The organism is Aquimarina macrocephali JAMB N27 (assembly GCF_000520995.1).
GTDB classification, from domain to species: Bacteria; Bacteroidota; Bacteroidia; order Flavobacteriales; family Flavobacteriaceae; genus Aquimarina; species Aquimarina macrocephali.
In genome coordinates this window covers 402,924-460,594 of sequence record NZ_JACA01000001.1, presented here as the reverse complement: position 1 = coordinate 460,594, position 57,671 = coordinate 402,924, and the positions used below count along the sequence as shown (strand labels likewise).

49 protein-coding genes and 1 tRNA gene (2 of these 50 cut by a window edge) are annotated in these 57,671 nt (G+C 35.9%); 23 read left to right on the top strand and 27 right to left on the bottom strand.

The window, feature by feature from the left end; genetic code table 11:
• The 6 genes in view from Z054_RS0102200 to Z054_RS0102175 are tightly spaced (at most 6 nt apart) and all read right to left on the bottom strand, a layout consistent with a single transcriptional unit that may run on beyond the window.
• Window positions 1–1,012: the 5' portion of a solute:sodium symporter family transporter gene (locus Z054_RS0102200; protein WP_024768464.1), read on the bottom strand. It extends 569 nt beyond the left edge of the window; 1,012 of the gene's 1,581 nt are visible here — the first part of the coding sequence; it begins with the start codon at window positions 1,010–1,012; the stop codon falls past the left edge of the window.
• A gap of 6 nt (window positions 1,013–1,018) precedes the next feature.
• Entirely contained in the window at window positions 1,019–4,162 is a 3,144-nt protein-coding gene (locus Z054_RS27740; protein ID WP_035090149.1) for a glycoside hydrolase family 2 TIM barrel-domain containing protein, read from the bottom strand.
• A 4-nt stretch (window positions 4,163–4,166) separates the two neighbouring features.
• Entirely contained in the window at window positions 4,167–7,208 is a 3,042-nt protein-coding gene (locus tag Z054_RS0102190; protein ID WP_316929913.1) for an aminotransferase class III-fold pyridoxal phosphate-dependent enzyme, read from the bottom strand.
• Window positions 7,209–9,212 (bottom strand): MGH1-like glycoside hydrolase domain-containing protein, encoded by a 2,004-nt coding sequence (locus Z054_RS0102185; RefSeq protein WP_024768462.1) that lies wholly within the window; start codon window positions 9,210–9,212, stop codon window positions 7,209–7,211.
• Window positions 9,205–10,110, bottom strand: a complete 906-nt coding sequence (locus Z054_RS0102180) for an aldose 1-epimerase (RefSeq protein WP_024768461.1) — start codon at window positions 10,108–10,110, stop codon at window positions 9,205–9,207. The genes Z054_RS0102185 and Z054_RS0102180 overlap by 8 nt, the downstream gene beginning before the upstream one ends.
• 3 nt (window positions 10,111–10,113) lie before the next feature.
• Entirely contained in the window at window positions 10,114–11,112 is a 999-nt protein-coding gene (locus Z054_RS0102175; RefSeq protein WP_024768460.1) for a GntR family transcriptional regulator, read from the bottom strand.
• A 142-nt stretch (window positions 11,113–11,254) separates the two neighbouring features.
• Between Z054_RS0102175 and Z054_RS0102170 the strand changes: the two genes are divergently transcribed.
• The 5 genes from Z054_RS0102170 to Z054_RS0102150 all read left to right on the top strand — a co-directional run bounded on the left by Z054_RS0102170 (window position 11,255) and on the right by Z054_RS0102150 (window position 21,642).
• Window positions 11,255–14,323: a SusC/RagA family TonB-linked outer membrane protein gene (locus Z054_RS0102170; RefSeq protein WP_024768459.1), complete on the top strand. Its 3,069-nt coding sequence runs from the start codon at window positions 11,255–11,257 to the stop codon at window positions 14,321–14,323.
• A 30-nt stretch (window positions 14,324–14,353) separates the two neighbouring features.
• Window positions 14,354–15,874: a RagB/SusD family nutrient uptake outer membrane protein gene (locus Z054_RS0102165; RefSeq protein WP_024768458.1), complete on the top strand. Its 1,521-nt coding sequence runs from the start codon at window positions 14,354–14,356 to the stop codon at window positions 15,872–15,874.
• Between the two features lie 92 nt (window positions 15,875–15,966).
• A complete protein-coding gene (locus tag Z054_RS0102160) occupies window positions 15,967–19,293 on the top strand; it encodes a VCBS repeat-containing protein (protein ID WP_024768457.1) in 3,327 nt (1,108 codons plus the stop codon).
• 275 nt (window positions 19,294–19,568) lie between these two features.
• The gene (locus tag Z054_RS0102155) at window positions 19,569–20,894 is read left to right on the top strand and encodes a tyrosine-type recombinase/integrase (protein WP_024768456.1); all 1,326 of its coding nucleotides are present in this window, start codon (window positions 19,569–19,571) and stop codon (window positions 20,892–20,894) included.
• Between the two features lie 115 nt (window positions 20,895–21,009).
• Entirely contained in the window at window positions 21,010–21,642 is a 633-nt protein-coding gene (locus Z054_RS0102150; protein WP_024768455.1) for a hypothetical protein, read from the top strand.
• Between the two features lie 63 nt (window positions 21,643–21,705).
• On the opposite strand, the gene Z054_RS0102145 is transcribed toward Z054_RS0102150, so the two are convergent.
• Window positions 21,706–22,152, bottom strand: a complete 447-nt coding sequence (locus Z054_RS0102145; RefSeq protein WP_152538433.1) for a hypothetical protein — start codon at window positions 22,150–22,152, stop codon at window positions 21,706–21,708.
• A 366-nt stretch (window positions 22,153–22,518) separates the two neighbouring features.
• Between Z054_RS0102145 and Z054_RS0102140 the strand changes: the two genes are divergently transcribed.
• The 7 genes from Z054_RS0102140 (at window position 22,519) to Z054_RS0102110 (ending at window position 28,028) form a co-directional block, all read left to right on the top strand.
• On the top strand, window positions 22,519–23,838 hold the full coding sequence (locus tag Z054_RS0102140; RefSeq protein ID WP_024768453.1) for a hypothetical protein: 1,320 nt from the start codon (window positions 22,519–22,521) through the stop codon (window positions 23,836–23,838).
• Window positions 23,754–24,917, top strand: coding sequence for a hypothetical protein (locus tag Z054_RS0102135; protein WP_024768452.1), 1,164 nt, complete (start codon window positions 23,754–23,756; stop codon window positions 24,915–24,917). Before Z054_RS0102140 ends, Z054_RS0102135 begins: the two co-directional genes overlap by 85 nt.
• A gap of 2 nt (window positions 24,918–24,919) precedes the next feature.
• The gene (locus tag Z054_RS0102130; RefSeq protein ID WP_035090132.1) at window positions 24,920–26,008 is read left to right on the top strand and encodes a JAB-like toxin 1 domain-containing protein; all 1,089 of its coding nucleotides are present in this window, start codon (window positions 24,920–24,922) and stop codon (window positions 26,006–26,008) included.
• 81 nt (window positions 26,009–26,089) lie between these two features.
• The gene (locus tag Z054_RS0102125) at window positions 26,090–26,515 is read left to right on the top strand and encodes a hypothetical protein (RefSeq protein ID WP_152538432.1); all 426 of its coding nucleotides are present in this window, start codon (window positions 26,090–26,092) and stop codon (window positions 26,513–26,515) included.
• A complete protein-coding gene (locus tag Z054_RS0102120) occupies window positions 26,493–26,921 on the top strand; it encodes a hypothetical protein (RefSeq protein ID WP_152538431.1) in 429 nt (142 codons plus the stop codon). The genes Z054_RS0102125 and Z054_RS0102120 overlap by 23 nt, the downstream gene beginning before the upstream one ends.
• Before the next feature lie 47 nt (window positions 26,922–26,968).
• Complete coding sequence (locus tag Z054_RS0102115; protein WP_024768448.1) at window positions 26,969–27,535, top strand: hypothetical protein; 567 nt, start codon at window positions 26,969–26,971, stop codon at window positions 27,533–27,535.
• Window positions 27,498–28,028: a hypothetical protein gene (locus Z054_RS0102110; protein ID WP_024768447.1), complete on the top strand. Its 531-nt coding sequence runs from the start codon at window positions 27,498–27,500 to the stop codon at window positions 28,026–28,028. The genes Z054_RS0102115 and Z054_RS0102110 overlap by 38 nt, the downstream gene beginning before the upstream one ends.
• 67 nt (window positions 28,029–28,095) lie before the next feature.
• On the opposite strand, the gene Z054_RS0102105 is transcribed toward Z054_RS0102110, so the two are convergent.
• The 3 genes from Z054_RS0102105 to Z054_RS30795 form a co-directional block, all read right to left on the bottom strand.
• Window positions 28,096–28,503: a hypothetical protein gene (locus Z054_RS0102105; protein ID WP_152538430.1), complete on the bottom strand. Its 408-nt coding sequence runs from the start codon at window positions 28,501–28,503 to the stop codon at window positions 28,096–28,098.
• A 16-nt stretch (window positions 28,504–28,519) separates the two neighbouring features.
• Entirely contained in the window at window positions 28,520–31,306 is a 2,787-nt protein-coding gene (gene mobF, locus Z054_RS0102100; protein ID WP_024768445.1) for a MobF family relaxase, read from the bottom strand.
• Window positions 31,307–31,621: 315 nt separating this feature from the next.
• Window positions 31,622–31,852 (bottom strand): helix-turn-helix transcriptional regulator, encoded by a 231-nt coding sequence (locus tag Z054_RS30795; RefSeq protein WP_084050032.1) that lies wholly within the window; start codon window positions 31,850–31,852, stop codon window positions 31,622–31,624.
• Window positions 31,853–31,991: 139 nt separating this feature from the next.
• Between Z054_RS30795 and Z054_RS0102090 the strand changes: the two genes are divergently transcribed.
• Together Z054_RS0102090 and Z054_RS31245 are read left to right on the top strand one after the other, a co-directional pair.
• Complete coding sequence (locus Z054_RS0102090; protein WP_024768443.1) at window positions 31,992–32,207, top strand: hypothetical protein; 216 nt, start codon at window positions 31,992–31,994, stop codon at window positions 32,205–32,207.
• 49 nt (window positions 32,208–32,256) lie between these two features.
• Entirely contained in the window at window positions 32,257–32,475 is a 219-nt protein-coding gene (locus Z054_RS31245) for a hypothetical protein (protein WP_152538429.1), read from the top strand.
• A 23-nt stretch (window positions 32,476–32,498) separates the two neighbouring features.
• Here the strand turns inward: Z054_RS31245 and Z054_RS0102085 are convergent, their stop codons facing one another.
• From Z054_RS0102085 to Z054_RS0102075, 3 genes are all read right to left on the bottom strand, one after another.
• On the bottom strand, window positions 32,499–36,224 hold the full coding sequence (locus Z054_RS0102085) for a calcium-binding protein (RefSeq protein ID WP_024768442.1): 3,726 nt from the start codon (window positions 36,222–36,224) through the stop codon (window positions 32,499–32,501).
• Window positions 36,225–36,238: 14 nt separating this feature from the next.
• Complete coding sequence (locus Z054_RS0102080) at window positions 36,239–36,895, bottom strand: hypothetical protein (RefSeq protein WP_152538428.1); 657 nt, start codon at window positions 36,893–36,895, stop codon at window positions 36,239–36,241.
• Between the two features lie 88 nt (window positions 36,896–36,983).
• Window positions 36,984–37,529, bottom strand: a complete 546-nt coding sequence (locus Z054_RS0102075; protein ID WP_024768440.1) for a recombinase family protein — start codon at window positions 37,527–37,529, stop codon at window positions 36,984–36,986.
• A gap of 377 nt (window positions 37,530–37,906) precedes the next feature.
• Here Z054_RS0102075 and Z054_RS0102070 point away from each other — a divergent pair, with 377 nt between their 5' ends.
• On the top strand, window positions 37,907–38,167 hold the full coding sequence (locus Z054_RS0102070) for a hypothetical protein (RefSeq protein WP_024768439.1): 261 nt from the start codon (window positions 37,907–37,909) through the stop codon (window positions 38,165–38,167).
• Entirely contained in the window at window positions 38,164–38,772 is a 609-nt protein-coding gene (locus tag Z054_RS29820) for a hypothetical protein (protein WP_024768438.1), read from the top strand. The genes Z054_RS0102070 and Z054_RS29820 overlap by 4 nt, the downstream gene beginning before the upstream one ends.
• A 9-nt stretch (window positions 38,773–38,781) precedes the next feature.
• Here Z054_RS29820 and Z054_RS0102060 read toward each other — a convergent pair whose 3' ends face one another.
• The 3 genes from Z054_RS0102060 to Z054_RS0102050 all read right to left on the bottom strand — a co-directional run bounded on the left by Z054_RS0102060 (window position 38,782) and on the right by Z054_RS0102050 (window position 41,359).
• On the bottom strand, window positions 38,782–39,378 hold the full coding sequence (locus tag Z054_RS0102060; protein WP_024768437.1) for a hypothetical protein: 597 nt from the start codon (window positions 39,376–39,378) through the stop codon (window positions 38,782–38,784).
• 1,026 nt (window positions 39,379–40,404) lie between these two features.
• Window positions 40,405–40,478: transfer RNA gene (locus tag Z054_RS0102055), tRNA-Ala, on the bottom strand.
• 80 nt (window positions 40,479–40,558) lie between these two features.
• On the bottom strand, window positions 40,559–41,359 hold the full coding sequence (locus Z054_RS0102050) for a universal stress protein (RefSeq protein ID WP_024768436.1): 801 nt from the start codon (window positions 41,357–41,359) through the stop codon (window positions 40,559–40,561).
• Between the two features lie 195 nt (window positions 41,360–41,554).
• Between Z054_RS0102050 and Z054_RS0102045 the strand changes: the two genes are divergently transcribed.
• From Z054_RS0102045 to Z054_RS0102025, 6 genes are all read left to right on the top strand, one after another.
• A complete protein-coding gene (locus Z054_RS0102045; RefSeq protein ID WP_024768435.1) occupies window positions 41,555–42,055 on the top strand; it encodes a GNAT family N-acetyltransferase in 501 nt (166 codons plus the stop codon).
• Window positions 42,052–43,380 (top strand): MATE family efflux transporter, encoded by a 1,329-nt coding sequence (locus tag Z054_RS0102040; protein WP_024768434.1) that lies wholly within the window; start codon window positions 42,052–42,054, stop codon window positions 43,378–43,380. The genes Z054_RS0102045 and Z054_RS0102040 overlap by 4 nt, the downstream gene beginning before the upstream one ends.
• A 326-nt stretch (window positions 43,381–43,706) precedes the next feature.
• Window positions 43,707–44,471, top strand: coding sequence for an enoyl-CoA hydratase/isomerase family protein (locus tag Z054_RS0102035; RefSeq protein WP_035090329.1), 765 nt, complete (start codon window positions 43,707–43,709; stop codon window positions 44,469–44,471).
• 78 nt (window positions 44,472–44,549) lie between these two features.
• The gene (locus Z054_RS31540; RefSeq protein WP_161635233.1) at window positions 44,550–44,726 is read left to right on the top strand and encodes a hypothetical protein; all 177 of its coding nucleotides are present in this window, start codon (window positions 44,550–44,552) and stop codon (window positions 44,724–44,726) included.
• Between the two features lie 987 nt (window positions 44,727–45,713).
• Entirely contained in the window at window positions 45,714–46,166 is a 453-nt protein-coding gene (locus Z054_RS0102030; RefSeq protein ID WP_024768432.1) for a 6-pyruvoyl trahydropterin synthase family protein, read from the top strand.
• Window positions 46,167–46,217: 51 nt separating this feature from the next.
• Complete coding sequence (locus Z054_RS0102025; RefSeq protein ID WP_024768431.1) at window positions 46,218–46,979, top strand: UDP-2,3-diacylglucosamine diphosphatase; 762 nt, start codon at window positions 46,218–46,220, stop codon at window positions 46,977–46,979.
• 34 nt (window positions 46,980–47,013) lie between these two features.
• Here Z054_RS0102025 and Z054_RS0102020 read toward each other — a convergent pair whose 3' ends face one another.
• The 9 genes from Z054_RS0102020 to Z054_RS0101965 form a co-directional block, all read right to left on the bottom strand.
• The gene (locus tag Z054_RS0102020) at window positions 47,014–47,871 is read right to left on the bottom strand and encodes a hypothetical protein (protein ID WP_024768430.1); all 858 of its coding nucleotides are present in this window, start codon (window positions 47,869–47,871) and stop codon (window positions 47,014–47,016) included.
• A gap of 124 nt (window positions 47,872–47,995) precedes the next feature.
• Window positions 47,996–49,249: a hypothetical protein gene (locus Z054_RS0102010; protein WP_152538427.1), complete on the bottom strand. Its 1,254-nt coding sequence runs from the start codon at window positions 49,247–49,249 to the stop codon at window positions 47,996–47,998.
• On the bottom strand, window positions 49,215–50,249 hold the full coding sequence (gene gwsS / locus Z054_RS29815) for a grasp-with-spasm system SPASM domain peptide maturase (RefSeq protein WP_024768428.1): 1,035 nt from the start codon (window positions 50,247–50,249) through the stop codon (window positions 49,215–49,217). The genes Z054_RS0102010 and gwsS overlap by 35 nt, the downstream gene beginning before the upstream one ends.
• Before the next feature lie 197 nt (window positions 50,250–50,446).
• Window positions 50,447–51,475 (bottom strand): grasp-with-spasm system ATP-grasp peptide maturase, encoded by a 1,029-nt coding sequence (gene gwsG, locus Z054_RS29810; RefSeq protein WP_024768426.1) that lies wholly within the window; start codon window positions 51,473–51,475, stop codon window positions 50,447–50,449.
• Window positions 51,476–51,539: 64 nt separating this feature from the next.
• On the bottom strand, window positions 51,540–51,695 hold the full coding sequence (locus Z054_RS31535; RefSeq protein WP_161635232.1) for a hypothetical protein: 156 nt from the start codon (window positions 51,693–51,695) through the stop codon (window positions 51,540–51,542).
• Window positions 51,696–51,878: 183 nt separating this feature from the next.
• Complete coding sequence (locus Z054_RS27720) at window positions 51,879–52,151, bottom strand: hypothetical protein (RefSeq protein ID WP_024768425.1); 273 nt, start codon at window positions 52,149–52,151, stop codon at window positions 51,879–51,881.
• Between the two features lie 351 nt (window positions 52,152–52,502).
• Window positions 52,503–52,976: a hypothetical protein gene (locus Z054_RS0101975; protein ID WP_024768423.1), complete on the bottom strand. Its 474-nt coding sequence runs from the start codon at window positions 52,974–52,976 to the stop codon at window positions 52,503–52,505.
• A 155-nt stretch (window positions 52,977–53,131) separates the two neighbouring features.
• On the bottom strand, window positions 53,132–53,353 hold the full coding sequence (locus Z054_RS0101970) for a hypothetical protein (protein WP_152538426.1): 222 nt from the start codon (window positions 53,351–53,353) through the stop codon (window positions 53,132–53,134).
• Between the two features lie 12 nt (window positions 53,354–53,365).
• Window positions 53,366–53,632, bottom strand: a complete 267-nt coding sequence (locus tag Z054_RS0101965; protein WP_024768421.1) for a hypothetical protein — start codon at window positions 53,630–53,632, stop codon at window positions 53,366–53,368.
• Between the two features lie 297 nt (window positions 53,633–53,929).
• On the opposite strand from Z054_RS0101965, the gene Z054_RS0101955 reads away from it, so the two are divergent.
• The gene (locus tag Z054_RS0101955; protein ID WP_024768420.1) at window positions 53,930–55,639 is read left to right on the top strand and encodes an AraC family transcriptional regulator; all 1,710 of its coding nucleotides are present in this window, start codon (window positions 53,930–53,932) and stop codon (window positions 55,637–55,639) included.
• 32 nt (window positions 55,640–55,671) lie between these two features.
• Here the strand turns inward: Z054_RS0101955 and Z054_RS0101950 are convergent, their stop codons facing one another.
• Together Z054_RS0101950 and Z054_RS0101945 are read right to left on the bottom strand one after the other, a co-directional pair.
• Window positions 55,672–56,643, bottom strand: coding sequence for an ABC transporter ATP-binding protein (locus Z054_RS0101950; protein WP_024768419.1), 972 nt, complete (start codon window positions 56,641–56,643; stop codon window positions 55,672–55,674).
• A gap of 173 nt (window positions 56,644–56,816) precedes the next feature.
• Window positions 56,817–57,671 carry the 3' portion of a prolyl oligopeptidase family serine peptidase gene (locus tag Z054_RS0101945; protein ID WP_024768418.1) on the bottom strand. Its footprint extends 1,314 nt past the window's final position, so the window shows 855 of its 2,169 coding nt (coding positions 1,315–2,169); the start codon falls outside the window, past its right edge — the gene reads right to left on this strand; the stop codon is at window positions 56,817–56,819.

The following is a 57,671-nucleotide window of genomic DNA, read 5'->3' as shown; positions in this document are numbered from 1 at the left end:
CACCAAACAATACTGCTGCAAAAAATCCTACCCAAGCTGCGGGTAGCACCTTGGTCACTAACATTGGATATGCTTCATCTGGGTTATCCAATGTGTTCCCGAACATGTGAAAAGCAATTAACCCCGGTAATACAACAATTAGTGGTCCCAGTATTTTTATAAAAGAAGCTAATAACAATCCTTTTTGTCCTTCTTTTAAGTTTTTGGCTCCTAAAGCTCTTTGGATAATTGCTTGATTGGTTCCCCAATAAAATAATTGAACGAGCATCATACCAGTGAATATAGTTCCTATCGGAATTGAAGATTCTGGCCCTCCTAATGCTTTGAGTTTTTCGGGGTGAGATTGCGTTAGTGTAGCGATTCCTTCAAAAATACTACCATCACCTATGGCCATTAATCCGAATATTGGTATTAACAACCCACCGATCAGTAACCCTATAGCATTAATGGTATCTGATACGGCTACCGCTTTTAAACCTCCAAAAATGGCATAAATAGATCCTATGATACCGATTCCAAAAACGGTTATCCATAAAGCAGTGGTTTCGTTAACATTTAATATACCAGGTAGATCAAACATTGTATTAATTGCCAATGCTCCAGAATATAAAACGATAGGTAATAACACCACCACGTATCCACTTAGAAATAATGCAGAGGTGATTGTTTTGGTGGTTTTATCGTATCGTCTTTGCAAAAATTGTGGAACGGTGGTTATTCCTCCTTTTAGATATCGGGGTAATAAAAATACGGCTGTAACCACCATGGCAATTGCCGCCAGCGTTTCCCATGCCATAACCAGGATCCCTTCTTTAAAGGCGGCCCCGTTTAACCCCACGATTTGTTCGGTTGATAAATTGGTTAGTAATAACGAACCTGCAATAACGACCCCTGTTAAACTTCTTCCTCCCAGAAAATATCCATCAGAAGAAGATTCATCTGTTTTTCTGCTTTTTACATAAGCTATTATTGCCACTAATAATGTAAACCCTATAAATGTAATGAACTGCATAGTTTCTTATTTAATTGGTTGTATTGTAAATGAATAGTTATGTTTTGTTGGTTTTATGGTGTATTCATCATGTACCAAACGTCCCCATGAAGTATCTCCACCTACTCCCATTTGTTGATAGTCGATATTCCATTGAATAGTTTTTCCTTTTTTAATATCTGCTCCGTGTTTCTTAGTAACCGGGACTAATCCCGAAGCTGAAGCGGCTCCATCTTTTTCGCTATTAAAATCCAATTCGATCATAGCAAAAGGCCAAACACTACTATTGAGTAATGATGACGAACTGTTGGCCTTAACAGATATTGCATTCGAAGCAATTTTTATCCATCTCACATCTGTTTTATTCCCGGTTTCTTGTGGTCTGGAATAGGTATGAAATTGTGTATCGACCGTACCTGTATATACTCCTGTTTTAACCCCTGTTTTGCGATCCCAATAACTTTCTTCTGGACCATTACCATACCAGGATACCTTCTGGAATGTGTTAGGTAATGTAAGGTACATTCCTAATCTTGGGATGTTAGGTAAATCACTCTGGTTTGGAGTAAAGCTAAAATCTACTTTCATTTCTCCATTGGCACTAATATGATACGTTATGGCTACACTTGCTTCGTTTGCAGGAAGTGTGTAGGCTACTTTATAAGAAACACCAGAATTCTTTATTACAGGATTTTCGACAAGTTTTGCTTTATAATTATAAGAAGCATATTGCCATGTTTTGGCCCATTTATCCATACCATTACCTAGATCATTATCTGTAGGAGGGCGCCAAAAATTAGGCCTGATAGGATGATTAGTGATCACAATTTCATGATGTTTCCAGGAAATAATTTCACCGGTTTTTTTATCAAGTTTCAGATCTACTATTTTGTTTTGGATGTCAATAGATTGATCTTTAGATGTGATTTTTAAATCATTAGAAACTGAAGGTGTATTCATAAATCCAGTTCCTTTTTGAATAACAAACTGATCCCATGCAATTTCATGCCCTATAGGAAGTAATAAGTTTGCATCTTTTTGAAGTAAGCTTACTTCTAGAATGTATTCTTTGTTTTTGTCTAAAACCTTAGGGAATTTTTCTAGTGTTACTGCTTTTTTCTCTCCGGGTAATACAAGTGCCGAAATCCCATTACCTTCTGCTATTTTAGCACCATCTTCTAATACTTTCCAGGAAATACTTTTATCTGTAAAATCCTCAAAGAAGTTTTTATTTTCTATTTCTATACTTCCTTTTCCGCTAGTATAAAATTGTGCAGGTTCATACACTTTCTTTACTTCGGATAAATGTGGGTGTGGATTTCGATATGGATCTACTAATCCATTATTTAAAAAGTTGCCATCTGTTGGTAAATCTGGATGATAATCATGTCCGTATGCTAAGTATGGCTTGCCGTTTTCGTCTTTATATTCTAAACTTTGATCTACCCAATCCCAAATGTACCCTCCCTGAAGATTAGGATATTTTTCAATAATATTCCAATAGTCCTGTAGGTTACCAACAGAATTACCCATTGCATGAGCATATTCGATCATGATAGAAGGTTTATCAGAATCAGATTGGCCATGATGAATCAGATATTCTGGCTTTGGATACATCGGGCAATACACATCGGTATACTCTTCTTTGCCTGCAGGTTCATATTGTACAATACGATTATCATCGTGTTCTTTTAACCATGCATAGGTAGTTCTAAAAATCTCTCCTTCTCCTGCTTCATTTCCTAAAGACCAGGAATAGATAGATGGATGATTTCTATCTCTATAGAACATTCTTTGTGTTCGTGCCATATGCGCTGGCAACCAACTCATCTCGTTACCGATTTGGGTTTTTTCGTCTATAGCCAATGGGTGACTTTCTATATTAGCTTCATCAATAACATACAATCCATATTGATCACATAGATCTAACCAATAAGGATCATTAGGGTAATGTGCACTTCGTACTGCATTGATATTATGTTGTTTCATCGACCGGATGTCTTGTTCCATAGAAGCTCTGGAGACTACATGTCCTGCAAACGGGTCGGTCTCATGTCGATCTACACCACGTATATATATGGCTTTGCCATTAATTAAAACCTGGCTGTTTTTAATTTCTACACGTTTAAAACCAATATGTCGATTAATATATTGATTACTGTTGCCCTGATCCGGGTTTTCTAAAGTGATCCCCAAATTATATAGATTCGGAATTTCGGCAGACCACTTCTTAACGTTCTCTATTATTTTCTCTGCAGTAACATCAATTTTTGATTGCGCAGGTATTTTTATCTCTTCTGAAGTAGTATAAATAATATTTTTTCCATCTAATACCGTAACAGATACCATTCTGGTCACAGCCTCTTCAAGACTATTGGTTACAGATATAGTTCCTTTAAAAACCCCTTTAGTGTAGGATTCATCTAAGTTGGTATAGGTATAATAATCAGAAACAAATACTGTGGGTTGTGTATATAAATAGACATCTCTTTCTATACCACTCATTCTAAGCATGTCCTGGCTCTCTACATAGCTAGCATCACTCCATCGGAAGAGTTGTAGTGCTATAAGATTTTCTCCCTTGGTAAGGTATTGGGTTATATTAAATTCGGCAGGGGTTTTACTTCCTTGAGAATATCCTGCATACTGCCCATTTACATATACATACATAGCAGATTTAGCTCCTGCAAAATGGAGAATAACGTCTTCTGACAGGAAATTCTCATCTAAATGAATAAATTTTCTATAGGTTCCTACAGGATTATAATCTTTGGGAACATTAGGCCATTTTGTTGTAAAAGGATACCTCTCATCCAGATAGATTGGTTTTCCATACCCTTGTACTTCCCAATTTGCGGGTACAGGAATTGTATCCCAATCATGGTCAGTATATTCAGTATGTTGAAAAGTTGTCGGACGTTGCTTGGGGTCTTTTACCCAATTAAATTTCCAGTCTCCATTTAAACTTAAAAATCGCTTCGATTTTTCTTTTTGCTTTACTAACTTAGATTCGAAGCCAAAGAAAGTAGCTCTGGGAGGTAGTTTATTTTCTTCGAATATCTGATGATTAAAATGATTCGTTTGTTCTGAAACAGGTTGTAATGGCTCTTTATTACAGCTGTACATCCCTATTGCCCCTAATAATATGATTATATATTTTAATTTCATCATTGTGTTATATTTCTTTAATACTCTGCATGTAGTCTTCTGCAAATACCTTATCGAGGTAAAAAATTAATTCTTCTGCATTTTCTTTAGTAAAAATGATAGGAGGCTTAATTTTTAATACATTATGATCCGGTCCATCTGTACTCATTAAGACGCCATGATCTTTTATCCTGTTGGCCAAATAATCAGCATGATTTGCCAAAGGGTTCATGTTACCATCTACAAGCTCAAAACCAAGAAATAATCCTTGTCCTCGAACATCTCCTATGATTGGATATTTTATAGCTAGTTTTTGTAATTCTTCTTTTAAAAATTCTCCAATTTGTAAAGCGTGGGATTGTAGATTTTCGCGTTTTACTGTTTTAAGAACTGCAGTTCCAATAGCCGAAGAAACAGGGTTTCCTCCAAAGGTGTTAAAGTATTCCATTCCATTAGCAAATTTGTTTGCTACCTCTTGTGTACACACAACTGCCGCCAGTGGATGTCCATTACCTAAAGGTTTTCCTATGGTTATAATATCAGGGATTACATCATACAATTGAAATCCCCAAAACGTTTTTCCCAGTCTTCCGCACCCCACCTGTACTTCATCAGATATACATAATCCTCCTGCGGCACGAGTATATTCATAGGCTTTAGGTAAAAAACCGTCTGGCAATTCAATCTGACCACCACAACTTATAATAGGTTCTATGATAAAAGCCCCAATTCCTCTTCCTTTTTCATGTACATCATTAATACAATTCTTAACCTCTAAAGCATAGTGTTCTCCCGTGTTTTCTCCTCTGTATTTTCCTCTATAAGCATCAGGTAAGGGAAATATATGAGTATGCTCTGGAGCTCCATGGCCTCCATTACCATCAAATTTATAGGAACTAATATCAATACACATGTTAGCATTTCCATGATAACCTACTTCTGAAGCTATGATATCACGCTCTCCTGTTACAGCTTTAACCATTCTAATAGCGAGTTCATTGGCTTCACTTCCAGAATTAACAAAATGCAATACATTCAATTCTGGAGGCAAGGTTTCTATCAACTCCTTTGCTAATTGATTAATAGTATCGTGTAGATATCGAGAATTAGTATTAATCAAGGCCATTTGTTCTTGCCCTGCTTTGACTACTGCATAATTTTCATGCCCTACATGAGCTACATTATTTACCGTGTCTAAATACTTTTTGCCATATTGATCTATTAAGTATTGCCCAGCTCCACGTACCATTTTAATAGGCACTTTATATTGCAAACTCAAGCTCTTGCCCAAATGTTTTTTTCGATAAGTGATTAATTCTTTATTAGTTGCATCACTTTGAGCATTTAGACTTTCTAATTTGAATAAGAAGTTTGGATCCGGGCAAAGCCCTTTCCACACTTCTATTTGATTGTAATATGCTACTCCAGGAAAATCTACTGTATAGTTTAGCATAGAAAGCATAATCTGGAAATGTAAATGCGGAGCCCAATTTCCATTTTGAGCCGGATCACCAAGATATCCGATACATTCCCCTTTTTTTATACTATCTCCAGGTTGTTTTTGTAATACACTATCAACCGTTAAATGCCCGTATAGGGTATAGAATTCTAATGAATCATTTTGATGCTTAAGTATAATTAACCCTCCGTAGTTTTTATCTCCGGTATGATTAAATGCCGTTATAACTTCTCCATCTAATACAGCATGAACCGGAGTATTTGCTGGGAGCCAAAAATCTACCCCAAGATGAACCGTTCTACTTTCTCGTCCGCTATTTCCTGTTTTATCATATGTAGTTGACGTATATAGTGCTCTTGGTTCTAAATATCCGCCTGCGATAATCTTGTTGATATTTTCCTTTTGAAGACGATCTACTTTAAACTGAAATACTTCTAAATCATTAAATTCTTGTTGATGTCCAACCCATTTACTGGATACGCTCAAATCTAAAGAGCACACCTCGTTTTTTTGAATTGAAGGAAATAGTTCTGATAAAGAATAATTATTATTTTCTACCCAAACTCTAAATGCTTTTTCATTAGGATGTGCAGAGTACTCGCAAGTATGTCTAAAACTATAATGAGCATACTCTTCGCTAATTTGTCTCCATTTCTTGAGCACTTCCCAAGCTGGTTTTTCACTTATTAGTAAGTATTGATTATCTGGTTCCTTGATTTTATTAATAGCAGATTTTGTAACAGAAATTACCAGGCGCATAGCTATTGCTACATACAGATATTTTAGTTCTTCTTCTTTTAGCAGAAAAGTAGCATGATATCCTTGCAATATTGGTAAAGTTGCTTCTAGTGGATCATTATGATTCATTATAGCATACGCACATGCGATAGCTACATCATTAATAACCTGAGTGTGTATCGCATCTCCATAATCTATTGCAGCTTTAACCTTAGGGTGAATCAAGTCTTCTGAAACAATAACATTGTTATCGTTAGCATCATTGTGAACTACCGATTTTCTAAGTATAGCATATGAATCCTGGATGGTTTCAAATCTATTTTGAAAAAAAGAAATGATATCTTTTTCTTCACCTTCAAACAAGTGTAGATATTCTTTGGTCCATAATGATTGTGCGATGTCCCAAACAAATTCTCGATGTGCTTCAGGATGGTCAAACCCTTGTAAGGCGCCTGTTAGTAATCCGCATTGTTCTCCTAAACTATATCGTAATGTGTCTAATTGAGGATTAACACTGCTCCAAACTCTACCACTTATCCAAGATAATAGACGTACTTTTCTAAGCGTATTATTTTCATCTATAATCTCTGATATATCATTCCCTTCTTTATCTCGTATCACTCTGGGTGCTATAAGGTCCTTTCCATTTTTCTCTACATATTCTAGTAGCTGCTGTTGATAATCCAGATAATTACTATTTTCATCAGGTCTTGATATTTTAAGAATATATCCATCTCCATGTTCGGTTTTAATCCTAAAATTAAAATCAATTTCTCCAGGAAGAGGAGATACTTTTCCTTTAATACCGAATAATTGCTGCAGTATTTGTTCTGCCTGATTAATAGTTACCTGTAACGTTGAATATTTCATCATCTATTCTTTTATTAATAGCATTATAATGTGTGCTGCACTCCAACTAAAATTTTGTGCATGTAAGCCCTGGCCTGTTATTGGGTGATAATTTTCTCGAATTGCTTTTCCTTTCTCTAATAACCCTTCTGCTCCTTGGATGATTTGTACAGTAGCCTGATCTGCTTCTTTATCAAATCCATAATTACGCAGTCCTTTTACTCCAAAATACGATTGATCTAACCAGTTAGGGCCTCTCCAATAGCCTTTTAAAGGATCAAATTTTGGATGATCTGCAGACATGGTTTGAAAAGGTATTTTGGTATAGAATTTATTGGGATTCATCATCTTATTTTTTACAGCCTCTGCTTGTTTTTGGGTTGCTACATTTGCCCAAAGAGACGTCCAACCCTCACTGCCTTCTCCTTTTATAAATGTTGTTCCGTTTAGATTAGTATCATAAAACCAACCATCAACAGGATCATAGAATTGCTTTTGAATTATTTCTTTCAGTTTTTTTGCTTCTGCCTGGTATTGTTTTGCATCATCATCTTTTTGAATAGCTTCTGCAAGTTTTTCTAAATACAGTTTTTCTGCATAGAGGTATGCATTAAGATCAACACTTTCCTGATCCAAAGAATAGGCTCCTTCTTCATTTTTAAGAATTTTAGAATCGTCAAAACGAATGGCATTATCCATACCACTTTCCCATTTGGCAGCAACAAGACTTCCATCGGTAGACCCATACTCACATAGTCCGTCTTTATCATGATCTCGTTTTTGATACCACCAATAATGGTATTTTTTAAGTTTAGAGTACAATTCTTTTACAAAATCAAGATCATTATCTTTTTCATAAATTTTAACTACTGCCCATGCAGATAATGGTGGTTTTGTATCTCGATAGTTATGGTCTTCTATGCTTGTATCTCTGTATACACAATCTGCTACAAAACCATCTTCGTTCTGAAATTCGAACATCAATCGCATCTGTTTTTTAGCTAATTCTGTATTGTAATAGGATAATCCAACAGCATGTTTCCATGAGTCCCATGACCAAAACCCATTAAACCACTTGTAGTGATAGCTGGGGAACAATCCTTCGTGTTGTATTTCTCCAGCAGGAATACGCCAGTTGTTTTGTAAGGTAAGATGAGCTTTGGTAAGTACCGTAGCATATTTGTCATCTTGAAATTTTTCTTTTCTTGCCTTAATTAAAGATTTTAGCTGCGTTTCCTTTTCGACGCTGCGTTTACTTAAGATAGTATCAAAATCAATGGTAGCGATAGTTTTTTGTTCCTCTTCCCAGGAATATTCGGGAAAAATAAAAGTCTGAGAAACCACAATCTCTTTAGTCGTTTTTGGTTTTAAATGTAGCTGCTGATTATTAGTAGAATAAGAGCTGTCGGTGCTTGTGATTTTTGTTTCGTTTGGAAATACAATATGACCAATGGCATTAGATTTTGAAGAGTGTATGGTAATTTTATTTTCTGCTGATTCTAATCTTAGAGTTTCTGTTAAAAGTGGCTGGTTTTTCCAGTTATACTCCAACTCAATTGCTTTATCCGTTTTATTGGTAAACGTATATTGTATTAATGCAGAATGTCCAGAGGCAAATACCAGTTTTTGTTTTAGAACTACATCTTTGTTTGCAAAGGTTTGTTCTAAATGACTGTTATATGCGGTTGTTTTATATTCACTCCAGGAAATGTCTCTAATATTTAGTTTTATGAGCATCTCACTACTCCAGATTCCATTTTGCTGAGTCATTAAAAAAGGCCCTGAGAACCCGGGAGAAGGACTAATAGAATCAGGAAAACTATAGGCAAACCATGCACCTTGATCTGAAAACATCAATCCGGATTTATCTATAGAGTCTTTTGGAGTAACTCCATAGTTGAGAATATTTTTACTATAAGAGAGGTATTCTTTTTTGGTAATGTTTGGTGCTGCTACCTTTGTATGCTTTTTACAACCAAAACACAATATGAGAACCGAAATCATTATAAATAGAGCATGCTTATTCATTGTTCCGAAGTTTAATTTTCCAATTTATCTTGTAGGTTTCTTTTGGGTTCAGAGTACTTAATCCGAGTTTGTTATTAAAACTATTAGATGGCCCTGTTTTGGGTTCGATGGCTATTATATTTCTCTTTTCGGGTGTAAATACTTGCAGATAATTTTCTTCTGAAGAAGACTCAAGAATCAAACAATACTCTGGAGTATTAAATTTTGCTGAATTATTGTTAAGAATATAACAATCATCAAAAAGCCTGTCTTTGATCTGGATAGGTTCTTTTATGGTAATATCTTTGATCTTCATAGGGATCATATCCTTATCGAATACTAATTTTTTATTGCTTTCAACAGTAAGAAAACTCTCATGTAAATCACTACTTAAAAAATATGGATGCCATCCAATAGTGAAAGGAAAAGGAACTTGGTCATTATTGACTACAACTACAGAGAGTTCTAAAGTATTGGCAGATAGAGTGTATGTTAAATGTATAGCGTATTTAAAAGGAAATCCTTTTACTTTTTTGGTTTCTTCATAACCAATAGTTACAGAAGCATGATTGAGACTAACTTCTTCTTTTATATAGGTAAAAGTCTTATTATATATCAGGCCATGTAAAGCATTGTTTTCTTTTTTTACATTAAGGTCTAAAACATATTGTTTGTCTTTAAAAATATACTTTCCATTTTTTATTCTATTGGCAAAAGGGAATAAAACAGCAGAGGCATATGTGGTATTATAATCTAATAATTCAAGCCCAGCTATTATGTGCTTACCATTAATTGATAACCCTTGTATGCTTCCTCCTAAATTTAAAGCTATTATGGCACTTGAACTTTGATCTGCTTTTAAAAGTTCGATGTGGTGCTTAGGACTTTTTTGCCCTTTTATGTGGTTTATTTGATACAAAAGCTAAAGAGAATTTCTTAAAATTAAATTATTTACGTTTTCGATTCTAATCTGTTCCTTATTCGTAATCATTTCGGCCAGGCGTTCTCCCATTTTATTAAAATCGGTAGAAATAGTAGTTATGCCTCCTTCTACGATTTCTTTAAGAAGTGTATCATTATAGGATATGATACCAATATCTTTTGCAAGAGTAAACTCTACTTCTTTTATTTTTTTAATAATGCGAATAAGACTCCTATCATCAGGAATTATGTAAACTTCTCCTTTAACCAGCGTTCTCCCTTCTAGAGAATCGATCACTTCATTATCAAATCGATAGGTGTTACAGAACATTTTAAAACCTTCAAACATTCCTGCAGGCTGTTTCTGCTCTTGAAAAAGTAGTACTAGTTTTTGGTATTTTTTTAGAAGATGAAGCCCTTTGACCAAACCGGTTAAAATATCTTTCTTAAAATTTTGATGAATGGTAGGGTATTGTGAAAGCTCGGGACGAGTTTGATCCAGTATATATACTCTATCTTGAGGTAAGACATCTAGTATTGCGGGGATGTCATTTAAATTTGCAGGCATAATAATATAATAATTATAGCTGCCAATATTGTCGTAAATTAATTTGCTAAATACATCATAATTGAAATGATGAAAATAAATATCTACTTCGATATTCGTATTTAAACTTTTTAAAAAAGAATTATACAAATCTTCTTTAAAGGCATTTAGTTCATCAAATAATAAAAAAATCTTTTGAGCGATTTCTATACTTTCACTTTTTACATAATACCCTTTACCAGGAACAGAATTTACAATTCCTCTTACTTTTAAATCATTGTAAGCGAGCAATACTGTATCTCTCGAGAGAGAGAATCGAAGCTTTACACTGTTGATTGATGGTAATTTATCTCCACGCTTATACTCTCCAGACAAAATAGCACTTTCAATTGATGAAATGATCTGTTTGTATTTAGGTACACCTATGTTTTCTACCACATTAATTGTTTTCATACTACAAATATATCATATTTTTTCTTTAAAAAAACTGGTAGGTACTAGTTGCTTTTTTAAAAACTAAAATTCTATATTGCGCCAATATTTTACGTTAAACCCCTCGTAAAATTGGGGATTATCACCAAAAAACAATGTGATTATGGAAGCAAAAAAAAAGAAAAACCAATGGTATTCATTTTTTTTAACTCTACTTGGGCTTACTCTATTTGGATTCGCTAATACTTATGCGCAAAATGCAGTAATAACAGGTAATGTTTCAGAAAATAGTAGCGGTTCTCCTTTACCGGGAGTTACAATTACAATTATGGGAGATCAAACTCAAGGAACACAAACTGATTTTGATGGAAATTACTCAATTGAAGTTTCGGGCCAGCAAACAACATTAGTATATCGATATTTAGGATTTGTTACCAAAGAAATCTTAGTTGGTAATCAAACGGTAATCAATGTTAGCCTTGAGGAAGATGCGCAGAGCCTGGGAGAGGTTGTTCTGGTAGGTTATGGAACGCAAAAAAAATCAGAATTAACTGCCGCAATTACTTCGGTAAACATAGAGGAGATACAAAAAATTCCTACTGCCGATATAGCAACATCTTTGCAAGGGCAAGTAGCTGGGCTTAATGTAGCAATAGCCAGTGGTGCTCCGGGGAGTGCTCCGGTAATTAGGATTCGTGGTATGGGTACCGTAAATAATAATGATCCTTTATTTGTAATTGATGGGGTCCCGGGAGATTTATCTTATGTAAATCCTGCCGATATCCAAAATATAAGTATTCTTAGAGATGCGTCTGCTGCTACTATTTATGGTTCTAGAGCTTCTAATGGAGTAGTTATCGTTACTACAAAAAGAGGAAAAAGAGGAGACCCACAGGTTGTAGTAAACTCATATATAAGTACACATTCTATTAATGATAATATAGAGGTAGCAAATAGAGCTCAACACGATCAGATAAAACTCCAAGCATATGCTAATGTAGGAGAAACTCCTGCTCCATATCTTACTAATGGAGAACAGTATGCAGATTCTGATTGGGCTGATGCTTATTATGAAAACGCTTTTGAGCAGAAACATGATATTGGAGTTTCGGGAGGTTCAGAAAATACTACCTATAATTTTTCTGCAGGTTATTTTACCAATTCAGGAACTGTTATTAATACAGATTTCAACAGATTTAATACCCGGTTAAATATGGATATTAAATTGTTGAATAACCGACTGAAGATTTCTCCTGGTTTGGCATATGCCAAAGAAAAAAGGCGAAGTATTTTTGAACCACTTGATGGAGGTAATGCTAGTTTTTCTCCATTTCTAAATATCTATTCTCAATTACCTCATAAGGCAATATATGATGCAAATTCGTTAAATGGATTTGCTACACCTGCAACTGGTTTAGGTTCTGGGAATCCAATAGGCCAGGGAGAATTAACTGATCGTATTGATCGTGATGAATACACTCAATTTAATATTGCGGCCAACTTAAAATTATTTGATGGATTAAGTTATCAATTTCAATATGGATTAAATGTAGAAAATGAACATTTCTTTTTCTTTCAGCCAGCATATGATTTTGGACCACAATCTATTAATGAAGATCCTTTTTTATCTGAAACCAGAACAAGGACTACCAGTTGGACATTAAACAATACTTTGAATTATGTCAAATCATTTGGAGATCATGATTTTGATATCCTTGTTGGTGGCTCTAAAGAAGAAAATGTATTTAACTCGGTGGGCGGTAGTAATAATAGACTACCATCTGATGCTATACAAGCTCTGAGTGCCGGGATAGGAGATGCTTCTTCTTTTGGTAGAAATGTTTCCAGTACATTACAATCTGTTTTTGGTCGTTTAAGTTATGATTATGCCAATAGATATTATGTACAAGCCAGTGCCAGAAGAGATGGTTCTTCACGTTTTAGCTCTAAAAACCAATATGGTACTTTCTATTCTGTTTCATTGGGTTGGGCAGTTCACAATGAAAACTTTTTTAAGACGGATTTGTTTACTCAACTAAAACCTCGATTTAGCTACGGAACATTAGGAAATCAGCTTATCCCTAATCATTTATTTTTAGCAAGGATTGGTTCTGGAGGACAACAATTAAACTATCCTTTTGGTGAAGATGTAACACAAGCAGTACTATCTGGAGCAATTGCTACTTCACTACCAACACCCGATATTCGATGGGAAGAAACGGCAACCACCAATGTTGGTATTGATCTTGGGATATTAGATAATAGAATCAAAGCTTCCTTTGACTATTTTAATGCTAAAACAAGTGATATGTTGGTATTTACTAAGGTTCCTGGTAGTTCTGGGATTACAACAGATCCTTTAACCAATGCAGGAGATTTAGAAAATAAAGGATGGGAGTTTTCTGCTACATATAGTAGTAAAGAGTACAAAGATTTTTCTTTTGATATTACTGCAAACTTAAGTACTTCAAAAAATAAGATCACAAAACTGGGAGTAGAAGGCGAAGCTCGTGTTGATGGTTTTATAGAGTTTAATAATTTTCCTACCACTCGTACCGAAGTGGGAGGAGAAATTGGACGATTTTATCTGTTTGAAGCCAATGGGATATTTCAAAATCAAGCAGAGATTGATGCGCATGCAGTTCAGCCAGATGCGGCTCCGGGAGATTTACGATTTACTGATGTAAACGGGGATGGTCAATTAAACGATGATGATAAAAAGTATATGGGTAGTGGTCTTCCTGATTTTGAATATGGATTAACCCTTAATGCTAAATATAAAAACTTTGATTTTAGTGCATTCTTTCAAGGGACTCAGGGGAATAAAATCTACAATGGCGTAAAAATGTGGCTGTATAGAACAGATAGAAATAATGTGTCTTCTGATTTAGTTAATGCTTGGACACCACAAAATACGAATACAGATATTCCAAGAAACGCATTTGGTGATCCTAACAATAATATTAGACCTTCTAGCTATTTTCTGGAAGATGGATCATATTTAAGATTAAAGAACCTACAGATAGGATATTCGATTCCAGAATCTGCAATAAGTAAGATTCCTGTTTCGAGAATCAGAGTTTATGCAACCGCCAATAATCTATTTACCATTACAGATTATTCAGGTTTTGATCCAGGTCTAGGAAATGGAGGAACATTTAATAGAGGAGTTGACAGAGGATTCTACCCATTAACCAGATCTTTTATTTTCGGTATTAGTGTATCGATGTAATAGTTAGAAAAAAAATTAAAAAACAGAACAATGAAAAAAATTAGTTATTTATTAATTATAGTTCTAAGTATAGGAATACTAAATTCTTGTAGTGACGATTTTTTGGATGTTGCAAACAAGGAGAATTTGACTGATTCTAGTTTTTGGCAAACAGAAGAACATGCGTTACAAGCGCTAACAGCTACTTATGGAGCAATGCATAGTGCAAGTGGAAGTAAATGGGCTTTCTTTGAAGAGGTGTATACTGCAATGGCATACCGAGCTGATGATGTGACCAATAATACGGCAGAAACATATAGTCGATCACTGGCAAGTTTCTCTAATACTACAGAAGATACAGGCCCATACAATATTTGGCAAAGTAGCTATGCAGGTATAGGTCGAGCTAATCAGATCATACAAAGAATACCAGAAATGGAAGCTCTATCTCAGGAAGATAAGAATACGATTGTGGCCGAAGCAAAATTCTTAAGAGCACTATACTATTTTTGGCTGGTAACCGGTTTTGAAAATGTACCTCTGGTAACTACTTATGAAACAGAATTAGATCGTCTTTTTGTGTCTCAGGTAACTCCTGATAAAATATGGGAGCAGATAGAAAAAGATCTTGCCGAAGCAGAACCAGATTTATTGACAGAACATTCATCAGAATGGAAAGGAAGAGCTACACAAGGTGCTGCAAAAGCATTATTGGGTAAAGCATATTTGTTTCAGGAAAAATGGAGCCAGGCAGAAGTCAAATTAGGAGAAGTAACCGGTATGGGATACTCTTTATTAACTAATTATGCAGATAATTTTAATGGAGCTGCAGAAAACGGGAATGAAAGTATATTTGAAATTCAATTTTCGGGAGATCGTGCTAATGGTAATGATGAACGACAGGTTTTTAACTTTCAGGTTTCTCCCTATGCCTTTGGTGGGTGGGAATTATTCTATCCCTCTGATTGGTTAGTTGAAGAAATGAAAACAGATTTAACTACCGGAGGAGAAATTAGTGAAAGAGTATATGAGAGTATTTTCTTTGACGATCCTAATTCTGAAATGTATAGTAGAGATGCAGATGCAGTTATTGCATATAGTGCTGTATCTGGTGATCTTAACCATCCTAAATACTTCAAAAAATATGCTTTTAATCAGGATGTAAGCTTTTATAACGGAACAAACATTGCTTTAATTCGATATGCAGATGTTTTATTAATGTATGCCGAAGCTTTAAATGAAAATGGTAAAACAGATCAAGCGATAATAGAGATAAATAAAGTTAGAGAACGAGGGAAAGCAGCTCCATTAGGAGTAATGACGCAAAGCCAGCTAAGGGATCAAATTCGACATCATGAACGCCCGGTTGAGTTAGCTATGGAATTTGGTATTCGTTGGTTTGATCTTTATAGGTGGCAAAGAGGAAGTACAGTCACAGAATCGATAAAAACAACGCTAGAAAATCATAACAAACCATTCGCAGAGAATTTTCAGGATAAACATATTTTATACCCTATACCATTACAGGAGATAAATATTAATACTAATCTTAAACCGAATCCTGGATGGTAAAAAAACCCGAAAGTTGAGTTAGTTATTAAAGCTAGTAAACACCTAAGAATTTTATTATTTTTAGGTGTTTATGCTAGTATACAATATATGTCATGATCACAGATAGTAAAAGAATAAAAATACTTGGAGTACTAATAAGTATATTCCTAATCATATCATGTCGCAACAATGAAGCTACTCAACAAAACCTAAATTCTGATAAAAATAAAACATTATTTACTTCAGTTTTATCAGATCATTCGGGGATTCATTTCATAAACCAAATACCAGAGAGTAGTGCCATGAATAGTATGGTGTATGAATATTTCTATAATGGTGGAGGTGTTGCTATAGGAGATGTTAATAATGATGGATTATCCGATATTTATTTTACTTCCAATCTCAAAGAAAACAGACTTTATATCAATAAAGGGAATTTTCAATTTGAAAATCACACAGAGAAAGCAAAAGTAAAAGGCTCTTTTGGGTGGACAACTGGAGTCACCATGGTAGATATCAATGCAGATGGTTGGTTAGACCTTTATGTGTGTAAGTCAGGTAAAGGAAAAGCGATAAATAGAGAAAACGAACTTTTTATAAACAACAAAAATGGTACGTTTACTGAGTCGGCTGCCCAATATGGACTTAATTTTTCTGGATATAGTACGCAAGCTGCATTTTTTGATTATGATAAAGATGGAGATGTCGACATGTTTTTATTAAATCATAATGTGTCTCCTGTTAATACCAATAACCCAGAAGACTATAAAAGCGAGAAAAATGACCTGGTAGGAGATCGATTGTATCAAAATAACTTAGGAAAATTTACAGATGTTTCTGATCAGGCAGGAATCATACAAAATCCTTTAGGTTTTGGTTTAGGGGTTTCTATAGGGGATCTTAATCAAGATGGTTGGCCCGATATATATGTAGCAAACGATTATATCGAGCATGATTACCTTTATTTTAATAACGGAAATGGCACATTTACAGAAAAAATAAAATCATCTATCGGGCATACGTCTAATTTTTCGATGGGAACCGATATTGCAGATTTTAATAATGATGGGTTGTTGGATATCATTTCATTGGATATGGTAGCCGAGGATAATTATGGGATCAAAACCAGTATGAGTGGGATGAACCCAAAGGCATTTAATCATGCTGTTGATAATGGGTTTCATTATCAGTATATGTTTAATGCGTTACAGCTTAACAATTCTGACGAATGTTTTAGCGAGATCGCACATCTCGCAGGAATATCAAATACCGATTGGAGTTGGGCACCATTGTTTGCAGATTTTGATAATGATGGATTAAAAGATGTATTTATTACTAATGGTCTTAAAAGAGATTTTAGAAATAATGATTTTAGAAAATATAAAGTAAAACGATTAGAGCAGGCTCAAAAGAATAAGGAAAATATAAAAAAAGTAATCGAAGAGCTAGTTCTTAAAACTCCACAACGAAAAACCCGAAATTACTTTTTTAAAAACAATGGGGACTTAACTTTTTCAAAGACATCCACATCCTGGGGAATTGATGCTCCTACTTTTTCTAATGGTGCATCTTATGCAGATTTAGACAACGATGGGGATTTGGATCTGGTTATTAATAATATTGATCAGGAAGCTACTATTCTAAAAAATAATACCAGAAATAAGAATTATATACAGTTTCAATTTAAAGGAGATTCCCAAAACCCATTTGGAATAGGTACACGTATTGCCGTACAAACAGAAAAAACAACTCAAATATTCGAAAACTATCCCACAAGAGGATATCAATCTGCGGTAGAACCAATTATACATATCGGATTGAATAGTAACACAACGGTACAAGAAATTATAGTAACCTGGCCAGATGATAAGGTAGAGGTAATTAACAATCCAGAAATTAACAAAAGAGTCATTATTAATTACAACGATGCTTCTTTTACAAATCAAAAAAAGAAGAATCCTGTAGTACCGCTATTTAAGAATATTACAAAAGGCATAAACATATCCCACAGGCATGTAGAAAATATGTATGATGATTTTGAAAAAGAAAGTTTATTGCCGCATAAAATGTCTCAGTTTGGTCCTGCACTTGCTGTTGGAGATGTAAACAAGGATGGATTGGATGATTTTTATATTGGCGGAGCAAAAAACCACCCGGCTGCATTGTATACACAACAACCAGGCGGTTCTTTTCAATCTTCGTGCAGTACGCTATGGGAAAAAGAAAAAGCATTTGAAGATGTGTCTGCGCAATTTTTTGATGCAGATGGGGATAACGATTTAGATTTATATGTGGTAAGTGGTGGGAATGAATGGCCAGCAAATCATACTATGTATCAGGATCGTTTGTATATAAATACTAACGGAAACTTTATTAAAGAAAACAATAGATTACCAAAGATAGTATCCAGTGGTAGTTGTATAAAACCATTTGATTATGATCAGGATGGAGATCTGGATGTATTTGTTGGAAGTAGGCATACACCACAAAAATATCTGTATCCCGGAGCAAATTATCTATTAGAAAATGACAACGGTGTTTTTAAAGATATTACTAAAACTATTGCTCCAGAATTATCTGAAATCGGGATGGTCACAGATGCAATATGGACAGATATTGATCAGGATGGTTCATCTGATTTGGTTATAGTTGGAGAATGGATGCCTATAACGGTATTTAGAAACACAGATAAAACTTTTAAAAAAGATACCACTTTGTTTAAGAATACTGATGGTTGGTGGAATTCGATTAATAGTGCTGATTTTGATCAGGACGGAGATATGGATTATGTAGTGGGTAACTTAGGCTTAAATTATAAATATAAAGCTTCTGCCAAAGAACCTTTCGAGATTTATACAAATGATTTTGATGATAATGGGACCAATGATATTGTATTAGGATATTATAACAATGGAGATTTATTTCCGCTTCGCGGTCGAGAATGTACCTCGCTCCAAATGCCATTTATAAAAGAAAAATTTCCAACCTATGAAGGTTTTGGTTCTGCCGACCTAATTCAGGTGTATGGGCAAGAAAAACTAGAGAAAGCATTACATGCAAAGGCATATACATTTGCTTCGATTTTTATAGAAAATTTAGGAAATGGAAAATTCAAAATTATAGAACTTCCAAAACAAGCACAGCTATCTTCTATAAACGATATTCATATTGATGATTTTGATGATGATGGATTAAAAGATATTCTTATTGCCGGAAACCTATTTCAATCAGAAATTGAAACTCCTAGAAATGATGCTGGTTATGGATTGGTACTTAAAAATAATGGAAAGAATAATTTTGGTCCTATTCCCGCAGTTAAAAGTGGCACCTTAATTAAAGGAGATGTAAAAGCAATACGACCTTTTAAATTTAAAGGAAAAGAAGTGATTCTTTTTGCTAGAAATAATGAGGGATTAGTATGTATTGAAGCTAATCACTAGATTCTAATATAGGTATAATGTCTTTTATTATTTCTGAGTTTTCTAGAAAAACAAAAAGCCTGCACTACAGTGCAGACCTCTGTTTCTTTGTGGAGAAGATGGGACTCGAACCCACGACCTCTTGACTGCCAGTCAATTGAAAGTGACTTTATGTGAATTTTAACGTTTTTAAATGGCTGGTAATCAGCAATATTTTTCTAGATTAGCCTATATTAAGCAAGTTAAAACCAAAAAAAGCACGCCGAAAGCACGCCAAAAATTAAAACCTATCAAACATGGCTACAGTCAAAGTTACCCTTGATAAACGTAAGGATCACATCACCAAAGATAATAAATTTGCATTAGTTCTGCGTATTGGTCACAAGAGTAAAACACGCGACATTTCATTTAACATCCATTTGCACGCGGATCAATTTGACCCCGATACGGGAAAAATCACAGGCATTACCAATTCAGTGCGCCACAGTAAACGTACCAAGAAAATCTACGGAGATATTGATTTATGGATTGATGAAGAGGCGGGGACGATCAGGCATTGGGAGATCGACCAGTTAAAGCGCGAGATCGAACAACGGTTTTTTAAGAAACAACCATCACGTACCTTGCTCAATTATGGCGGTGTGTATCTGCATCGTTTGCTCTTAGAGGGGCAATATGCAACGGCAGATTCCTATGAGAGCGCGCTTAAAATATGGGTGAAATACCGAATGAAGCTGAAAGGTGAGGATGATCAAACGATTATTAAAACTTTGTACAAAAAAGAAGCCAATGCACTCACTGTGCTGGCTGATTATACCGCATACGATATGCAAATACGGGCATTTGATTATAGTTTTGGGAAGGACTTTAAAGCCTATATGAGTAAACGATTCGCTTCTAAAAACACGCCGTTGATTCATTTGCGGAGTATTCAGGCGATTATGAATGATGCTGCACAGGCATTTGCTGATTTACAAGGTCACAATCCGTTATCCCGCATTGAAAAGCAGAGTGTTGAGAATGTACCTAAACCGCTTACGTTAGAAGAGATAGGAGCAATACGTCACTTGGAGCTAACACCACATACGCCGATTTGGAATACACGTAATTATTTGCTGTTTATGTTTAACAATATGGGGATGAACCATTTTGATATGGCGATCATTAAACGCTCTCAGTTTGATGGGGAGCGCATTACCTATTTCCGCAAGAAGACACTTAAAGAGGGTGATTATTTCAGTGTGTTGCAAAGTGAGGAATCACTAACGATTATCAGCCATTATTTGAATGACCAGGCACCAGATGATTATCTGTTCCCGATCATACCCAATGATGCTACACCTGAACGATTGCACCGAGTCAATAAGGACAAAGTAAAATTGTTTAATAAATACGCTAACCGTATTGCTGAACTAGCGGAGATCGATAAAAAGATAACGACCTATACGATTCGGGATACGTGGACGAATATCGGGTTAGATTTAGGCATTGATATACGTAAAATATCGTCTGGTCTGGGGCATTCTGGTGTTCACGTCACAGAGAAGCATTACGCACAGAAGATACAAACCCAAATCCTCGATGAGATTAATGCTAAAATTACTAAACCACTAAACTCATAATTATAAGATTATCAATAATTTGCTAGCTTTTTTAACAGTGTACCATTTTGCGATCACCTGTTTTATGTGTAAATTTCCCCTGTAAGTAAAAGCAATTAATCAATATTACATACAAATGACACTAATAAAGGGCTTGGCGAGTCGCCATTTGCTAGTGCTATGTTTCTTCATAGGCACTTTTTCATCAATTTATTCACAACAATACACGCTAGCAGCTATTGACGTTGATAATAGTCGATGTGAAGCAGATAATCTTTTTGCTTTTGCAAACAATAAAGCAAAGGAGTGTGCTATTGCAGCTTCCGAGCTAACAAAATTGGCAGAAAAAAGAGGTCTTCTATATAGAGTAGTAGGTGGAATACTTGGGGTTATCGGTTTATTAGCAATTATAGTGAAGTTTCCTATAACGATGAAGAGTGAAGAGTTTAAAGAAAAATTTGAGCAGGTATTATCGTATGTTTCAGCTATAGTTTTGGTAGGGGTATCTTGTTTGAATATATTTTTTAGACCAGTTAGTCCCGAACATATAAAGAACTATTCAAAATATATTCGAAAGCACAGTAGTAATATTACAATGCTTTCTTTAAATCCCTCATTAGACCAAGAAAGAAAAAAGTATGAGTTGTACCAAGCGTGTAAACGGGCGGATGAAAATTTACAAGATGCGTATAATATTTGGGAAAAGATTGAAACAAAAACAAGATCACGTTTGGATAGCACCGTTTCATTCGTTAGTGGTAAAGATTAAGCATTTTTACTTATTTTGAATAAAAAAAGGAGCTTGGGAAGCTCCTTTAAATAAATGTTTTGATCATTTAATAAACCAAAAACCTAGAGAAATTCTGGTAATTGAATATTTCCCTGCAACCCATTTATTAAAGTGATTGCTATCAGTTCCCTGATAAATAAAGGTAGCTTTTTGTTTTGCTACCCATGTATCTGCATCTACTTCGAATTCAACAGGAATATTCTTCACCTTTCCGTATGGAAAGTATATATCTTTTTTAACAGTTAAGGTATGGCCTTCTTCAGAGGAAATCTTAGTTCCATCTTTAATCTTAGAACCTTCTTTGTATATAGTATACTCAACATCTCCGATACAAAATATAGTTTTGTATGGTGCAATCAGAGCATAGTGTAAGTAAGGTGCTGCTAACAGATATACTAAAATCACTGCTAATCCAAAATACACAGTATTCACAGTGTATAATACGACTAGTCCAAGATCTATTTCAAAAAAATTAAAGTAAGTACTCATTTTTTAAGTTTTATATATTTGCCGTGGGAGAACTTTTCTCGTTACGACACTAGTATTTCAGATGAAATACAATTTGAACAAGCACCTTAACACAGAATTGGTTAACGAATTATTAAGAAGTTATATTTAGGGGTAACGAGCACGTTATTTAGTAAAATGGCCATGAGCTTGGAAACGGTGTTGGGGTCTAATCCCATAAAGGTACATAACGCGACATAGGATTTAGCTCAATAAACATTAAATCTTGGCACTAAGCGATTTACGGGTTTCCCGTAAATTTCATTTAATACATTCAAATTACAGAAAACTGTAATGTGGTGGTATGATTATTTTCTACATTTGCTCGCAAGATAATTTGGCGGGCTTATGAGCATCAATCATTTATATGCGTTATTTTTTGTGGTTTCCTTGCTTTTGTGTGGAAATACACAGGCTCAGACGTTGCCGGATGTGATACCTAAAACGCCACAGGCAAGTGGCTTCAATGTGGTGACTCCAACCATGATAACAACATATAGAAGCCCTGTGCTTCCATCCTCTTTTCAGGGTAATAGGCAGCAACAGCAAATGCAGATGATTGAAGCAGATATGCAAGAAGTTGCCAGAATGGAGCAACAACGTAAAGCCATAGCGCAAGATATAAACAATAGCATTTCATCCATTCGATATAACCTACCATCCTATCATAATGCAGCAGGAGCAGTATTCTACCGTAAAGCCTTTGATAGTCTGAGAAAAACGAATCCTGATAATTTTTCAATGAGTAGGGCGACCTTCCTGATTGAAAATGCCTTTTACAATAACACGAAATCCTATGCGGATTTTGAGCGTATCATTAAGAATACAGGAGCATTCATTCAACAGGCGATGCAGCAACAGGGGTTAGATACATCCAGTGATCTTGCCAAGAATCTGACCATTTATCAATATATGTCAGATACCCTCACAGTAGGGAATGTAACACACAAGCCATATACGTATGATTTTAACGATTATATGGGTAAAGAAAACTGGGATAATATGTTTGTCTCAAAGCTACTCTATGAGGGAAGCGGTCAATGTAACTCCATGCCACGACTCTATATGATGCTAGCAGAAGAAATTGGCGCGCAGAGTTATCTGGCATTTGCCCCGAATCACTCTTTTATCCGTTTTAAAGACCTTATGGGCGAATGGCATAATGCGGAGCTGACCAGTGGCGCAATTATGTCTGATTTCCTGATGCTGAGTTCCGGCTTTATCAAATCAGAAACGGTACAGAACGGTAATTATATGACAGGGCTTACCAAGCGGCAGGTCATGGCACAATTGCTCAATGATTTAGTATCAGGCTATATCAGCAAATATGGCCGTGATGATTTTGTACAGCAGGTGATCGATAAGGCATTGGAACTACATCCAGATGGTATTAACCAGAATATCCACCAGTTTAATATGAAGCGTGCAGAGCTGTACCATGTTGCACAGCAGATTGGCGCAAGGAGCGTGCAGGATTTACAAGCCTATCCCAAAGCCTACGCCATATATCAGTCATTGCAGCAGCAGCAAAGAAAACTACAGGAGTTAGGTTTTGAGGATATACCAAAAGAGCGCTATGAGGCATGGCTGGAATCGCTCAAACAGGAAAAAGAGAAACAGAACACGGAAACATTAAAAGGATTACAACAACACATTATCAAGGATTAATGAGGGCATATATACAGATTACTATTATCACATTCATGTTGTTAAGTACATCGGTACAGGCACAGGATTATCTCTATGAAGAAGCCTATAAGAGCATTGAGGCAATGCTTAACGACGAAACACCTTATAGCTTCAAAAAGGCAGTATTTGAGGTAGAGAATGCTTATAAGCAAGGCACACTTGATACGACCTATTATTTTGCAGCCATTAAAACGATGGCACAGCTTACCAAGTCGGTGATTGAATCGAGAACATTAAAAGATTATCCGCATTCAGACCGTAAGAAAGTAGAACAATATGCAGCACTCTATACGGTGATGAAAGATAGCATTACGGTCAATTTTAGTGAAGGGCAGGGTAAGTGGTCAGGCTTTACGTATGATTTTGAGGATATATGGGGGGATGAGGAATGGTCGAATATGTTTGTGTCAAAACTACTCGACACGCATAAAGGTAATTGCCATTCATTGCCGTACTTATACAAGATATTGGCAGAGGAAATCGGTACTAAAGCACATTTAGCCCTTGCACCGAATCATGTCTATATCAAACACCGTAATGAGAAAGATGGCTGGTATAATACCGAGCTTACTAGTGGGTATTTCCCGATAGATGCGTGGATTATGGCGAGTGGTTATGTGCATTTAGATGGTATCAGGAACGGACTCTATATGAAGGCACTGGATGATAAGGAGAGTCTTGCCTTACTACTGATAGATTTGGCACAGGGCTTTGATAAACGTTTTCCTGAGAATGACGGTACATTCATCCTGCAATGTGTTGAGAAAGCCCTTGTATATTATCCTAACTATATCAATGCGCGATTGCTCAGGCTGGAAACCAAAAAGAACCAGCTACAGGCATATGCCAAGAGTAAGAATAAAGAAATTAATGAGATCATGGATGACCCCAAAGGGAAGGAAGCGTGGATTGACCTGAATCGTCAGGTGAGGGCAATTCATGAAATGGGTTACCGTCAGATGCCAAAGGAGATGTATTTGGATTGGCTGGTATCCCTCAAAGAAGAACAGGAGAAATATACGAATAAGAAAATAACGACTTTTAAATCATCAAAATAAGAATGAAGCATCTATTAACCGTGTTATGTGCCTTTATGTTATTAGGAGTACAGGCACAGACCGACCAGAAAAAAGAAACCAAAGAAGAAAGACAGCAACGCTATATCGATGAGGTAAACCCGTTCAGGGAGCTTGGATATAAGCCCAAAATAGCTACATTGAGTAAAGGTAAATACCGAGAGGCTTTTCCTGATACTATCGTGCAGATAGGGGGTTTTACTTATAACGTATTATCCAAGCAGGTGACGGGGGTTGTTGTTACAGAGAATTTAGGGCTATCCGAAGCCGATCTTAAACCAGACATTGTAAGTCGATGGATGTCGCCAGACCCACTGAGTGAGGAGTTTCCTGATAAATCACCTTATAATTTTACTAATAATAACCCTATATTTTTTACCGACCCGACAGGGCTAGCTCCGCAAGGATTATTAGATGATTATGGAATTGATAAGAATGGAAATATCGCTCTTATTCAAGAGACAGATGATAATTTTGATAGGTTATATGCAGTTGATGATAATGGCGATAAAGTGGATACCAATGGTGATGGCGAAGTAAATGCCAGTGATTCAGAGACCATCAATGACCAGACAATTCTTCCTGAATTGGCAGAAGTGAAAGAGACAAGTGAAAGTTCATATCATGGAACAAAAAAGTTAAGTTCTGCGACAAGAGGTGAAAAGAGCCAAAATGATATATTCAAAATATTCAATTTTGCTGCAAACAACAGTAATGTAGAATGGTCAGTAGCAAGAGCCAATGTAAATGGTGAGAATCAATTTGGTATAGGGACATATCATAATAGATCGGTAAGCCCTGGTTATGTAGGACTGTTCGATGCAAAAAATGTGATTTCAGAAATTCATTCGCACCCTAACATTCCAGCAACTTCACAAGAAGAAAGAGGAAGCTTGTTAGGAGATAGTTGGAGAAGGACATCTCTTAGTAATAAAGGCATAAATTTCTCATATTATACGTATTTTCCAAACTCAGGAAATATCATGTCAAATGGCAATAATGGTGCAAGTTTTATAAGAAACACAAAAGGAAATTATAAACGTTTCTTCTTTGGAACATTAAATACAAAATAAATGGTTACGAGGTGCTTAATAATAATATGTTTGCTGTTTTCGATTAGCTGTAAGCAACATTCAAAAGATGAGAAAATCGAGTTGAATAATACCGACAATGAGCAATTGGAGCGAAAACAAGAGACTAAAAATAAAGCTGTCACATATATTTTTAACCTGACAATGGAATGGGCTATTCGAGTGGATGAATTAAAGGTTTCAAAGAATACCATAACAGGGAGTATAAAGCAGAAGGCAGAAGGGATTGACGATGATTTCACGATCGTTAATTTAGAAAAAAGAGAATATTTGGAGGATAGGCTAACTGCTTTGATAAAAAGCAATTTGCACAGAGCAGAAAAAAAAGAAGGGGGACAGTGGCTTCTAAGAGTGATAAAACCGACTGATACGATAATGCTTTATTCTTATAATCTCTCTGATAGAAGCAGGTTCATTCGTGAATATTTTAAGGTGATGAAATCGATGTATCCAGATAATGAAAATTTTGAATATCCTGAGATTCGCTAATTTGATAGTAATATTTAGCCTAATAGGTCTGGCTTCTACTTACTCACAAGAAGAGGTCATTATCTATTTGAATGATGATACCAACAAAGAAGATATTGAGTATGTTAACAGGAATTTGGAGAATAAGGCAGAATTTATTGGTGGAGAGATTGAGCTATTAAAGTTTTACAAATCAACATCAAAATTTGAGGTAAGCGATTTTAAAAAACACGAAACTTCTGTTGCATTTCTTCTCTATGTGGATGAAAAAGGCAAGATATATAAGCATAGGATACTAAATTCTTTCAAGCCGGAATATTCAAGGGAAGTAGAAAGAATAATTGAGCTTATGCCTAATTGGACACCAGCTACACTAGAAGGTGAACCAGTAAAAGCTGTTATCTTTGAGCATATTTCTTTTGATTAATAAATGTTCTGTCTGCAAAAAAGATTTGTAACGCCTAAACAAAGGAAATGAAAAAATATGTAAAGCTTTGTTTTCCATTGGTTCTAATGATTATTAGCTGTAATGGTGGCAATAATAAAGCAATTGGCGATAACGACAAGAATGGTTATAGAATTGATGAAAGTCTGGCAAATGCTATTGATGAATATATCAGCTACAAGCCTATAAAAATGAACTATGGAGAGAAACTTACACAATATTATGAGAAGGGTTTTTCCCATCCATCCTATCATATTTATTTTGATAAGAAGGGAAAAGATACCATATTTAGCATTACGATACTCCCTCAGCTACATACATTTGAGTTTGACCCTATACCAACTGGTGATAAGGATGAGTTTGTTTATCACGCTATTTACCCTAAAGGCTTTTTTACATACAAAAACAAATACCCCGTCATAGTCTTTGATAAGAAATCAATAGCAAATAAGCTTTATAATAGAGAGGTTTTACGCTCTATTTCTGATACGCTAATCACAACCAGCATTGATGATGTTCGACACTATAAGCCCTATTTCTGGAAGTACCGCATAAAGAATGGGAAAATATCAGAAAGAATTAGTGATGAGAATTAAGTTTATTATAACAACACTATTTATATTGCTTTTTTCTTGTGGTGAGTTAGTTCAATTGGATGAAGGAGAAGTTATTTTACTGGATTCAGAGTATAATCAGTGGCTTGAGAAGGAATACGGTTATAAAAGCTGGCAACCAAAACAAGACAATTTAGCCGTATTGGAAAAGGTAGTTGATAGGGCAATTGAGGGTGGAGAATTTTACTTCCTTCATAAACCTCAAAAGAAAAGTATTGATTCATTTTACAGGCAATATGTGCCTTATATCAATGCACAGAATCAACGCATTATCAGAATAAATGCGTTTTGTGAAGTATTGGATGTGCCGCCTGTGTCGCCAGAAGATAACAGCCCATTTAAGAAGATGGATTGGAAGAATCAGTATGTGGAAGTCGAAGATGGAGGGAGTTGCTACTGGAGGATGGATGTAAATATCGATAAAATGACTTACAAACCTATTGCGATAAATGAACCTGCACCACCTAGAAAATGATAATCTTTTTTGGTAATCGCTATTTTTTGTTCCTGAACAAATGAAAAAATACGTAAAACTTTGTTTACTAGGTTGTTTCAATGTCTTTCTCTATCTGTGGCTTATTGTAAGTGACATCGATTCTGGTAATGAGTGCGGTTTCATCGTCGTAGGCATTCACTGGTATGGGTTGCGGAGCGGGCTGAATGTGTGATACTTTACGTTCGGTTAGATATTGGTAGAGTTCATCTAAATGCTTGCCGTAGATAGTGATGGTAGCTGATACGAAAAACAACCTGATATACTCATTGTATTTGTGGATGGTACTATCTAAACCGCTATAGACAAATGATTGGGTCATTTGATCATTGGTCAATACAATATGTATAAAGGAGGGATATTTGGATTGCCCTTTGCCCAATTTGAAACAGGGGTGCGGGGAAGGGTGATCTTGCCCTGTCCGTTGTGTAATTCTATCTAAAATATCATCATTCATCCTCTCTACGGTTTTGTTAACGTCCATAGCCTACCTCTCTATTGTGGTCATTCGACATTCTGCGCTGCTGATCGTCTATAAAGTCTTGTGCGCGTTTGAATTGCTCTCTTACTTTATCTCCCCAAGAATCATTCCCTTTTTCCAGTAGCTCGGTAGCGGTCTGGCGTTCAGCCGTCTTTTGCACTTGGTTCAATAGCTCCTGTTTATCATCGGTGTATACAGTCGCAGTATATTTCCCCCGACTCGCCGACACATAGAACTGTTTGAGATTGGTTGCCTGTCCGAATGATGTACTGGAATTGGCAATAAACACATTATCCACCGTTTGCCCCTGCGAGCTATGTGAGGTCGTTACAATACCGTGATCGATGTTGCCAAACTCTTTAGATAGGATTCGCCCCCCTTCAAGCTTCATATCCCCGTCTTTGGTAAAGCCCTTAATGGTATAGCGGTCATTGGTGTTGTATCGGGTGTTCTGCCCTTTGAGGGTACTATTACCGCCCTGTGTAATGCGGATAACATCCCCTTGTGCAAAGCCCTTTTCTTGATGTTCATAGAGATTAAACCGTTTCGCCTGGTTAAGCTTCACATCACCGATTTTACCGTCTGCATTTTCTACAATCAGCGCATCACTACCAAACCCTACCACAGTCAGCTTGTCGCCCTTGGTAAAGCCACGTACATTCTGGTTCAGTTGCAGCCTTTGCCCGACTTCATAGAATCGCGCATTCTTCTTTTGGGCGGTAGATAAATGGGTTTGTCGATGTACATTGATTGTCTTTTCTTCTTTGCCAATCTTACCTTCTTCCTTGAGCGCATTTCTAACCTCATCCGTGACCAAATCCTTTTCTGCGTGAGTAGGGGATACAACAAGTGCAGACTCACCACGATTGACCGCATCTACATAATCATTTGCAAGTACCTTATAACGTTCCTCGTCCCCAATCTCTTTAATCACGCCCATCTTATCGAGTTGCTTAAAGCCGTGTACCACTTCGCCCTTGCTAAGCCACGCTACCGCAGCGCGGTAGCGTTCTGTTTTCTGCCTGCGTATTTCGTCCAGCTCGATGACCTTCAACCCTGCATATTTATTAATCAGCCTAAACGGTTCACCACGCGCTACGGCTGAATGCTGCTTGTCATCTCCGACCATCACTAAGCGCATATTATTCTCTTTAACCATTACCATTAGTTTGTGCATATCTTCTTCGCCCACCATTCCGGCTTCATCGAGTAGCACCACTTCATTACTAAATTGCTCCTGTAGTTCTTTACTGTGCAATAGCTTTGCCAGTGTTGCCGTATCCCTGAACCCATCCTGTTTCAGATTGTTGGTAGCCGAGTGAGTAGGGGCGGTAGCGAGCAATTTTTTATCTTCTTTTGCCAACCAGTCATCAAAGGTTCTGAGTACGGTGGTCTTACCCGCTCCCGCCAGTCCTTTAACCGAATCTACTAGGTTTGTAGAATTGGCTAAACGCAATAACCCCTTACGTTGTTTCTTGCTAAAAAACTCCGGCATATCGTAGCTATATTCTGTATGCTCCCATTTTGAAAAACGCCCCTCACGCACGATCTTATTGGTTTCCTGCTCACGCTGATGAATATCTCGGGTAGTCGCCTCGATGCCTCTATCTCCATAAAACAGTAACACGCCTTTTTCTTGATAACCCGCTTTGATCTCGTGCAAATCCACTGTGCCTACTCCGTGGCGCATTGCGGTACGGAGTAGGTGCTTTTCTGTGACTCTGGATTCATTTTCAAGGTGATGCTCTAAGGCAAAATCAAGTGCTTGCTCAGAGCTAATATGTGGTATCTCGCTTGCATCCCGTTTGAGGTTATCAATGGCATCACGGTCATCATCGGATAATAACTGATTCCAGTACGCTTCTACCTGATCGAAGGGCAGGGCATCTTTCTTATTTTGACGCAGCTTTGCACCCAGTTCACCTTTGATTTTTGGGTCAGTAATGTCATTGGCTTTACAGTAATCTTCTATCTGCTTAGTGCGTGTAGAAAATGACTCAATTCCCTCACGAGAAATCCCGACTAATCGTGCTTTGCCATGCTCCCGTGTTATGGCATATCCTTTGTCAGTCAAGCCTTTGGCGAGTTCATTATGGAAATAATCCTCTATGATAGGGCGTTTTTTATAGATGTCGGCTACCTGCGCTGCGTGGAAGCGTTCTTTATCCTCTACATAGGTGAGATTGTGCAGTAACGTATGTATGTGCCATTGAGGCATCGGGATACCATCAACAGGGCGTGAGGTCGATTGCAGGTAATTAGAGATCACTGCATTGTTGGTATACTCATCGCGTGTTTTTAATCCCCTGTGCTTACGGGTCTGCATCAAGGATTCGATATACGTATTGGTGTGCTTACTGGCATCCATTACAATATCCATTAGCTCCTGTTTGACTTCTGCATCTTTAGTGAAGGTCATCGCCATTGATACATCTTTAGGTACGCTAAATGTGAGATCATTAGCAGCAATCATTTTCTGGCTCTGACGGGGCTTTAACTTCTGTCCTGTTTCTGGGTGCTTGTTATTTGCCAGATTGATGAAGTCCTGCTTATCCACTTCCCCTTCCAGACCGAGCATGGAAGCCCCTTTACCACTCCAATAGCTCACTTCCGTGTCCATAAAGTAGTAATCCTCTTTCGCCAGACCCGACGTGTAATAGTCAATGGTCTGCTTCGCAGTCATTCCTTTGCGACTTGATGTTAGCATACCTACCCAAATTAAACGTGAAACATTGTTCAAACAGCCTGCGAAATGCACAATCACAAGCTGCAAATCCATTCCTCAATGGATGATTATCGTTTGGTGGTAGTTATGTTGGTTGGTGTGGTTGGTTCATTGTTCCCCCGTGAACGTTTACCATAAGTAATGCCCGTTTGCTGCCAAAATTAATAGTGTGCCTACGGCGTATAGACATCTTCCCTAAGCGTTGCTTGAGGGTTATTTAGAACATCACAAAAGGCGTGCCAGTTGTAAAGTGGCAATGCAGTAACATGTTGAAAATGAGCTTTAAACGAAGGGATTAATGCATTGGAATCAGGGGCAAAAATGCCTGTGAAAAAACATCGTGTTTTTGTGAACGCTATTCACGGATTTCTATTTCAATCCTTTGAAGAAGTCTTCGAGGCTGATGTCGTGAATATCAATGATGCGGAGAATGGTTTCAAACTTGTAGTTTGCTCCTTTTTCCCATTCCCAATAGGATTTGCGCCCCAGATTATGCTCAAAGGCAAAGGTTTCATAGCTGGTATAGCCCGCCTGAAGACGTAATTCTCGGATGCGTTTACCGACTGCTTGAAATCGATTCGGTTCTTTTTTGTGAGTCATAATCGGTGAAGATCATACATCACGTAAAAATAATTTACGTGCTGTGCCACGCATTTATATATTTTTGTATATTGCACTTCCGTACAACCCACACTCTTAAATCCCAAGTCCCGATGAGAGATTTAATCGCTATGATGCCATGAAGATACAAGAAGATGAGCCGCATTACCAATTCACATTGAATGTGCTCAAAGCCCTTCACTTGGATGCAGGGTCATTTTTTGACGATGTTGCCAATGATGCGCCCTACGAAGTGCAAATATATAAATGGATTGATAAGCTGTATAAACAGGGTAAATCAATCGATGAAGCCATAGAGCTGATTCACCGAGTAAGGCGATTCTTTATACTCTAAATATAACCCCAAAACCAAACGATTCCAAATCGACCTGAACACTTGACCTATGCTTACTACCGATTTTAACAAAATGACCGATGAAGAAAAACAGATAGTGATTACACGGCTCGCTATTCGTACTGATACGGATACCGCCACATTAAAGGAAGTGCTTTCACGCATGAACCCTACGTTAAACATAGAGGATAACAGAGTGCTGATTTCCAGACATACGTTAGAGCGACTGCATAAAAAACTACGGGAATATAATATCAATAAACCCTAATCTGGGTGCATCTATAATCCTACCTACACCCCCAATAAATCCACCGTACTACCATTATCAAACAACAATGTTTCGATATGGTAATCCGTATCGACATAATATTGGTTATCGACAGTGAGTACTTCACTGGTGGATGCTACGGTTATGAGCAAGTCATAACCGCTTTGTGAGAAGCTTACATCAGCTGCTACAAGTCCGCCCGTTAGGTGCAGCACATCATTCGCACTGGCACTGTAATTTTGCTCTACAAATACATCGTTGCCATCACCTGATGCCCATACGTAAGTATCATCACCTGTGTAGCCATAGAGATAATCCACGCCTGTGCCGCCATTAAGCGTATCATCGCCCGCATACCCATACAGATAGTCATTTCCAGCATCACCAAATAACGTATCATCACCCGCTGTAGCCGTAAGATAATCATTACCCGTGCTGCCAATGAAACTCAGACCACCAGGATTTATAGTCTGCGCTAAATCATAGATACTAGCATCATCAAATTCGATGGTTTCGATCATTCGACCAGAGGATTTAAAATGCTGCCAAATAGTAAGGGTTTCGCCTGTTGGTACATACTCAATCTGCAAATGCTTTCCTGCGATGCCATACATATCCAAATCAGCAAAAGTAATGCCGCCTGTTAGCTTCAACGTATCATTACCGCCAATATAAGAACCGATATCTTTAATCACATCATTCCCATCACCCGCACGCCAGATATAGCTGTCGTCACCACTACTTCCTTCCAACGTGTCATCGCCCACCCCGCCATCCAGCGTGTCATTTTCGGGCGAGGCGTAGAGATAATCATCACCCGCATAGCCCAACATCGTATCCGTACCTGTGCCACCATATAACGTATCATCACCCGCTGTACCGCGCCACTCCACTCCGACTGTTAGATCAAAGGTGGAGCTGTCATCGAACAGTAGCGTTTCAATTTTACGAAAACTCGCAAATTGATCTTGAATACGAAGCGTTTCACCCGTTGGCAGGTGGGTGATATATACATCCTGACTGGTCGAGCCATATATATCCAAATCAGCAAGTGTAATGCCACCTGTTAGCTTCAACGTATCATTACCGCCAATATAAGAACCGACCTCAATAATCACATCATTTCCATCACCTGCACGCCAGATATAGGTGTCGTCACCACTACTTCCTTCCATCGTGTCATCGTCCAGACCGCCATCCAGCGTGTCATTTCCGGGCGAGGCGTAGAGATAATCATCACCCGCATAGCCCAACATCGTATCCGTACCCGTGCCACCATATAACGTATCATCGCCCGCTGTACCGCGCCACTCTACTCCGACTGTTAGATCAAAGGTAGAACTGTCATCGAACAGTAGCGTTTCAATTTTACGAGAACCCGCAAATTGATCCTGAATACGAAGCGTTTCACCCGTTGGCAGGTGGGTGATATATACATCCTGACTGGTCGAGCCATATATATCCAAATCAGCAAGTGTAATGCCGCCTGTTAGCTTCAACGTATCCGTGCCGCCAATATAAGAACCGACCTCAATAATCACATCATTTCCATCACCTGCACGCCAGATATAGGTGTCGTTACCACTATCTCCTTCCAGCGTGTCATCGTCCAGACCGCCTTCTAGTAGATCATTCCCTCCTTTACCATAAAGATAATCATCACCCGCATTCCCCCCTAATGTTTCATCCGCATTCGTGCCATAAACCGTTTCATTTACATCCGACATCCCATTCGCAGCTACAGCTAAATTCAGCGTCGTACCATCCGCAAATTCCAATGTTTCTATTTCGTTGGCAGAGGCGAGATAATGTCCTTTGATAGTGAATGTTTCATTGCTGGAAAGTGCCCGAATACGCACATCATCCCCGATTCGCTCGGCGACCACATCCGCCGCATTTAAATTCGTCAGTATAATCCTATCATTGCCGCCTGTTTCTGTGGCTCGGTCATTATGGAATCCGCTGCCCCATTCATAGATGTCGTTTTGCGCACCGCCTGATTGTGTATCGTAGCCGATACTTGCCCTAAAATAATTCACCGAATTGGTGTAACCATGCTCGTGTTGATTGCTGGCAAGAGCCTTGACAGTAGGATTGCTGGAAGAGGGGTTCTCATCCACATGTCCTGAAGGCGGAGTGGCTGAGGTGCCATCGGGATTACCCTCGGCATAGATGTCGTTTGTTGGCGTATCTTCGTTAGTAGTGGAAATGACATAGGGGTTCTTCCCATCCAGCCATTTTTGTGCGATTGAAAACCCCCATCTACCATCATTCTGAAACAGAAAATTCTTGATCGTATAATAGCTATCAGCATCCGAAGACGCCAGCCCCGTATACACCTTCAAGTCGCTCCCCACGACAGAAAAAGGTCGCCAGAAACCGCCCGGTTGCCACACATGCTCACCCGTATGCCCATAAACCGCCTCAATATTGTTCACACGACCACCATCCGAATCAATAATCACATCACCTGCATCTGCACTGTAATAATCAACACCAGATCCGCCTTTGAGGATGCTGTTACCTTTGCTGACGATGGTATCGTTATCTGCACCACCGTCAAGAATATCACCACCAAAGCTTGTGCCGTAAAGATGGTCTTCACCTGCTCCACCTTCAATTGAGTTAGAAGCTGTGTCGGTAAAATTATATTGCGTATTCCCATACAGCCAATCATTATCCGCGCCACCTTTTATAGTGTCAGCACCCTCACCACCATAAATTTTATCAACACCACCGTTGCCTTCTAACTTATTACCTATCTCATTGCCTGTGATGGTATCATCGCCACTACCACCATAGCCATTCTTTATGGTTGTGTTATGAGCAATATAGGCATATTCCTGACCATTCACGATGGTACGGTTCGTCCCACCAAGCCAGTTATAATCATATGCTGCTTTAGCCGTGACGCTGGTAGTAGTCTGCCAATCACCATCGTTACCTAAAATAGGGTCGCCATTACTGTCCACGACAATATAAAGCGGATTTCCAGAGCTGTCGGTTTGTTGCGTTTTGTCTAGAGATTTGTTCAGGTTGATATAATGGTCGCCAGATACAGCGAACAAATCAAAACTCGCTTGCCCAGATTGGTTTTGTATTGTGAAACTTCTATTGGTTCCAGAAAACCAGTCAGAACTATATGTCGTTGATGAAGTGGTGCCACCTGTGGAGTTGTATATATCCTCTAAAATTGCAATATCGTATGCCATAGGAGTGATGGCATAACGCTCTCCCATTGAGCCCGTTGGATGCACATTAATCATTACAGACATATCAGTATTTACACCAGAGACAGTAATATCTTTCAGTCCAAGCGCATGTCCAATTTCATGAAGCATAACAAATTTGCGCTTCTCAGTATTATTTTGGAAATCCACGCTGTTGTAGTTAAATGCTATTTCGGAACGGGTGTAGTCATAACCTGTCCCAACGCCTTGAATTGGTGTAGTCGCATCGGTAAAATAACCGGCCTTACCCAAAGCATCGGTGTACAATTTTGCTTGATATGCTGAAATATCTGCGGTTCCTGTAGTATTCTTGGTGATCTTAAAACCTGTTGCAAAATTCCAGTATGAGATGGCTGCTTCGAATTCTGATTCAAAGTTTGTTCCTAAAGCATGTTTTACTGAAAAAGTATCTGCGCCAGTGTGATTAGAACCATCCCACAAACCAGTGTAATCATAAGTGACGTTTGTTTTGTTAAATAAAAACTTCTGTGCAAGATTGTTCTTCGTTAAGGTGGGCATGCTTATCTCCTTCGCTAATCAACTTCTATAATGTTTATATCGCTATGTACCTGAATAGTTATTTTATCATGCGTCTTTTGAGAAAAAGCGCATATACTATAGGATACACCCTGTCTGAAGGTACTTGAAATCCGTTTTAATTTCCATGTATCCCCTGAAAAACCAACAGCAGCAGCATCTATGTTATGAAATCTTAGAAATAAAGCGCTTTCTAGATTAGAATCATCAACTGGGCACGGTTTTTCATTCAAAGCAAAATTATAACAGCCATTTGTATTTTCTTGTAATAAGTAATTCCTGAGGACACCTTCCATATACTCATATGGCTTGTCAGGCGTAGCAGCATTCTTGCAAGCTTGTTTAAAAGATTCAACGGTATATCTCTTGCGGGTTTCCCAGAGTTTTTGGTGTAGCTCCGCACGTGTTTTTCTCAATTCTTCTTTGAGATGCGCCTCACGTTGATTTGCAGCATCCAATAATTTCTCGCATGGAACAGGCGTTGAAGGTTCGGGTCTTGGTGGCGGTGGCGGTGGCGGTACTACTTCTTGAGCTTGAGAGGGTGAAGTAAATACTACAATAACCAATGCTATCAATGAAAACTTAACTAAATTGCTTTTTCCTAGAGTATTCATTACTGTTATCTCCGCTTTACCACTTAAAATATCCATCATCACATTGAATACTCCTGTGAAGTAAATAAGTCAATCGGCAGAATATGGAAACTTCAAGTAGATATAGTGCAAGTTTTCAGTGCTCACCCTACTCATTGAGAATCTTATACACGGTTGACCGCCCTATTCTAAGCTGTCTAGCAATCTCACTAGCACCTACATTGTTTGCTTTAAGCTCAAGAACCTTCTTGCGGCTTACCGAGCGTTTGCGCCCAAACTTCACACCCTTTGCTTTTGCCTCGATACGCCCCTCATTAGTGCGCTCTAGGATGCGTTGACACTCTGCCTGTGCCACTGCGGATAAGATAGTGACTACCATCTTACCCATTGTTCCCTCTGTGCTTATACCATCATCCAGAAACCGCACCGAAACGCCCATAGTATCAAACCGCTTAATCAACTGAATCATATCGGCAGTATCGCGCCCTAACCTATCCAGTTTTTTAACGAGGATAACATCACCCTGCTCTACTTTGACCAGTAATAACTTTAACCCTTCACGGTCTACATTCGTGCCAGTGGTTTTGTCGGTAAAGATGCGGTTAGATTGCACCCCTGCTTCTCTGAGCGCATTAACCTGCACATCCAATGATTGTTGACTGGTTGATACTCTTGCATAGCCAAACAAGCGCATTGTAACTGTCTCCTAAATCGTTAAGTAGAATGATTGTCTACGAATGGTCGTAATGCCGAATTAATGGACAATGTATTACAGAGTGATTCAGTTGTCTATAATGTTAAGAATTTAGAGACGGAGCATTATCATGTTATAATATGATAATCATATTATCAAATAGTAGTATTAGCATATGATTTTATAACAATATGATACTGTAATAAGATTATCATATTATCAGATCATATTATCATATTATTATACAATAATATTGTGGTCATATTATCGCACCATATTGCTATATGATCGCATTATAATATGATTATTATATTATAGTTTGTTAATATCATCGTATAATGTGACTATAGGCAATAAAATCTATAAGGATATTAAAGATGAAAGCCCCAGTTGTAGCCGAGTTAACCCAAAGTAATCAAAGCGAAAATAAACCAGTAACGGGTGATAAAAAGCCAAAAGAAGTAATTATTGCCACAGAGAAAGAACGCCCGAAAGCCAAGAGTTACACGTTGCATCCACGCTATTTAAGGTATATCAACACGGAGGTAATTAAATTGACTAATGAGCGGGGAACTGCTGTTAATGCATCGGAAGCATTACGGGTAATTTTAGACCGTGATATGGAGCGTTCAAAATGAAAGCGGTAGCAATTGTAGGAAAAAGGGGAGGCTCTGGCAAAACCTCTGTATCTCATTTGGCAGCTCTTGGTGCTGCTTGGAAGATGACTCCTGCGTATTTTATGCATACTGATGATCGTGATCCTATTGAGGTAAGTGGCAGACCGTATGCATATTATGATGCAAGGAATCCTGAAACGCTTGCTACGTTAATGGGTGCAGCAGTGAATAAAGATGGTCTTTGTGTTATTGATGGGGGAGGCAACCGCCCAGAATTTGATAAGTGGATAGCAGATTGTGTGGATTTAGCAATTATACCAGTGAGTCCAGACCCCGAAGACGTTAGGGAGGCATTGCAACATTATGAAAGGTTGGTGAAGGCGGGAGCTGTTAAGGTCAAATACCTTATTAACAAATATCCATCATCAAAGGTTGAGAGGGGATATGTAGATACCGCATTTTTATGTGATATTCCTGCGAAAGATATAATTGGTTATTTGCCAATGGTTGCAGCCGTTAGAACATTGAGGGCAAGCGATACGGAAAAGTTTAAAACACCACCTTCAAAGGTTAATAAGGTTGCAAGGCAGACTTATGACCTTATCAATAAAGAGCTTGGAGCGTAGGGCTTTCATCTACTGCTCGTTTTCGTCCTCTTGTTCAGGGTTGCCTAATGGTAGCTCTTTCTGTACGCCAGTTCCTTTACGTTGATAACCTTTAACAAAGGCTAATCTATCCCCGTTGAACATATAACGAATATTCACAAAGAACACACCGTCCGAGGGGCTACGGTAAAGAAATTCTTTGTCCAATAGTTCACGGATTCCACGTCTATATGTACGTTCGTTCAAGTCCTCGACTTGTTCGGACGCCGCAAAATAGCTTAATATGACTTTATCCTCTCCTACACGACCTTGTAATTCCTTATAAACAATTTCTAATAGGGTCATTCCCGATTTACTTAGCCCTGAAACTTGTTTGATGCCCGCAAGAAAGAGTTTTACAAATTTAGTGTCATCAACTTCCTCAAATTCATAGAAACCTGCACCGCCGACTGAAAGCACTTCACCTGAACCAGTATCAACCACAAAGCCTTTTTTATCCGTTCCATAGTGTACTTTCTTTTTTTTACTGATACTATTCGGGTTTGGTACACTTGGATTGGAGCTATAAATTGGAACTCCCTGTTTTTCCCCGATAATTTCAACTTCTTTATGGTCGTTTATGGTCATTTTAGAGCCTCTTTTATGTCCAAATATTGCCAACACCTTGTCCGTACTTGGACATAATGTCAACATCTTTTTGACCGAACTTGGACACATTATGTCCGAACTTGGACAGAAAGTGTCCGGCATACCCTAGGTTTTATGCGGGTTACAGAGTGTTCCCTTCTTATATACTTAAAAAAGGATTATCACAATGCCTCGTTGGACTTATCCACGCTGCTTGTGTAGGGTGCGCCCAAAGCACGCTAACACGGAGCAAGTGGGGTGGGTAAGTCCTATACGGATGATGGAGGTGGTTTAACAGAACCATTTGGTTACGCTAATATGTGAATAAAGGGATATATTGAATGGCTACGCCATAAGATTTTAATGATGGAAATGCATTCGCTAATCGCTCATAACTATTGTATGATTGATAGACGATAGTTCGAGATCAAACCTACTAGGCTTAGAATATGTCGATAGCTCAAATATCTTGGCAAAAGAAAAACGGGTTTGAGGTTGAGAACTGAGTATATGCTATATGAGCCTGAGCTTGTCACTGAGTAAGGGTAGGGAGGTTCAGAAGGTCAACGCTAGTTAAGTAGTTTAAAACCACTCCGTGACCTCCCAAAACAACTTTTTTGCTAAGCCCCTTTTTACGATGATTACCACAAGGATAATGCTAGAGTAACTATACGCCCTTGTAGGGTATTACTAAACGCTTATTCCGAATGTGATAAAACCTATATGAAGCCTCGCAGCAGATTAGTTTTGGTAGTATTTGGGGCTATGGAATAGACGTTTATAAAATCGCATTCGCTCATTTGGGGTAACGGGCACGTCGAGTGAACTGAGAGACGTTTTGTGATAATTAGGTCTAATCCCATAAAGGTACGTAACGCGACATAGGATTTTATCCAATCGCATTCGCTCATTTGATGAATGTGAAGCATTGGCAAAAGATAAAAACGAAATAAAAAAAGCACGCCAAAAGCACGCCGAGTAAATAAAAAAGAGCTACAAATTGCTTGCAACTCTTTGATTATCAAGTGGAGAAGATGGGACTCGAACCCACGACCTCTTGACTGCCAGTCAAGTGCTCTAGCCAACTGAGCTACATCCCCAATTTTTCTCATGGGGATGTAGCGAAGTGCCTGTCCCGATGAGCGTAGCGTTTTCGGGAAGCTACATCCCCAGTATTTTTTTAATCTGATCCTCTTAAAACTAATAAAGGAATTCTACTATCAAAGTCTTTTTTGAAAATAGCATCTTCTTCCCAAAGTTTAGCAAAGAAACCTCGTTTCCGTCTAAAAACACAAATAAGGTCTGGATAATTTTCATTAAGATGTTCTAAAACTCCTTGAAATAATGTAGCATTTTCAGACGATTTATAGGATGAGGTAATCTCTCCTAAATCCTTATCAAACTTAGAATCTTCAACTAAAAAATTTGCTGTTTTTACCTGAAGCAATTTTAAATCACCGTCAAAAGTACTTAAAATTTCCTTTACAGGAGTTAACGCATTTTTCTTTTTCACGATACCTGATTTGACTGCCATAAGTATCTTTTTAATAGGTGAAAAAGTATACATTTGAGGAATAATCAATACAGGAATTTCTGTATTTTTTACAAGACTACCCGAAATTGGACCAAGAAAATAAGGATCTTTAATATCCCTAACCTCTGCCCCCAAAATGAGTAAATTTATAGCGTGTTGTAAATTAAACTTAGGGATAGCCTCAAGAAGTTCTCCTTGTAATGGTAAGGCAATTACTTCTACTCCTTTTTTGTCAATTTTTGCTATTTTTTCTTCTATAGAAGATGCTGTGATTTCCTTTAGTGTTTTGTTTACAGAGGGAAGACTACCAGATCTGGGTAGCTCTTTAAAAACCTCTACAACATAGACTGTTGCTTTGAGTTCTTTTGCAAAATCTATAGTGTATTGAAGTCTGGCCATACTAATTGAATGTTCAGACAAGCCCAAAGGAACCAATATATTCTTCATTAATTATTATGATTTGTGTTTCAGTGTGTAAAATTACAATTTTAGACCTTTTACTAACTCATTTCTTGATATAATATTATTTTTAAAGCTTTTCTGGTAGTCTAAAAGAGCTTTTTTCTTAAAGTTTTTTTAAATATAACCTTTGATTATTAACTGCAATATAAAGTTAGTATTTTTACTGCTTTCCAAAAAAATATGATTCGTAAAGCAGTATTATCTGATCTGGATGCTATTTACACATTGACTCGAGCTTGTGCCAAAGCAATGATAGCTAATGGCATCTATCAATGGAATGAGCATTACCCTACTCAGGAACGTTTTCAAAAAGATGTTGAGTTACAAGAACTATATGTCCTTGAAGAAGAAGACCGTATCAAAGGAATTATTGTACTTACTGATCTAATAGATGAAGAGTATATTCCTGTTACATGGTTAACAGATAATACCAATAATCTCTATATACATCGCGTAGCGGTTGATCCAGAATATTGGGGAAAGGGGTATGCTCAAAGATTAATGGATTTTGGAGAAGAATATGCTAAAAAAAATCAATATCAATCGGTTAGACTAGATACCTTTAGTCAAAATAAAAGAAACCAGAAATTTTATGAAATCAGAGGGTATCAACGTTTGGAAGATATCTATTTTCCAAAGCAAAGCGAACACCCATTTCATTGTTATGAACTCGTTTTATGAGTAAAGTAATTGGTTTTAAAAATATAAATCGCCTGGCTATTCCGGCTATTGTTGCTGGTATTGCAGAACCATTGCTATCGATAACCGATACGGCTATCGTGGGTAATATTCCAGAATATGGTACAGAATCCCTTGCAGCAGTAGGTATTGTAGGATCTTTTTTGTCTGCATTAATATGGATTCTCGGGCAAACCCGAAGCGCAATTTCTGCTATCATTTCTCAATACCTGGGAGCAGGTAAAATTGAAGAAGTTAAAACATTACCTGCACAAGCTATTTTCTTTAATGTAGCTCTTAGTATTTTTGTATTGATCTCTACTGTTTTTTTTGTTGAAGAGATTTTTAAGTTATACAATGCTTCAGGATTAATTTTAAAATACTGTGTAGTCTATTATGATATCAGGGTTTGGGGATTTCCTTTAACCTTATTCACATTTGCTGTTTTTGGGATTTTTAGAGGGCTACAGAATACATTTTGGCCAATGATTGTTGCTATAATCGGTGCAGTAGCCAATATTGTTTTAGATTTTATCCTGGTATATGGGATCGAAGGTTTTATCGCTCCAATGGGGATTAGCGGAGCAGCATGGGCAAGTTTAATTTCACAATTTTTAATGGCGGTCATCGTTTTTATATTATTGTTGACCAAAACCAATGTAAGCCTCAAATTACGTTTTCCATTAAATAAAGAATTGGGTAGACTGGTAACTATGAGTCTTAATTTATTTGTACGATCTATTGCATTAAATACGGCATTATATTTTGCAACATCTAGTGCCACAGAATATGGGGATGAATATATCGCTGCATATACGATAGCAATGAATATCTGGATGTTTACTGCATTTTTTATTGACGGCTATGGCGGAGCAGGTAATATCCTTGGTGGAAAACTATTAGGTGCAAAAGATTATAAATCCCTCTGGAAATTAGGTAAGCGTGTAAGCACTTATGGTGTTGGCGTGAGTTTGATTTTGGCACTATTTGGATTTATATTTTATGATGCAATAGGAGAAGTATTTACAAGTGAAACCATAGTGTTAGAAACATTTTATAGTGTCTTTTTTATTGTTTTAATTGTACAGCCCATTAATGGTTTGGCTTTTGTCTTTGATGGGATTTTTAAAGGCCTTGGCGAAATGAGTTATTTAAGAAATGTACTGCTAGGAGCAACATTCTTAGGGTTTATACCTACCCTTTATCTATGTAACTTTTTTGATTTAAAGTTATACGGGATATGGATAGCGTTTACGGTTTGGGCACTTTTTAGAGGAGTAGCACTCGTCATAAAGTTTAGAAATAAGTTCTTGCCCTTGATCTCTTAAAAAGGATAAATAAGGATAAATAATAATGGAGCATAGATAAGGATTAAGAAAATCCCTATTCGTAATCTGTTTTTTTCAAAAAACTCTTCTAACATCTTCTTCATAGATTTTATGAACTATCTATACATATAAACGTGTTATATTTTAGATAATTACAATTAATTTTTACTAAGAAATAAATCATTTGATTGTATTAAGATTGTTTGTTAAACAATTTTAATACAGAGATCACCAGATGGGTGAATGATACCAACCAAAATAATTATGTGTGGTATGTTAATCTTCAGTTGGGATTAGTTACTTTTACTATAAAAGTTACAACAATAATGATACCAAGATCTAACGGAAGTTTATATACCCATATCGAAAACAGCATTGCAACGATAGAATTTGGCCACCATGCCAGTAATTCTTTTCCATCAGAATTATTAGTAAGATTAACTAAAGCTTTTGATGAATTATCAGAGGATACTTCTGTATCTGTAATCATTCTTAAATCAGAAGGAGACCGGGCATTTTGTGCAGGAGCTTCTTTTGATGAACTAATGGCAATAACAAATCTGGAAGAAGGAAAGCAATTCTTTTCTGGATTCGCGAATGTGATTAATGCAATGCGAAAATGTAAAAAACCAATCATAGGAAGAATACAAGGTAAAACTGTAGGAGGAGGAGTTGGGTTAGCGTCTGCTTGTGATTACTGTCTGGCTACAGAAGCAGCATCGATTAAATTAAGTGAATTAACAATTGGTATAGGCCCCTTTGTAATAGAACCGGCAGTATCTAGAAAAATAGGATTAGCAGCTTTTGAAGCTCTTGCATGGGATGCATCACAGTGGAAAAACGCGTATTGGGCAAAAGAACAAGGATTGTATGCCCGCGTTTTTGGTACCATATCAGAATTAGATAAAGACCTACAACTATTTGCCGAAAAACTTGCTGGTTATAATCCAGAAGCAATACAACAAATGAAAAAAGTAAACTGGAAAGGAACAGAGCATTGGCAAGAACTTCTTATAGAAAGAGCGGCCATTTCTGGCGAATTGGTGCTTTCTGAATTCACCAAAAAAGCATTAGAAAAATTTAAAAAATAAAAGAGGCTACGGTAATCCTCAATTTTGCCTTTGTTATTTTCTTTACATTACATCATTACAAATTTAAAACCTATAATTATGTTAAAAAACATTTTAAACCGTAATGATGTTAAGTCATTAAACAAAACAGAGCAATCAAGTATTAATGGAGGAGGCAGTTGTTTTCTCGCTTGCAGACAAGACTATATTAGTTGTCTAGGTAGTGGAGGTTCTAACTGTCTGGCAGATTATATTGCATGTAGATCTACGTGTTAATACTTGTGTATTGTGATTTACTTTTTTAGATTGTAGTTCACTTAGCATTATTTGTTTCGTCCTAAAATAAGTCGAATTTGTGTCAACTTGTTTTAGGACGACTCATTTAATAACTTGTGTGTTTGCCTCCAGGATGATCTTCTTTTATGTCTTTTAGACGTGACCCAAAAGGGTCGGGCTATTTGCTATTACTCCTCGTACTTCCTTTCTGTCAGACTGTGGGGTAGCCGCTACTATCCCTAACGCAAAAAAATCAATAGAAAAACAAACTTCAATTGAAAAGGGAAATTTGTTGTACCCTTATATTTTACCTACATTACATCATTACAAATTAAAACCTATAACCATGTTAAAAAACATTTTAAATCGTAATGATGTTCAGTCATTAAACAAAACGGAGCAATCAAGTATTAATGGAGGAGCAAATAGTTGTTTGCGCGAATGCAGACAAGACTTTGTAGATTGTAGAGAGGATGGTCATTCTCATTGTGCGGCAAGTTTAGCTGCATGCAAATCTATGTGTTAATACTTGTGTATTGTGATTTATACCATTTACACTTTAAATTTACCACAATAAAACTCTCTTTTTCGCCTATGCTTCAAAATAAAAATTAACCGTAGCTATGGCTATGCTGAATTTTTCTTCTTTGCATAAACAAAAAATAGCTGATTTACTTTTGCAGTAAATTCAAAGTACAACTGGTATTACTTTTTTAGATTGTATTTCATCTAGAGGTATTAGATTATAAAGCGGGTTTACCCGCTTTTATTAGTTTTTTATAAGAAAATACTCAAAATGACGTTGTTTTCTTATGTAGAACCTGGGTTATAAATTAAAAGTCTAAATAAATAATGGATATACTAAATTTTTTAGGAGGTAATGGATTGTTCCTGGTATTAGGAATTGTTTTGGTTGTGGTTTACTTTATAAATAAGAGAAAGAGACGATAATCTTCCGTAACTTTGTCAAAAATCACAAAGTAAACAATGAGTAAAATTCGTATCACGAAACAATTTTCTTTCGAAACCGGACATGCTTTATATGGATATGATGGTAAATGTAGAAATGTTCATGGTCATAGCTATAAACTAAGTGTGACTGTAATTGGAACACCGATTACAGATACTTCGCATGTAAAATTAGGAATGGTGATTGATTTTGGAGACCTTAAAAAGATTGTAAAAGAAGATATTGAAGATGTTTTTGACCATGCAACAGTATTTAACAAAAACACGCCACATATAGAACTTGCAAAAGAATTAAAAGACAGAGGGCATAATGTAATTTTAGTAGATTATCAACCTACGAGTGAGAATATGGTAATTGATTTTGCTAAAAAGATTACCTCTCGATTACCTAAAGATATTAAGTTGTATTCTTTAAAACTTCAAGAAACAGAAACATCATTTGCAGAGTGGTATGCATCAGATAATGGATAGATCATTTAAATCTTAGGTCCTTTTCTTACCTTTACCTTTTAAATTATACGTATGAACCTTCCTGAAGGGAAAAAAATATACTTTGCGAGTGATAATCACTTGGGGGCTCCGACATCAGAAAAAAGTTTCCCCAGAGAGCAAAAATTTGTAAAATGGTTGGATGAAGTTAAAAAAGATGCAGCCGCTATCTTCTTGTTAGGAGATCTTTTTGACTTTTGGTTCGAATATAAAACTGTGGTTCCCAAAGGATTTACCAGAACATTGGGGAAATTGGCAGAAATTACAGATTCTGGAATACCCGTGTATTATTTTGTAGGAAATCATGACCTGTGGATGAACGGATATTTTGAAGAAGAATTAAATATTCCTGTGTATCATAAACCCCAGGAGTTCACTTTTAACGATACTACTTTTTTTATTGGCCATGGCGATGGTTTAGGACCTGGAGACAAAGGATATAAACGAATGAAAAAAGTGTTTACCAATCCTGTAGCAAAATGGTTTTTTAGATGGCTACATCCAGATCTTGGAGTAAAACTGGCACAATACCTTTCTGTAAAAAATAAATTGATTTCGGGAGATGAAGATGTGACCTTTTTAGGAGAAGATAATGAGTGGTTGGTACAATATTGCAAAAGAAAATTAGAAAGTAAGCACAGGGATTATTTTGTATTTGGACATAGACATCTTCCTATGGAAATACAATTAAACGAACAATCCCAATATATAAACTTAGGAGACTGGATTACGCATTATACCTATGGTGTTTTTGATGGAAATGAACTTAAGCTAGCAAACTACGATATTTTTTAAGCCTCTTTTATAATTATTAAAGTCTATTTTATCTTTAATTTTCATTTTTTATTACTTTATCAAGTTGTAATGTAGTCTTACTTCCATCAATATTTGTATAAAGTAATTTAATAAAACCATATTCAGTATTAAAAAGTGCAGTTAATTTGGTTTCGCCCAGCCTACTTGTAGCTGTGGCATCAATAGTATAACACTCTAATTTACCAAAAGCCGTATTTATCTTCTTTTTACCCGTTATTTCATAAACATACTTATTTTCAATTCCTCCTTCCCAGGTTAACCATCTTTTGTCTGCCCAAGAATCTCCTATCTTCAAATTCCATTTCCATATATTTCCAACTTCATAAGGAGTTTGTATATACGGAAACGGATTTAACTCAAGAATCCTAAAATATTTATCCCTTGGTGGATGCATCCATATGTTTTTTTCATTTTCTATAATTCCCGAAATTGAATTAAAAGCGGGTAATTCATCCTTTGTTAAGTAGCTATATTGAGCAACTGTTTGATTATAATCTGGTTCATATTGTATCATAGGTTCAAGCCCTTCTTTTATTTTGATCTTAACTTCTAGAATGGTGTTTTCATCTATTGAGTCAGCAGAAACAAACTTCCAAGAATCCCTCCAGCCGTCTATTGATGGGTCTTCTTTAAAATAGTATTTGCTATTATTTTTTGTAATATGTTCATAAGAATATATGAACTCTAATTTTTTTCTGTAAACATTGTTGTTATCTGTATATCTGGTATGTTTAACATTTGTAGAGTCAAATACTTCAACAAATACACCTTCTTCTTTAATAAGTTTATAATCCTTATGTTTTTTTTCAAAATCTGACTTGCAACTTGTTATTACAATGGTTAAGATGAATAACCTTAATACTATTTTCACTTGATATATTTTTTAAATGGATATTTGTATCCAATCAGTTTTAAGAAAATTCCTGAAAATTGATCTAAAGATTTAAGTTCACAACAATCTCTAGTTGGAACCTTATCATAAATTTCATTTGACATCACTTCACTTTTTTCTCCATTTTATATCCTTTCCCATTACCATTAGCAAAGATTAAGGTGTAGTTTCCTTTTTCTAAAGCAAGACAAACCGGCGATGCGGTAGTATGATCAATTTCTATAATATCTATAGGTACTGCTGTATTATAATCCTCTTCTTTACGAAAAGCAAATAACAAATAAGGCTTAGAGATCGTTACAGTATCAATTTCGATTTCAATTGGTTTTTTACGATCATAAAACACCCATGACGGCCTATTATCCGTATAGGTAGTTCTTGGATGAATCACTGACAAATCATAATACCCTCCATTTTCTTTACGTTGATAAGGAACTTTATTTTTATCTGCAAGAATCTTTGATTCAGAAACAGTATATGAGTTGTATAATGGATGTTCTAGTTTAGTATCATTTCTCTCATTAAATACGGTTTGATCTATGGTTAAAGGGTCACTACCGGTAAGCTGTTTTATATTTTCTGCCAAAGCTTTTTCCCAATATTTCACCTCGCCTTCTAAAGCGTGTTGAAAGCCACAATACACAAATGTTTTTCCTTTTTTTTGAGTGTTTACAATATTTTGAGCTCCTTGTTTTTCCCGTTCTTTACCTGGTAGCGACATATTATCATAAGGGAATACATAAAATCCTAATTGTAATGCTTCTCGTATAAACTCCCCAAACTGTGGTTCTCTTGAATAACTTCCAGAATCAACTAAAGGATATTTTCTATTGTTTAATAAGGTATCTATATCTTTTCTATCTAGAGTTTCTACAGCCAGGTTTCTATACCCATTATCATATAGGTCTTTTAGAAGTTGTTTGGCAAATACGCGATGCTGTGGCCTATGATGCTCCTCATTAAGAATCACATAATTCGTATTTTTTGCCTTATTTATGATAAATGGAATGGCATCATAACCTCGATAGTCTTTTTTGAACGTTATTGTTGCTAAGCTATCTATACCAAAAAAAGGTTTTCCAACTGCCTTATCCCAGGTTACCGAAGATTTTTTATAATCCCCAATAGTAGCATAAAAAAATGCGCCTATTTGCCCATCTAGTTTTGCCATTTTGTCTATAGCTGGGCTGTTTTTATATTTATGTGTATAAGATATTTCCTGAGCATATGATATGCTTTGTAATACTAAAAAACTAATTAATAGTATGCATTTAACTAGGTTGTGATTTACTATCATAATTTTATGTGTTGAATTAGAGTTTTTAAGAGTTTTTCCAAGTAGCAGTATAAGGGTCATAATCGCATTTTTTTGGCTTTGCATATATATCATTACCTATATACGCTCTGCAATCTGTACATACCAATCTGAATTCACAATCTTTGCATATGTTTATATCTGCTTTTTTGATATTCCACAATTTAGAGAATTCTTCATTCATTAATGCTTCGGATAATGTTGTTTTTTTAATGTTTCCAAAAGTTTTTTTCATAGAAGGACAATTCTTGATATTTCCTTTTACATCTATAGCAATCTTTTTGTATAAACATGTATTGTGATTTTGACCTGTTAGGTATGTTATTTTGTTAATATCAAAAAATATGGGATTAATTACACCACAATAATTACACGAATCTATAGGAGCACTAGAGTATACAAAATGTTTGTTTTCTATAGTTTCTTTTTCCTTATTAATGGGGTAGTGATGAATAATTACTTGAGAAATTCTCATGAATTTTTCTATAATTAAATTTTTGATCTCATTAACAAAGTTATCATCTATATACTTAACAAATAAAGAAACATCACGTATTGTAGTATTTTTAATCGAACTTAAAATAGTATCTAATTGTATACTATTAAATATAGTATAAAATCGTAAATGTAAGGATTGACAGCCTAATTGATTAAGTTGGTATATTGTATTATTAATTGAATAAGTTGATTTATTATTATAATCTATAATCGCATTATTAACGATCTGTGGGAAATCAAATTCTGTATTAATATCAACATTAAACTCTTTCTCTTCATTCTCTGTTAATACTATAAATTCTTCATCATATAAAAAGGTAAAATATTCAGATATTACAGTCCTATCCTCATCATTTGAAGCGTCTGTTAATAATTTACTTACTTTATTCCCATTATATTTAATAATAAGATCATAAAGATCATTGGGGATGAGTTTAATCCTCTCTCGACTAAAATCAGTAATCGTACTTCTTACATGTCCTTTTGTTAAGATGCACCATTTATGAAGATAAAAATAATGGTTTTTGGATTCATTGATCAACATGATCTGGATTTTTAAGAATATCAAGTTTTGATACTATGGGTGAATTTTTAAAGCAAACGTATTTTTTTGACTTATAATAAGAAGCTTCATCTGATAGTCTATATTTTTTTATTTGAAAAGATTCAGAATCTTCGATTGCCTCCATCACATCTGTTGCATACAATATAAACTGTAACCTAAAATTGCTTCTAATATATTCAACACTTAGATTTTTCTTTTTCATTTGATTTTTCTATTAATTTTAAGCTGACTTTTTTATCTAACTGGAAATTTCCTTCTTCAGAAATCCCTAAAAACTGGCCAACAGGGTTAACCTCCAAAAAGTAATATATCCCATCTATTGATTTCATTAAATCTATTGAACCACAATTCATGTTTAATATATTCATAAGTTTATTTACCTTTTTTTTAATATCCAATGGTAAATCAATAGGCTCTACCCTATTGGGGCGTTCTTCGTCATAGTTTCTATAATCGATTTCTGTGTTTGTATTATTTTGCGAGAATATTGCAGCAGAATAAAATTCACCACATAAATAAAAAACTCTTATTTCATATATTTTTTTTATTTGATTCTGAAATAAGGAAGGAAAGAAAATATCATGTTTACAATGATTTATTTTTTCGTTATCAATTTTAGTCGTTAATCCGGATAAATATTCTTTACCTATTTTAAAACCAGTACCATCTGTTGTTGCTTTAGTAATGATATGTTTTTGTGCCTCTATAAATTTAGACAGTTCCATCTTATTATTTGTTATTAACGTTTCTGGAACTTGTAGGCCACATGAAATTGCTAATTCTAATATTTTCAATTTATCTGTAGAATCTGATGGCCTGTTTAACCAAAAAATATTGTTTAACGATTTTTCAAATAATCTAAAAATATTTAGAGCTTCTTTAAAATGATAGGCATTAATTTTATCTATAGCAATAAATTCCTTAATATCATCAGTTTGAAACTTAATACGATCCCTTGTTTCAAAGTCAAAAAAACGTCTAAACCATACTGCGCTTATGTCGCTACTTTTTATGATCAGGTTTCCATCTTTAATGATAAACAACCATTTTTTTTGAACCTTATCTAAAAAGAAATTAACCTCGATTTTACCATTAAACAAATCTTTCCCGTTAAATCGATAATAAGGTTTATTATAAAAATTTAACCAATCAATTATAGCTTCTGTTGTGCTTTCTGCACTTTCCCTACTTAATATTAAAATCATAAATCAAATCTTAAATTATAAATTCTCAAGGAGAAAATTTCTCCTTGAGAATTTAGTACACTAATTAAACTTGATCATCACACATGTGTCCATCACAAGTTACCTCCCCTGTTTTTACATCAGTCGTAATTCTTGTAGAATTGTGACCCCCTTTGATTGCCAGTTGCTCTCTTTTTTCAAGGGCGGCTGACTTGAATAAATCATCATTTAAAGTTTTCATAAAAAAAATATTTAATAATTAACACCTACTCTATTAAAGGCTTTTCGGTTTCCGCCACACGTTGCGCAACGTGTTTGTTAGTGTTTGTTAGTTTTTTGTTGTCTGATGTTTGTTACCCGAAGTGTTAATTTTTACTTCTGACTCTCGACTTCCAACCGTTTTCACTTTTCATTTTTCTCTTTCTTAGCTCACAAAAGGATCTAACTTTCTATATTTTTGCTGTCTTGGATAAAACCCGAATGTAAACCCTACCGCTTCTGCATACACAAAACTCTGTGTTGTGATATCATATTCTATAGGGGCATTTAAGGTTTTCATGGTATTGATAATACGGTACAGTTTGGTTTTAGAGATTCCTAATCGATACGCAAGATCATCTGGTGATCCTGTGGCTTGCAGGCGAATAAGTTGATCAACCCGATCTATAAGCTCAATCTGTTTGATAATGATGTTCATAATGTGTTTTCCCTTTACTTTGTTTTTTTGCAATTGTTTAATGCCTCGAGGTCAAAATTTGGTGGTTACTGTAGGATTTTCGACCTCCTGGGTTAAAATTTGAACCCTTTTACTTAAAATTTGTATGCTGTTCATCAATGGTTTCGTCTTTTTGACCTTCTGTTGGAGCTTTTTGATGAAAATTTAGACCTTCGAGGCTCAACGTTGAGTGGTCAACGTCTAAATTTGAGTCTCTGTTCTCTAAAATTAGACTCCCTGTACCCAATTTTGGAACCCCAATCCCTAAATTTGAGACACAGGTGCCTAACAGAACGTCTTTTTGATCCATCAGAAGGTCTATATCAACTATTCTTAAGTAGGATCTGTTTTTGGAGTACTTTTGGTACGATTAAAAAACTGCTTCAGTTCGGCTACTTTTTCGGTAAAACCAGGTTTCCCCGCTCCCTTGCTATACTGTGAATAGGCGTAGTCATTTAAAGAATCCTGATAATTATCATAATCATGCAGGATTTTGGTACTTTCTAATCGATAAGCCAGGCTTTCTACACGACCCAATAGGTTTTCTGCAAATACACGAGCTTTATAATCGTTTTCAAACTCTTCCCAGTCTACATCGGGAGAACTAAGTGTACTACTGTTTTGGCGATAGTCCCAAACCTTATTTACAAACAATTTATTGGTCTCATTAATGGCCTTGTAGCTCCCTCGTTCTTTTTCTGTTAAGGCTGCTAGCTTATTGGTAAACATAGCTTCTAGTTGTGCCACTAATTTTTCTGCCTGATCTCTTTCTTCCTGTGTTAATAGATCTTGAATGATGTTTCTCATTTTTTTATTTTTTGTTGATAGTTTTTTTGTTATCTGAAGCCGGAGGTCTGAAGTCCGATGACGTTACGGACTTCCAACATCCGACTCCCAACTTCTCACTTTAACATTTGTCATTTATTATTTTTCGGTTTTACATTTCAACACTTCGATATTCATCATTCAGTATTTGATATTCGTAATTCTTCTTGTATTTTCTGTTCTATTTTGCTCATCATATAGTACATCATAAGTACATCTCTGTCTATTATTTTTAATACAGGGTTAATATGTGTGAGTACTTTAAGTACGGTCTCTTGGGGAGCTTTTGTTCTTGCTATTAATTTACGATGTACCAAAGCTTTTTGTGTTGTACATAGTTGATCATAATGCATAAACATAAGTAGGTAAGTTTAAGAAGGGGTATCGATAGGCTCTGGGGGGGTACACAAACCATTTTTTGGGTTAAGCAATAGTATATTACGTGCTTTATAGATCAGTTGTATGGCTTCTTCACTAGATATCCCTTTGGTATATAGTTTATTAATCCAGCGATAGAGTAGCATCTCATAAGGTGTATGGTGAGCTAGGTTATAGATAAAAGTATCCATAGTAAGGTGTAACGTTTTTAAGATATCGGACATAAACCGGTATTTGCTGTTATATGCTGAAGAATCCATGTTGGTTGTTTTTATGGAATCAAATATAACAGGGAGAATTACGCTAGTGCAAGAGGAGTATGTCCAGATTCTAGAATTAAGAGGTCAAAATTCTAGAATTAAGACTATAATAAACTTAAAAACATATCTATGCAATAAATTGATTGTCAAAATAATATGTATAGATTATAGATAGGGTATATTAGTGTATATTTGTTTTGTTTTTGAACTTGTAAAGAATAACCTTATTTGAAGGAATTGTAGGTTTAAAAGAATATAAATGCCAAAATATTTAAGTAAGAATTATATCAAACACACGTGCATAAATTATTTTTTTATATACTCACAGTACTACTATGTCAAAATATTCTATATGGGCAAAATCAAGACTCTAAAACTCTGGATTCTTTAATTAAGTTAGAATATAAAGGAATTAGAGAAAGGTTTTACGATCTTATTAAGACAAATTCTACAAATGCTGGATTATATGCAGAAGCCTATTTACAAAAGGGGAAAAATGATAAAGATGCTCTTAAAATAACAACAGGATTATATTTTACATCTCAACTTTATCCAGATGATTTTGAAAAGCGCATCATATATATTGATAGTGCAATTAGTATGGTAAAGAAAACAAATAATCATGAAAAATATTTGGTTATTCTCAAGAATTATAAAGGGACAGTATATGAAACTGCTGCTTTTTTTGATATAGCACTGGATGATTATCTTGAAAGTTTAGAACTAGCTAAAAAGACAAAATTTTCAATCTACATTTCTATTATACAACATAATATTGCCATAGTAAAAAGAAAGTTTGGCAAACATGAGGAAGCAAAATTACTTTTTAAAAAGTGTTTAAAATATGAAAAATTAAATATAGGGAAGCAACTAAATGATTCTATAGGATACCTGATTACTCTTTCGGAACTAGTAACTACATATAGGCAGAATAAAGAATTAGATTCTGCATATATAATCAATAATGAAGGGATGAAGATGGCGGATCAAAAACCGATACAAGTATTGTTTAGATTAAATGAAGGAATACTTCAATATTATGATGAAGAATATAAGAATGCTATTAAAAAAATTGATCGAGTAGTATATGAATTATTAAAACCGGAAAATGAGGCATATTTTGAAAACTATAATTTAATGGATGCTTACTTTTTTTTAGGCAAATCATATGATGCTTTATCTAAAAGAGAAGTCGGAGTTACTTACTATAAAAAAATAGATTCCCTTCTTCAGAAAACGAATTATTTAATTCCGAAAACTAGGTCTGCATATTTAGAAATTATTAAGTATTATAAATCCATTGATGATAAAAATAATCAGCTGTATTATATTAATAAGTTGCTATATAATGATAGTATTATTGATAATAATTTTAAAGATGTAAATAATAAATTAATCAAGGAATATGATACCCCAATTTTACTTTCTGAAAAAGTAAAATTGATTAATGAACTTCAAACTAAAAATAATAGATCCCAATATAGTTTAATTATTTTACTAATTTTTATTGGTGTTATTATTACTGGTTTTATACTTTATTATAAAAAAAATAAAAAGTATAGAATTCGTTTTGAGGAATTAATAAATCAAAAAGATATAGTATTAAAAGATGAGAATACGAGAGTGGATACTGGTATTGGTATTGCCAATGATGTAGTCGAAATGATATTAGAAGGGCTAAATAATTTTGAAAAAAATAATGGATTTTTAAAAACAAATCTTACATCGGGTATTTTGGCAACGAAATTAAATACAAATTCAAAATATTTGACGAAAGTAATTAAGTACTATCAAAAGAAAACTTTCACAACTTATATAAATGATTTAAGAATAGATTATATCATTGATCAATTAAAAACAGATAGTAAACTTCAAAAGTATACGATTAAAGCTTTGGCTTCTGAGGCTGGATTTAATTCTACAGAAGTGTTTTCTAAATCTTTTCATAGAAAAGCTGGAATATATCCATCTTATTTTGTGAAAAAAATAAAAGCACTGGAAAGTTGATAGCTGGATCTTAAGTTAACAAACTACAACAACTAGATTTGTTTTCTTTTCTCAATGATTTCTTCAGGAATTGTAATCCCAATCATTTTGGGAGCGGTTAATTTACTATGGTGTTCAAAAAAGAGAATTGTATTGTCGAGTATCGCTTCAATCAAGTAATAGCCCCCGTTGAAATATGCATTTTTTACTCGCGCCTTTGTCATAGAATTAGAGTTAACTTCGATCTCATGAGGGTAGACCAAAATGGTATCCTGACTATCAGATGCTGTAAAGGAAGAAAGCTGTATTTCATTCACTTCTCCAAAAAGAGAAGCAATATAATAATCAGTAGGATTTTGATATAAAGCGATTGTATCTTCTTGAGTTAAAATTTCGCCTTGGCGAATAACAATCGTCTGATCTGCAAAAGAGAGGATATCCGTTTTATCATGTGTAGCGGTGATACTTGTAATTTTATTACGTTTTAGATATCTAAATAGATTTCTTCTTAAAGAACTACGTCTGAAATTGTCGATATTCCCAAAAGGTTCGTCAAGTAATAACAATTCTGGTCTTTTGGCCAATGCTTTTGCCAGTGCTACTCTTTGTTTTTGACCGCCACTCAGATTTTCGACTTTGGTATTGGCAAAATCGCTCATTTCTACAATATCGAGTAATTCATGTACTCTACCTTGTTTTAATTCTGGCTGAAAATTAGATAAGTATTGCCCGATATTTTCTACAACACTTCGATAGGATTGCAGCTCAAAACCTTGTGAGAGGTATTTCATATTTTCTTCACCAGGTACAAGATTAAAAAGCGGCCCTAATATTTTAGTGTCATTCCAGGATAGTTCTCCTTCCTGTACTTGTAAAAGGCCATAAATGATTTTTAATAAGGTACTTTTTCCACAACCACTGGCACCAATTAGGGCAATATGCTGCCCTTTTTCAATGGTAAAACTAACGTTTTTTAAAACGGGAAGCTGATCATACGCGAAGGATATATTGTCTACTTTTAACATTACTCAAATATATTGAACTTTAACAAAAAAATCCGCCTCTTTTCAGAAAACGGATTTTTTATTTTTTTAAGACGAGTTCTTAGTGAAGTGATTTAAACTTTTTTCAATTCGCTATAAAAAATAACTATTTTTCGCCAGAATCAAAAAAGTTTAAATCACTTCAGTTAAAAAGGCTATCCTTTTACTTCGTCGGTAACTTTTTCTGGTAATACTTCGTATCCCATATTGTAGAGTGTAAAACCAAAAATATCGGCATATTGTTCGATAGTTTTGCTTACCGGTGTTCCTGCGCCATGACCGGCTTTGGTTTCAATTCTAATCAATGTAGGATTATCACCTGATTGTTTTGCTTGTAACTGTGCTGCAAACTTAAATGAGTGTGCCGGTACTACACGGTCATCATGATCTCCTGTGGTAACCAGAGTAGCAGGGTATTGAACCCCGGCTTTTACATTATGTACAGGAGAATATCCTTTTATATAATCAAACATCTCCTTATTTTCTTCTGATGTACCATAATCATAGGCCCATCCTGCTCCTGCAGTAAAGGTATGATAGCGTAACATGTCTAAAACACCAACAGCTGGTAATGCCACTTTCATAAGATCTGGTCGCTGTGTCATTGTAGCACCAACAAGTAATCCTCCATTAGATCCACCGCGAATAGCCAAATAATCACTAGATGTATATTTGTTTTCTATAAGATATTCTGCTGCAGCGATAAAATCATCAAATACATTTTGTTTCTGCATTTTTGTTCCGGCAACGTGCCATTTTTTACCATACTCACCACCACCTCTTAGGTTAGGTACTGCATATACTCCGCCTTGCTCCATCCATACCGCATTAGCAATACTAAACGCAGGAGTAAGGCTAATATTAAACCCACCATAACCATATAAGATGGTTGGGTTTTTACCATTAAGCTCCATGCCTTTTTTATAGGTAATAATCATCGGTATTTTTGTACCATCCTTAGAAGTATAAAAAACCTGCTTGCTTTCGTAATTCTCTGGATTGAAGTCGAT

Bases quoted from the DNA above. Each gene is read 5' to 3' on its own strand.
- Z054_RS0102175 (WP_024768460.1), bottom strand. From the start codon at position 11,112: ATGAAAACAATTAATGTGGTAGAAAACATAGGTGTACCTAAATACAAA.
- Z054_RS0101950 (WP_024768419.1), bottom strand. From the start codon at position 56,643: ATGTTAAAAGTAGACAATATATCCTTCGCGTATGATCAGCTTCCCGTT.
- gwsG (WP_024768426.1), bottom strand. From the start codon at position 51,475: ATGATTTTAATATTAAGTAGGGAAAGTGCAGAAAGCACAACAGAAGCT.
- Z054_RS27720 (WP_024768425.1), bottom strand. From the start codon at position 52,151: ATGAACATCATTATCAAACAGATTGAGCTTATAGATCGGGTTGATCAA.
- Z054_RS0102115 (WP_024768448.1), top strand. From the start codon at position 26,969: ATGAAAAAATATGTAAAGCTTTGTTTTCCATTGGTTCTAATGATTATT.
- Z054_RS29820 (WP_024768438.1), top strand. From the start codon at position 38,164: ATGAAAGCGGTAGCAATTGTAGGAAAAAGGGGAGGCTCTGGCAAAACC.
- Z054_RS30795 (WP_084050032.1), bottom strand. From the start codon at position 31,852: ATGACTCACAAAAAAGAACCGAATCGATTTCAAGCAGTCGGTAAACGC.
- Z054_RS0102170 (WP_024768459.1), top strand. From the start codon at position 11,255: ATGGAAGCAAAAAAAAAGAAAAACCAATGGTATTCATTTTTTTTAACT.
- Z054_RS0102090 (WP_024768443.1), top strand. From the start codon at position 31,992: ATGAAGATACAAGAAGATGAGCCGCATTACCAATTCACATTGAATGTG.
- Z054_RS0102070 (WP_024768439.1), top strand. From the start codon at position 37,907: ATGAAAGCCCCAGTTGTAGCCGAGTTAACCCAAAGTAATCAAAGCGAA.
- Z054_RS0102025 (WP_024768431.1), top strand. From the start codon at position 46,218: ATGAACCTTCCTGAAGGGAAAAAAATATACTTTGCGAGTGATAATCAC.
- Z054_RS0102080 (WP_152538428.1), bottom strand. From the start codon at position 36,895: ATGATGGATATTTTAAGTGGTAAAGCGGAGATAACAGTAATGAATACT.
- Z054_RS31540 (WP_161635233.1), top strand. From the start codon at position 44,550: ATGTTAAAAAACATTTTAAACCGTAATGATGTTAAGTCATTAAACAAA.
- Z054_RS27740 (WP_035090149.1), bottom strand. From the start codon at position 4,162: ATGATGAAATTAAAATATATAATCATATTATTAGGGGCAATAGGGATG.
- Z054_RS0102050 (WP_024768436.1), bottom strand. From the start codon at position 41,359: ATGAAGAATATATTGGTTCCTTTGGGCTTGTCTGAACATTCAATTAGT.
- Z054_RS0102155 (WP_024768456.1), top strand. From the start codon at position 19,569: ATGGCTACAGTCAAAGTTACCCTTGATAAACGTAAGGATCACATCACC.
- Z054_RS0102160 (WP_024768457.1), top strand. From the start codon at position 15,967: ATGATCACAGATAGTAAAAGAATAAAAATACTTGGAGTACTAATAAGT.
- Z054_RS0102145 (WP_152538433.1), bottom strand. From the start codon at position 22,152: ATGAGTACTTACTTTAATTTTTTTGAAATAGATCTTGGACTAGTCGTA.
- Z054_RS0102110 (WP_024768447.1), top strand. From the start codon at position 27,498: ATGGGAAAATATCAGAAAGAATTAGTGATGAGAATTAAGTTTATTATA.
- Z054_RS0102135 (WP_024768452.1), top strand. From the start codon at position 23,754: ATGGCTGGAATCGCTCAAACAGGAAAAAGAGAAACAGAACACGGAAAC.
- Z054_RS0102045 (WP_024768435.1), top strand. From the start codon at position 41,555: ATGATTCGTAAAGCAGTATTATCTGATCTGGATGCTATTTACACATTG.
- Z054_RS31245 (WP_152538429.1), top strand. From the start codon at position 32,257: ATGCTTACTACCGATTTTAACAAAATGACCGATGAAGAAAAACAGATA.
- Z054_RS0102060 (WP_024768437.1), bottom strand. From the start codon at position 39,378: ATGACCATAAACGACCATAAAGAAGTTGAAATTATCGGGGAAAAACAG.
- Z054_RS0102150 (WP_024768455.1), top strand. From the start codon at position 21,010: ATGACACTAATAAAGGGCTTGGCGAGTCGCCATTTGCTAGTGCTATGT.
- Z054_RS0102185 (WP_024768462.1), bottom strand. From the start codon at position 9,212: ATGAATAAGCATGCTCTATTTATAATGATTTCGGTTCTCATATTGTGT.
- Z054_RS0102075 (WP_024768440.1), bottom strand. From the start codon at position 37,529: ATGCGCTTGTTTGGCTATGCAAGAGTATCAACCAGTCAACAATCATTG.
- Z054_RS0101970 (WP_152538426.1), bottom strand. From the start codon at position 53,353: ATGTTTATGCATTATGATCAACTATGTACAACACAAAAAGCTTTGGTA.
- Z054_RS0102165 (WP_024768458.1), top strand. From the start codon at position 14,354: ATGAAAAAAATTAGTTATTTATTAATTATAGTTCTAAGTATAGGAATA.
- mobF (WP_024768445.1), bottom strand. From the start codon at position 31,306: ATGGATTTGCAGCTTGTGATTGTGCATTTCGCAGGCTGTTTGAACAAT.
- Z054_RS0101975 (WP_024768423.1), bottom strand. From the start codon at position 52,976: ATGAGAAACATCATTCAAGATCTATTAACACAGGAAGAAAGAGATCAG.
- Z054_RS0102030 (WP_024768432.1), top strand. From the start codon at position 45,714: ATGAGTAAAATTCGTATCACGAAACAATTTTCTTTCGAAACCGGACAT.
- Z054_RS0102140 (WP_024768453.1), top strand. From the start codon at position 22,519: ATGAGCATCAATCATTTATATGCGTTATTTTTTGTGGTTTCCTTGCTT.
- Z054_RS31535 (WP_161635232.1), bottom strand. From the start codon at position 51,695: ATGAAAACTTTAAATGATGATTTATTCAAGTCAGCCGCCCTTGAAAAA.
- Z054_RS0102010 (WP_152538427.1), bottom strand. From the start codon at position 49,249: ATGACCCTTATACTGCTACTTGGAAAAACTCTTAAAAACTCTAATTCA.
- Z054_RS0102085 (WP_024768442.1), bottom strand. From the start codon at position 36,224: ATGCCCACCTTAACGAAGAACAATCTTGCACAGAAGTTTTTATTTAAC.
- Z054_RS0101965 (WP_024768421.1), bottom strand. From the start codon at position 53,632: ATGGATTCTTCAGCATATAACAGCAAATACCGGTTTATGTCCGATATC.
- Z054_RS0102105 (WP_152538430.1), bottom strand. From the start codon at position 28,503: ATGAATGATGATATTTTAGATAGAATTACACAACGGACAGGGCAAGAT.
- gwsS (WP_024768428.1), bottom strand. From the start codon at position 50,249: ATGTTGATCAATGAATCCAAAAACCATTATTTTTATCTTCATAAATGG.
- Z054_RS0102035 (WP_035090329.1), top strand. From the start codon at position 43,707: ATGATACCAAGATCTAACGGAAGTTTATATACCCATATCGAAAACAGC.
- Z054_RS0102040 (WP_024768434.1), top strand. From the start codon at position 42,052: ATGAGTAAAGTAATTGGTTTTAAAAATATAAATCGCCTGGCTATTCCG.
- Z054_RS0102130 (WP_035090132.1), top strand. From the start codon at position 24,920: ATGAAGCATCTATTAACCGTGTTATGTGCCTTTATGTTATTAGGAGTA.
- Z054_RS0102190 (WP_316929913.1), bottom strand. From the start codon at position 7,208: ATGATGAAATATTCAACGTTACAGGTAACTATTAATCAGGCAGAACAA.